General features: G+C 62.7%; 48 protein-coding genes and 1 pseudogene. 27 read left to right on the forward strand and 22 right to left on the reverse strand.

Annotated elements, in window-relative coordinates:
- Window positions 1-210: 210 nt before the first annotated feature.
- From NTY77_06205 to NTY77_06215, 3 genes are read right to left on the reverse strand one after another with little or no spacing between them, the layout of a single operon-like run.
- Complete coding sequence (locus NTY77_06205; protein ID MCX5795067.1) at window positions 211-1146, reverse strand: ChaN family lipoprotein; 936 nt, start codon at window positions 1144-1146, stop codon at window positions 211-213.
- A complete protein-coding gene (locus NTY77_06210; protein ID MCX5795068.1) occupies window positions 1146-3185 on the reverse strand; it encodes a Zn-dependent oligopeptidase in 2040 nt (679 codons plus the stop codon). The genes NTY77_06205 and NTY77_06210 overlap by 1 nt, the downstream gene beginning before the upstream one ends.
- Before the next feature lie 10 nt (window positions 3186-3195).
- Window positions 3196-3360 (reverse strand): hypothetical protein, encoded by a 165-nt coding sequence (locus NTY77_06215; protein ID MCX5795069.1) that lies wholly within the window; start codon window positions 3358-3360, stop codon window positions 3196-3198.
- 60 nt (window positions 3361-3420) lie between these two features.
- On the opposite strand from NTY77_06215, the gene NTY77_06220 reads away from it, so the two are divergent.
- A complete protein-coding gene (locus NTY77_06220; GenBank protein MCX5795070.1) occupies window positions 3421-3927 on the forward strand; it encodes a TlpA disulfide reductase family protein in 507 nt (168 codons plus the stop codon).
- A gap of 1 nt (window position 3928) precedes the next feature.
- On the opposite strand, the gene NTY77_06225 is transcribed toward NTY77_06220, so the two are convergent.
- Window positions 3929-5854 carry an OPT/YSL family transporter gene (locus NTY77_06225; protein MCX5795071.1) on the reverse strand — a complete coding sequence of 642 codons (1926 nt, stop codon included), beginning with the start codon at window positions 5852-5854 and terminating at the stop codon, window positions 3929-3931.
- A gap of 125 nt (window positions 5855-5979) precedes the next feature.
- Here NTY77_06225 and NTY77_06230 point away from each other — a divergent pair, with 125 nt between their 5' ends.
- The 3 genes from NTY77_06230 to NTY77_06240 all read left to right on the forward strand — a co-directional run bounded on the left by NTY77_06230 (window position 5980) and on the right by NTY77_06240 (window position 7538).
- Window positions 5980-7014 (forward strand): hypothetical protein, encoded by a 1035-nt coding sequence (locus NTY77_06230; protein ID MCX5795072.1) that lies wholly within the window; start codon window positions 5980-5982, stop codon window positions 7012-7014.
- Window positions 7011-7274, forward strand: coding sequence for a hypothetical protein (locus NTY77_06235; GenBank protein MCX5795073.1), 264 nt, complete (start codon window positions 7011-7013; stop codon window positions 7272-7274). The genes NTY77_06230 and NTY77_06235 overlap by 4 nt, the downstream gene beginning before the upstream one ends.
- A gap of 90 nt (window positions 7275-7364) precedes the next feature.
- Window positions 7365-7538 (forward strand): 4Fe-4S binding protein, encoded by a 174-nt coding sequence (locus NTY77_06240; GenBank protein ID MCX5795074.1) that lies wholly within the window; start codon window positions 7365-7367, stop codon window positions 7536-7538.
- A gap of 4 nt (window positions 7539-7542) precedes the next feature.
- On the opposite strand, the gene NTY77_06245 is transcribed toward NTY77_06240, so the two are convergent.
- The 6 genes from NTY77_06245 to NTY77_06270 all read right to left on the reverse strand — a co-directional run bounded on the left by NTY77_06245 (window position 7543) and on the right by NTY77_06270 (window position 15098).
- Window positions 7543-8262 carry a glycosyltransferase gene (locus NTY77_06245; protein ID MCX5795075.1) on the reverse strand — a complete coding sequence of 240 codons (720 nt, stop codon included), beginning with the start codon at window positions 8260-8262 and terminating at the stop codon, window positions 7543-7545.
- 122 nt (window positions 8263-8384) lie between these two features.
- The gene (locus NTY77_06250) at window positions 8385-9062 is read right to left on the reverse strand and encodes an SOS response-associated peptidase (GenBank protein ID MCX5795076.1); all 678 of its coding nucleotides are present in this window, start codon (window positions 9060-9062) and stop codon (window positions 8385-8387) included.
- A gap of 125 nt (window positions 9063-9187) precedes the next feature.
- Window positions 9188-10003, reverse strand: coding sequence for a GIY-YIG nuclease family protein (locus tag NTY77_06255; GenBank protein MCX5795077.1), 816 nt, complete (start codon window positions 10001-10003; stop codon window positions 9188-9190).
- A 27-nt stretch (window positions 10004-10030) separates the two neighbouring features.
- A complete protein-coding gene (locus NTY77_06260) occupies window positions 10031-12415 on the reverse strand; it encodes a DEAD/DEAH box helicase family protein (GenBank protein MCX5795078.1) in 2385 nt (794 codons plus the stop codon).
- Window positions 12416-12417: 2 nt separating this feature from the next.
- Window positions 12418-13647, reverse strand: coding sequence for a restriction endonuclease subunit S (locus NTY77_06265; protein MCX5795079.1), 1230 nt, complete (start codon window positions 13645-13647; stop codon window positions 12418-12420).
- A complete protein-coding gene (locus tag NTY77_06270; GenBank protein ID MCX5795080.1) occupies window positions 13644-15098 on the reverse strand; it encodes an N-6 DNA methylase in 1455 nt (484 codons plus the stop codon). The genes NTY77_06265 and NTY77_06270 overlap by 4 nt, the downstream gene beginning before the upstream one ends.
- 155 nt (window positions 15099-15253) lie before the next feature.
- Here NTY77_06270 and NTY77_06275 point away from each other — a divergent pair, with 155 nt between their 5' ends.
- The 6 genes and pseudogenes from NTY77_06275 (at window position 15254) to NTY77_06300 (ending at window position 21243) form a co-directional block, all read left to right on the forward strand.
- Window positions 15254-15619, forward strand: coding sequence for a hypothetical protein (locus tag NTY77_06275; GenBank protein MCX5795081.1), 366 nt, complete (start codon window positions 15254-15256; stop codon window positions 15617-15619).
- Window positions 15620-15624: 5 nt separating this feature from the next.
- On the forward strand, window positions 15625-16653 hold the full coding sequence (locus NTY77_06280; protein MCX5795082.1) for a DUF4065 domain-containing protein: 1029 nt from the start codon (window positions 15625-15627) through the stop codon (window positions 16651-16653).
- A 41-nt stretch (window positions 16654-16694) separates the two neighbouring features.
- A pseudogene (locus NTY77_06285) lies at window positions 16695-16910 on the forward strand (HNH endonuclease).
- Window positions 16911-16931: 21 nt separating this feature from the next.
- Window positions 16932-17189 carry a hypothetical protein gene (locus tag NTY77_06290; GenBank protein MCX5795083.1) on the forward strand — a complete coding sequence of 86 codons (258 nt, stop codon included), beginning with the start codon at window positions 16932-16934 and terminating at the stop codon, window positions 17187-17189.
- A gap of 60 nt (window positions 17190-17249) precedes the next feature.
- The gene (locus NTY77_06295; GenBank protein MCX5795084.1) at window positions 17250-19763 is read left to right on the forward strand and encodes a hypothetical protein; all 2514 of its coding nucleotides are present in this window, start codon (window positions 17250-17252) and stop codon (window positions 19761-19763) included.
- Entirely contained in the window at window positions 19738-21243 is a 1506-nt protein-coding gene (locus NTY77_06300) for a hypothetical protein (GenBank protein MCX5795085.1), read from the forward strand. The genes NTY77_06295 and NTY77_06300 overlap by 26 nt, the downstream gene beginning before the upstream one ends.
- Window positions 21244-21279: 36 nt before the next feature.
- On the opposite strand, the gene NTY77_06305 is transcribed toward NTY77_06300, so the two are convergent.
- The 4 genes from NTY77_06305 to NTY77_06320 all read right to left on the reverse strand — a co-directional run bounded on the left by NTY77_06305 (window position 21280) and on the right by NTY77_06320 (window position 25343).
- Window positions 21280-21750, reverse strand: a complete 471-nt coding sequence (locus NTY77_06305; protein MCX5795086.1) for a hypothetical protein — start codon at window positions 21748-21750, stop codon at window positions 21280-21282.
- Window positions 21751-22124: 374 nt separating this feature from the next.
- Window positions 22125-22832 carry a hypothetical protein gene (locus NTY77_06310; protein MCX5795087.1) on the reverse strand — a complete coding sequence of 236 codons (708 nt, stop codon included), beginning with the start codon at window positions 22830-22832 and terminating at the stop codon, window positions 22125-22127.
- Window positions 22825-24009, reverse strand: a complete 1185-nt coding sequence (locus NTY77_06315) for a hypothetical protein (protein ID MCX5795088.1) — start codon at window positions 24007-24009, stop codon at window positions 22825-22827. The genes NTY77_06310 and NTY77_06315 overlap by 8 nt, the downstream gene beginning before the upstream one ends.
- 299 nt (window positions 24010-24308) lie before the next feature.
- Window positions 24309-25343, reverse strand: a complete 1035-nt coding sequence (locus NTY77_06320) for a hypothetical protein (protein MCX5795089.1) — start codon at window positions 25341-25343, stop codon at window positions 24309-24311.
- A 227-nt stretch (window positions 25344-25570) separates the two neighbouring features.
- Here NTY77_06320 and NTY77_06325 point away from each other — a divergent pair, with 227 nt between their 5' ends.
- The 4 genes from NTY77_06325 (at window position 25571) to NTY77_06340 (ending at window position 29476) form a co-directional block, all read left to right on the forward strand.
- Complete coding sequence (locus tag NTY77_06325; protein MCX5795090.1) at window positions 25571-25900, forward strand: HNH endonuclease; 330 nt, start codon at window positions 25571-25573, stop codon at window positions 25898-25900.
- A gap of 102 nt (window positions 25901-26002) precedes the next feature.
- Complete coding sequence (locus tag NTY77_06330; GenBank protein ID MCX5795091.1) at window positions 26003-27784, forward strand: DUF262 domain-containing HNH endonuclease family protein; 1782 nt, start codon at window positions 26003-26005, stop codon at window positions 27782-27784.
- 170 nt (window positions 27785-27954) lie between these two features.
- Window positions 27955-29016: a hypothetical protein gene (locus NTY77_06335; GenBank protein ID MCX5795092.1), complete on the forward strand. Its 1062-nt coding sequence runs from the start codon at window positions 27955-27957 to the stop codon at window positions 29014-29016.
- Between the two features lie 235 nt (window positions 29017-29251).
- Window positions 29252-29476 carry a hypothetical protein gene (locus tag NTY77_06340; GenBank protein MCX5795093.1) on the forward strand — a complete coding sequence of 75 codons (225 nt, stop codon included), beginning with the start codon at window positions 29252-29254 and terminating at the stop codon, window positions 29474-29476.
- A gap of 191 nt (window positions 29477-29667) precedes the next feature.
- Here NTY77_06340 and NTY77_06345 read toward each other — a convergent pair whose 3' ends face one another.
- Window positions 29668-30765 carry a hypothetical protein gene (locus NTY77_06345; protein ID MCX5795094.1) on the reverse strand — a complete coding sequence of 366 codons (1098 nt, stop codon included), beginning with the start codon at window positions 30763-30765 and terminating at the stop codon, window positions 29668-29670.
- 312 nt (window positions 30766-31077) lie between these two features.
- Here NTY77_06345 and NTY77_06350 point away from each other — a divergent pair, with 312 nt between their 5' ends.
- The gene (locus tag NTY77_06350; protein MCX5795095.1) at window positions 31078-31689 is read left to right on the forward strand and encodes a hypothetical protein; all 612 of its coding nucleotides are present in this window, start codon (window positions 31078-31080) and stop codon (window positions 31687-31689) included.
- 234 nt (window positions 31690-31923) lie between these two features.
- Complete coding sequence (locus NTY77_06355) at window positions 31924-32154, forward strand: hypothetical protein (GenBank protein ID MCX5795096.1); 231 nt, start codon at window positions 31924-31926, stop codon at window positions 32152-32154.
- Here NTY77_06355 and NTY77_06360 read toward each other — a convergent pair.
- The 4 genes from NTY77_06360 to dacB all read right to left on the reverse strand — a co-directional run bounded on the left by NTY77_06360 (window position 32108) and on the right by dacB (window position 36829).
- Window positions 32108-33826: a YgiQ family radical SAM protein gene (locus NTY77_06360; GenBank protein MCX5795097.1), complete on the reverse strand. Its 1719-nt coding sequence runs from the start codon at window positions 33824-33826 to the stop codon at window positions 32108-32110. The genes NTY77_06355 and NTY77_06360 overlap by 47 nt on opposite strands.
- Window positions 33823-34728 (reverse strand): EamA family transporter, encoded by a 906-nt coding sequence (locus tag NTY77_06365; protein MCX5795098.1) that lies wholly within the window; start codon window positions 34726-34728, stop codon window positions 33823-33825. The genes NTY77_06360 and NTY77_06365 overlap by 4 nt, the downstream gene beginning before the upstream one ends.
- Window positions 34709-35284, reverse strand: coding sequence for a thioredoxin family protein (locus NTY77_06370; GenBank protein MCX5795099.1), 576 nt, complete (start codon window positions 35282-35284; stop codon window positions 34709-34711). The genes NTY77_06365 and NTY77_06370 overlap by 20 nt, the downstream gene beginning before the upstream one ends.
- A gap of 87 nt (window positions 35285-35371) precedes the next feature.
- Window positions 35372-36829 (reverse strand): D-alanyl-D-alanine carboxypeptidase/D-alanyl-D-alanine-endopeptidase, encoded by a 1458-nt coding sequence (gene dacB, locus NTY77_06375; GenBank protein ID MCX5795100.1) that lies wholly within the window; start codon window positions 36827-36829, stop codon window positions 35372-35374.
- A 102-nt stretch (window positions 36830-36931) separates the two neighbouring features.
- On the opposite strand from dacB, the gene NTY77_06380 reads away from it, so the two are divergent.
- Window positions 36932-37687: a hypothetical protein gene (locus tag NTY77_06380; protein ID MCX5795101.1), complete on the forward strand. Its 756-nt coding sequence runs from the start codon at window positions 36932-36934 to the stop codon at window positions 37685-37687.
- 182 nt (window positions 37688-37869) lie between these two features.
- Here NTY77_06380 and hypE read toward each other — a convergent pair whose 3' ends face one another.
- Genes hypE through NTY77_06395 form a run of 3 tightly spaced genes read right to left on the reverse strand, consistent with a single transcriptional unit; the run spans window position 37870 to window position 40243 of the window.
- Window positions 37870-38919, reverse strand: coding sequence for a hydrogenase expression/formation protein HypE (gene hypE / locus NTY77_06385; protein ID MCX5795102.1), 1050 nt, complete (start codon window positions 38917-38919; stop codon window positions 37870-37872).
- Entirely contained in the window at window positions 38916-39998 is a 1083-nt protein-coding gene (hypD, locus tag NTY77_06390; protein MCX5795103.1) for a hydrogenase formation protein HypD, read from the reverse strand. Before hypD ends, hypE begins: the two co-directional genes overlap by 4 nt.
- Entirely contained in the window at window positions 39995-40243 is a 249-nt protein-coding gene (locus NTY77_06395) for a HypC/HybG/HupF family hydrogenase formation chaperone (GenBank protein MCX5795104.1), read from the reverse strand. The genes hypD and NTY77_06395 overlap by 4 nt, the downstream gene beginning before the upstream one ends.
- 64 nt (window positions 40244-40307) lie before the next feature.
- On the opposite strand from NTY77_06395, the gene NTY77_06400 reads away from it, so the two are divergent.
- The 10 genes from NTY77_06400 (at window position 40308) to NTY77_06445 (ending at window position 50555) form a co-directional block, all read left to right on the forward strand.
- Complete coding sequence (locus NTY77_06400; GenBank protein ID MCX5795105.1) at window positions 40308-41150, forward strand: proline dehydrogenase family protein; 843 nt, start codon at window positions 40308-40310, stop codon at window positions 41148-41150.
- 7 nt (window positions 41151-41157) lie between these two features.
- Window positions 41158-42351 (forward strand): glycine C-acetyltransferase, encoded by a 1194-nt coding sequence (locus tag NTY77_06405; protein MCX5795106.1) that lies wholly within the window; start codon window positions 41158-41160, stop codon window positions 42349-42351.
- A gap of 60 nt (window positions 42352-42411) precedes the next feature.
- Entirely contained in the window at window positions 42412-43587 is a 1176-nt protein-coding gene (locus NTY77_06410) for a LysM peptidoglycan-binding domain-containing protein (GenBank protein ID MCX5795107.1), read from the forward strand.
- Window positions 43588-43640: 53 nt separating this feature from the next.
- A complete protein-coding gene (locus NTY77_06415; GenBank protein ID MCX5795108.1) occupies window positions 43641-44594 on the forward strand; it encodes a polyprenyl synthetase family protein in 954 nt (317 codons plus the stop codon).
- Entirely contained in the window at window positions 44594-45040 is a 447-nt protein-coding gene (locus tag NTY77_06420) for a PqqD family protein (GenBank protein ID MCX5795109.1), read from the forward strand. The genes NTY77_06415 and NTY77_06420 overlap by 1 nt, the downstream gene beginning before the upstream one ends.
- 10 nt (window positions 45041-45050) lie before the next feature.
- A complete protein-coding gene (locus tag NTY77_06425; GenBank protein MCX5795110.1) occupies window positions 45051-46010 on the forward strand; it encodes a radical SAM protein in 960 nt (319 codons plus the stop codon).
- Window positions 45995-46957 carry a prenyltransferase gene (locus NTY77_06430; protein ID MCX5795111.1) on the forward strand — a complete coding sequence of 321 codons (963 nt, stop codon included), beginning with the start codon at window positions 45995-45997 and terminating at the stop codon, window positions 46955-46957. Before NTY77_06425 ends, NTY77_06430 begins: the two co-directional genes overlap by 16 nt.
- Complete coding sequence (locus NTY77_06435) at window positions 46954-47931, forward strand: radical SAM protein (GenBank protein ID MCX5795112.1); 978 nt, start codon at window positions 46954-46956, stop codon at window positions 47929-47931. Before NTY77_06430 ends, NTY77_06435 begins: the two co-directional genes overlap by 4 nt.
- A 78-nt stretch (window positions 47932-48009) precedes the next feature.
- Window positions 48010-48960 (forward strand): radical SAM protein, encoded by a 951-nt coding sequence (locus NTY77_06440; GenBank protein MCX5795113.1) that lies wholly within the window; start codon window positions 48010-48012, stop codon window positions 48958-48960.
- 146 nt (window positions 48961-49106) lie between these two features.
- Window positions 49107-50555 (forward strand): signal peptidase II, encoded by a 1449-nt coding sequence (locus NTY77_06445; GenBank protein ID MCX5795114.1) that lies wholly within the window; start codon window positions 49107-49109, stop codon window positions 50553-50555.
- Window positions 50556-50774: the final 219 nt, after the last annotated feature.

Genomic DNA, 50774 nt, shown 5'->3' on the forward strand with positions numbered 1-50774 from the left:
TCCGGACACAGTTGCTCCGGAATCTTAAGATTCCTCGACCAGACCTGCCCCGGACAGCATCGCACAGAGAACCCTGTCGGGCCCAGGATCGTCGCAGGTCGGTTCCGCTCCGAGAGACTTAGAGAACGTCCGGGCAAGCTTCTTTGACTTTCCCCGGACAGCTCTGGCCCGGACACAGTCCTTTCCGCAGGAGGGTTTATCAGCAGCCTGCTAGCGGCTCGCGGCGTGGGGGACGAACCAGACGAAGTCCGCCATGCCCGAGAGGCCCTCGGGCAAGGAGGCCGGGCACTCCGAGCTCCCTTCGGTGTAGAAGGTCGTTTGGAGAGCGCCGGGTGCCCGCCGGCCGATGCCGAAGGGGATGCCGGCCCCGTACATGACATGGCCGTTGCCCGCCACCACCAGCAAGGCTGAACCGGAGTCCGCGTTGAGGTAGGCCGAGGCGTTGGCGGCCATGACCTCGTTCCAGATCATCATGGCCTGCAGATAGTGCTCCCAGGTCACTCCCGGCATAGCCAGGAGGCGGAACTCTTTTGCCGCCGCCCCATGGCCGCCGAAAGCCGCCTTGAGGAACTCCATATAGCGCGGGTCCTGGGAAAGGGCCATGTCCTTGGGCAGCAGCGCCCTTTCCTCCGGCGTGAGCCCTTCGAGGCCGACGCGCGCCGTCTTGGTGACGAGGCCTCGCGGCGCGTTCAAAGCCAGGGCCTTGAGGCGGTGTTCCCGGATGAGATCGAAGAGCGGCTTGTAGAGCGCGAAGGGGAAGCCCCATTCCTTCTGCCAGTCCGCCTTGGCCAGGAACTCGGCCTCCGAGAGCCGGCCCGCGGCGTAATCGTCGAGCACGCCCTGGAGGGACTCGTTGAGCATCTCGAAGCCGACCGCCACCTTGTCCCCATGGGACGCGGCCAGGGCCTTGAGCACCTCGAGCTGGGCCAGATGGTCGTTGGCCTGGTCGTGCGTCTCGCCGACCGAGACCGCGCGGCTGCGCGCGATGGCCTCGGCCACGGCCTGGGGCGGGGCCGGCTGGCCGGTCGCGCCGGCCAGGACGCAGGCCCCCGGCCCGGAGGAGGGGGCGGCCGGCCCGGCAGGTCCGCGCTTACCGGCCGGGGCCAGCAGGAGCGCGGCGGCCAACACGGCGGAGGGGAGGTCCATCAGCTCTTCTTGGCCGGGGGGCTCGCGATGCCGATGTTCTTCAGGAAGGCCTCATCGTTGGGCTCGCGGCCCAGGAATGCGCGCAAGGAGACCGCCTCCTCTCGCGAGCCGCCTTTCTCCAGGACCTCCCGGCGGTACTCCCGGCCGACCTTCTCGCTGAGCAGGCCTTCCTTGACGAAGCGCGAGAAGCCGTCGAGGGCGTAGACCTCGCTCCAGAGGTAGCCGTAATAGCCCGCGTCGTAGCCCATGAGGTGCGTGAAGCTCGCCTCGGGAGTGGTCTGCGCGCTCATGGGGATCAGGGAGACCTCCTTCATGAGCTTGCCGTAGAGGGCCGTGGTGTCCGGGAGCTCGGCAGCGGTATGCAAGGTCATGTCATAGGTGGCGAAGAAGTTCTGGCGCAGGTAGACCAGGCCGGAGTCCGCGTTCTTGGCGGCCAGGAGCTTGGCGATGAGCGCCTTGGGCAGCTTCTTGCTCCGGTCCTGGTAGAAGCCGGAGACGCGGTTGAGGACCTCTTCCTTCCACACCCAGTTCTGGAACATCTGGGAGGGGGACTCGACGAAGTCGCGGGCCACGGAGCTGCCGGAGAAGCGCTGGTACTTGGCTCGCGTGAGGGTCTGGTGCATGATGTGGCCGAACTCGTGGAACAGGGTCTCCACCTCGGAGTGCGGGATGGTCGAAGGCTTCTCCGCGGTGGGCTTGTCGAAGTTGGCCACGATGGCGCTGACGGGCTTCTCATAGGAGCCGTCCGGCAGCTCACGGCCCTGCAGCAAGGTGAAAGCGGCCGCGTGCTTGTACTTGCCCTCGCGCGGGTAGAGGTCCATGTAGAACTGCGCGAGCTTGACCCCGGTGCGGGAATCCGAGATCTCGAACTGCTTGACGTCAGGATGCCAGGCCCGGGCCGGCGCGACCTCGGAGAAGGTCAGGCCCAGGACCTCCTGGTAGATCTGCAGCATCTGCTCGACAACCAGGTCCGTGGGGAAGTAGGCCTTGATCTGCTCCTTGTCCACCTGGTAGCGCTTCTTCATGAGCTGGTTGTGGTAGTAGCGCCAGTCCCAGGCGTGCAGGACGCCGTCCGACTTGGCTCCCTCCACCTGCTTCTTGAGCGCCAGCAGGGCCTGCAGCTCCGGGCGGCCCTTGCGGTAGAGCTTCTCGCGCAGGCCGGAGAGGAAGTTCAGGACTGTGTCTGGATCGCCGGCCATGCGCTCTTCGAGCACGTATTCGGCGTGGTTCTTGTACCCCAGGAACTTGGCCGCGCTGTCGCGCAGCTTCAGGATCTCGGCCAGGCGCTTCTTGTTGGCCTCGCCGCCGCGGCTGTCGAATTTGGTCTCCAGGATGCGGCGCGCCTGCGGGTCCTGGGCGTTCTCCATGAAGGGGAAATAGTCAGGGTAGTCCAAAGAGACCTTGTACTTGCCGCCCTCCTTGGGCAGGCGCTTGAGCATGTCGGCGGGCAGCCCGGCTACCTGAGCCTCGGTGAAGAGCGCGGTGTCCTTGGTCTCGGAGACCTCCTTGGTGAAGTCATTGGAAAGCTCCACGATCTTCTGGCGCATGGCCTTGAGCGTCTCCCGGTCGGCCGGCGGCAGGCCCAGGCCGCTGCGCTTGAAGTCGAGCAAGGTCTTCTCCGCGAGGCGCGTTTCCTCGGGAGGCAGGAGCTCGCCGCGGTCCGCGGCGGCCTGCAAGGGCTTGAAGAGGTCCTCGCGGCTGAAGACGTCAACGAGATACTTGGAGATGTCCGTGTCGCAGGCCAGGCCCGCGTCGCGCACGGCCTTGTCCACGGCCACCTGGCCCAGGAACATGGGCGCCGCGGTCTCGTCCTGGAGGTCGGCCAGGACGTCCGAGAAAGTGACGAAGGTGTTGGCGAAGGCGGGCCGGGCTACGGTCGCCAGCGCCTTGAGGCGGTCTTCGGCGCGCGCCTTGGCCTGCCGGCAGGCCTTGCCGACCTGGTCGGCCGTGAGACCGAAATCCAGCGGGCTGGGGGCCGCGGCGGCGTGGAGGCTTGGGGCGCGGAGGATGAGGGCGGCTATGATGACGCAAGTGCGCATGGGATGTCTCCTAGGTCTTGGTCTTGCCGTAGAACTCGTTCCAGGCCTTCCGGCACGGGCACCAGGTGCCGTGCCAGTTGATGAGGCGGCCGAGGGGCCGGTCCGGATGCTCGCGCGCCCAGCGGCAGGCGGGGCAGTTCTCGCAGTGGTCGGCCAAGAGCCGCTTGAGGTCCATGGCGGGCAGATTCTGCCATTAATGGAGGATACGCGCAACCGGGTTTGATATGATGGATATATGAGGCAGGCTCTCCGGGCTTTTCTGGCCGCTGCGCTGGCAGGGCTCGTGCTGACTTGCGCCTGCGCCAGGCCCGCAGCCGAGAAGCCCCAGCCCGCGCCCGCGGTCAAGCTCAGGCTGCTGCAGGCGCCGCTGGCCGAGTTGGACGGCTGGAGCGGCCTGCGGGGCAAGCTCGTGGTCGTGGAGTTCTGGGCCACCTGGTGCGACTCTTGCGTGGAGGAGCAGCCCCATCTCAACGCGCTGGCCGAGAAGTTTCAGGGCCGCCCCGTGCAGTTCCTGTCCGTGACCGCGGATTCCGAGAGCGAGGTACGGAAATTCCTCAAGACGCACCGTCTGGCGGGCTGGATCGGGCTGGACCTGGACGGCGCCGCTTCAGAGGCTTTCGGCGTGCACGGCCTGCCCCACACCGTGATCCTCAACGCCCAAGGCGAAGTCCTGGGCGAGACCTACCCTGAGCTGCTCACCGCGGAGCGGCTGGAAGCCATGCTCGCGGGCGCCAAGTCCTGAATCAGCCGTGCAGTATCCCGGTGGCGAAGAGCAGGGCTATGGCCACGCCCAGCAGGGACTCTCCCGCGATGAACCCCGAGGCCACGGTGACCACGTACTTGTCCGCGAGCGCCGGCTTCTTCACCTCGAGGACCGTGGTGATGGCCGCTCCGATGAACATGGAGAGGACGTTGTAGAACGGGATCACGAAGGCCAAGCCCAGGCCCATGGCCGAGGGGATGAACTTGTGGTATTTCGGGAAGAGCCGCTCCAAGGTCGGTATCAGGATGCCCAGCAAAGCGCCGATGAGCAGGCCCCAGCGGGCCGTCGGGTGCAGGGCCTCGAAGCCGTTGGCCAGCAGGCGCGCCACCGCGGCCCAGATCTGGGCTGAGGGCGCGGGCCACTTGTCCGAGCCCAGCACCTCAGCGGTGGGCACCAGCACGTAGAAGGCCGGGACCACCACCACCAGCCCCGCGAAGACCCCGATGAGCTGGGAGAGGAACTGCTTGCGCGGGTTGGCGCCCAGGATGTAGCCGGTCTTGAGGCTGGTCAGCAGGTCCGCCGAGGCGCCGGCCGCGCCGGCCGTGACGCTGGCGGTCATGAGGTTGGTGGTGATGTTCGAAGGGGCGAGCACGCCGAACATGAGCTGGGTGATCTTGCCCATGGCTCCGATGGGCGTGGTGTCCGTCTCGCCCGTGGCGCGGCAGGCCACGATGGAGAGGAAGAAGGTCATGGCCACGGCCACGAATCCCATCCACCAGCTCGTGCCGAAGGAGAAGTTGAGCACCGCCATGCAGCCCAGGCCGGAGACCGCGAGCCCGGTGAGGAACCACGACGAGGGGACCTCGATGCCCGCCAGCTGGTCGACGGCCTTGGTCGCCTTGGGGAAGAAGATGTCGGTGATGCCGGAGAGGGCCCGCAGGACGGTGCGCCACTGCAGGGCGAACATGAACAGGCCTGAAGTGGCCATGAGCGAGGCGCCGGTCCAGGTGCTCCAGCGCACGATCTCCCGGTAGCCCAGCTTCGGATCGATGGCGCCGATCGCCGCCATCTTCGGAGCCAGCACCCCGTAGTTGATGATCCCGCCCAGGAGCATGGACCAGCCCACCTTCCAGCCGATGATGGCGCCGGCCGCGATCATGATGGTGGAAGGCTCGAACGAGAGGGTGAGCTTGCTCATCGGGTAGCCGCCGATCGGCCAGGGCAGGTTCCACATGCCCGGGATGATGAAGGGGAAGGGCTTGCCCGAGTCGCGGCACCAGGCCACGATGGCGCCAAGGAACCCCGCGATGCCCAAGGACTTGGCTTTGTCCGTGGCATCGCGGCCCTTGGTGTGCAGGCTCTTCAAGACCTCGGCCGCGGCGATGCCGCTGGGGAACTTGAGCTGCTCGACGTTGATCATCTGCCGCTTCATGGGGATGGACATGAAGCAGCCCAGGCCCGATAGGAAGATGGTCCAGCAGGTCAGCGGGATCCAGCCGATGTGGTGGCCGGTCACGATGAGGTAGGCCGCGATGGCCGAGGTCATGGTCCCGCCCGTGGAGTAGCCGGCGGATGAGGCCGCGGTCTGCATGCAGGTGTTCTCCAGGATGGTGAACTCGGTCATCTTCGGCATGACGGCCTGCAGGATCTGGCAGATGGCGTAGGAGAGGATGCAGGCCGTGATGGCCACGCCCAGGCCCCAGCCGGTCTTGAGGCCCACGTAGAGGTTGGACAGGGACATGAAGGCGCCCAGCAGGGCGCCCATGAGCATGGCCCGCCAGGTGAGTTGCGGCATGTCGCCGCGATAGACGTGCTTGAGCCAGTGCGCTTCGATCTGCTCCGGGGTGCGCTTGCTCTTGGTCTCGGGGCCCTCCTGATCCGGCAGCTCCGTGAACTCCTCGCCCATGGTCTCCACATGGGGGACGTGGTCTTCGTGTCCCGGGTGGGCAGGATTCTGATTGGTCATGGGGTCTCCTAGGAGCGGCGCCGAAGCCCCAAGATTATAAACGATTTTAACTGGAATTGATCTGGGCAAAATAATGCCGGCTAGGTCCCTTGACACACTGAGCCCGTCTCTTTACACTTTTGGATATGCTCCGGTCCGCGTTGCTGGTCCTGAGTGTCTGCTCGGCCGTGCCGCTTTGGGCCGCCGGCCCGGAGACCGAGCGGGCCTTGGTCGAGCAGGGCTTCGGCGTGGCGCCGGCCTTGCCGCCGCTCCACATCCAGTCCGCGCCGCCCCCTCATACCAGGCTGCCGCAGATCCGCTCCGCCCTCGATTTCAGCGGCGTCCAATGGCCGGCCGAGCTGACCGAGGCGGACCGCATCGCCTTCGAAGTGGCGCTCAACATCTCGGGCAGCTTCGAGGGGGATGACGGCTGGGTCAACCTCACCAACGATTTCGACGGCCAAGGCCTGAGCCTCGGCCTGCTCAACCAGTGCCTGGGCCAAGGCTCTCTGCAGCCTCTGCTCATCGCGATGCGCGACCGGCATATGGACCAGATGAGCGTCGTCTTAAGCACCGCGCACCTCGCGAGCCTCTCAGGCATGCTGAGCCAATGGCAGAGCTCGATGACCGTCCAGTCGGCTTCCGAGCCGCGGCTGTCCTGGCTCGACGAGACCGCCGGCCCGTTCCAGGCGCAGGGCTTCGACCCCGACCAGGCCAGCGTGGCCTGGGCCAGGGCGAACCTCTACACCGACGGCGGCAAGAGCTTCGACCCGGTCTGGAAGCAGGAGCTCACGGCCCTGGCGAACAATCCGGAATATGTCACTCTGCAGATCAATGCGGCGTTGGGCTATCATGCCAAGGCCGCGGCCTATGAGTCCCAGGTGGGCGTGCGCCAGCTGCGGGCCTACCTGATGCTCTTCGACGTCGTGGTCCAGAACGGGGGCCTCTATCCTGACGACCTCGCCGACTACGCGGCCTATGTGAAGGCGAACCCGCACGCCACGAGCACGCAGAAGCTCCAGAAGCTGCTGGCGCTGCGCCTGCGCCACGTCCGGGCCAAGTACGTCGCGGACGTGCGTTCCCGCAAGGGCGCCATCATCACCGGCACCGGCGTCGTGCATGGCGTCAAGCGCGACCTGCCGGCCGAGTATGTCTACGATCCGCTCTGGGTCTACCGATGACCGCCGCTTTCCTGCCGAGGCCTTTGCGCTCCCTGCTGAGCAAAGTCCAGGACTGCCTCGGGCTGAGCCCCTGGGCGGTCCGCCCGGGCGGCACGGGCAGCTTGCGCATCCCGCCGGCCGAGGAGACCAGGGCCAGCGTGGCGCGGTTCCGGGAATCCGCGGAACGATATTTCCTGCTGGATTTCGCGCGGGACCGTTTCGTCCAGAGCCGCTTCCTGCTCGCGGCCGCCCGTCTGCGCAAGCGCCGCCGGCGGAAGTGATCGTCCCGGCAGTCCTGAAAAGGCCTGCGCAGGCCTCCGCGGATTGGTATAATAGGTATGGCGTTCAAGAGCGGACTCCGGAGGAATGCAATGGCTTACAAGATCAGCGAGAAGTGCAACGCGTGCGGGACCTGCTTTGAGACCTGCCCGTCCGAGGCCATCGTCAAGGCCGAGCCCCAGTACAAGATCGATGCGGAGAAGTGCATCGACTGCGCGGCCTGCGAATCGGCCTGCCCCGAAGGCGCCATCTCCGCCGGCTCCTAAGAGCCTACCTGCGCCCGTCGTAGAGCGGTTTGCACGCTGCGGTGTCCCTCAGACTGCGTCTGGGGGACTTCGCTATTTTCAGGAGCAGGGCCAGGAATTCCCAGGGGCTGTACAGATAGAACTTCCGGCCTGAGCTGACGTGCGGGGCTCCGGTGAGGATGATGAAGCCCAGGCCCCGGGGCTTGCCCCAGCGCTTGAGGTCTCGGCTTAGGCCCACTTCCTCGCCCGCGGCCAGGTCGGGAGGAAAGCCCCCGACGTCCCGGAAGGCATCGGCGCGGCAGAAGACGAAGGAGCCGGCGGCCCACTTAAGGCTCCGGGACAGCAAGGTCCAGAGCCGGACCGCCAGGACGCCCCACCAGGGCTTGCGGTCGAAGTCGATGACCGAGCCGCCGCCCACCCAGCGCCCGCCCGCCGCGGCCGCGAGCATCGCGCGCAGGGTCGCGGCCGACAGCAGCGAGTCCGCGTCGATGAAGAGCAGCCACTCGCCCGAGGCCGCGGCCGCGCCCGCGTTGCGCGAGCGCGAGATGCGGTTGGCCGGCTCGAAGACGACCGTGGCCCCGGCCTCTTTGGCGATGCGGGCCGTGGCGTCGGTGGAGTTGTTGTCGCAGACCACCACCTCGTAGTCGGCGAGGCCGCAGGCCGCGGCCGCTTCGCGCGCGCTGCGCAGGCAGCCGGCCAGCAGTTTCTCCTCGTTGAAGGCGGGAATGACGATGGAGAGCTTCATGGGCGGGCCGCATGATATCAAATCCGGCCGCATTGTGGCCGTTAAGCGAACTCCGCACCGCAGGTGCGGAGTCCAGCGGCCCCCCTCGGAGGGGGGCCGCTGTTCCGTCGGGGTGGCAGAGGCTAAGGCTTGCCGGCGACCTTCTCGATGCAGGCCGCGGCGTCGTGGGCGGGCGAGTTGACCAGGGGGGAGACTTCGTAGGCGTCGAGCAGCTCGTCATGGCAGGGGATCAGCAGCCGCCGGATGTCCTTGGGGTCGGCCTTGGCGTCGAGCCAGGGGTCCTCGGCGCCGGGGTCGAGGATGACGGGCATGCGGTCGTGGATGGCCTTTAACGCGCCGGCGGCCGGGGTCGTGATGATGGTAAAGGTCCGGAGCTCCTTGCCCTCGGGGCCCTTCCAGTGGTCGTAGAGGCCGGCCATGGCGAAGGGCTTGCGGCTCTTGAGGACGATGCGCATGGGGGTCTTGGTCTTGGCGCCGGGGGGCTTGGCCCATTCGTAGAAGCCGTCGGCGATGACGAGGCAGCGCTTGTGCTTGAAGGGCTCGCGGAAGCTGGGCATGTCGCAGACGGTCTCGCAGCGGGCGTTGATCATTTTGTGGCCGATGGAGGGGTCTTTGGCCCAGGAGGGGATGAGGCCCCAGCGGTAGAGCCGGAGGGCGCGGCCGTTGTCGTCGACGATGACGGGGGCGTCCTGGGTGGGGGCGATGTTGTAGCGGGGCTTGAGGTCAGCGGGGGCGTCGGTGAAGTGGAAGCGCTCCTGGAGGGTCTTGAGGTCGAGGCATTGGGTGTAGCGGCCGCACATGGGTTGAGTTTAGCGTTTTGAGTCGAGGGATTCCAACGATGCACCTTACCTTCAAAGAACTCCGCGCCGCAGGCGCGGAGTTCGGCCGGCCCCTATGAGGGGGTCTCGATTTAAGCTGCTCCGGCTTAATTCCTATTGTAGCCGCGTTCGCGACTGAGGAGCACATCCTTCCAGTATTTCTCTCTTTGAATGATGAAGTCGTCATCGGTCTTCATAGAGAAATATTCCAGTAGTGCAAACCGGAAATTCCTCTTAGCGTACTTCAATCCTCGTCGGGAGATTAATCTTGTCAGCTCGTCAGTATATCCGTGCCCGGTCCCAATATAGCACTCCCACCTGGACAGGACGCCAGATGCCCCATACGCTGAGCCGACGTATCGCTTTCCGTTCCGTCTGTTGGTAATCAGATACACGCCTTTGGCATTCTCCAGGGCTGTCCTCCAATCGGGACGTTGATGCAGGACTTGCTCCAGCCTTGGAAAATCAACATCGATGCGATCATACCCGGGGAAAACTTCGCCGGTATAGGGCGCGGCGAGAATCTCAGTAACGATGAACTTGTTGTAGTACTTCTCAAGGTTGAAAGCTTTTGCTCGACCGGGGCGTTTCAAGGACAATTTCAGACGGCCGATGAATGGTTTGCTCTCCGCCAGCAATTCAATCCTATAGCCATAGTCATTCCTGACTGGCTTTCGGGAAATGACCCGATATGCTCCACCGAAAAGCCACCGCTCCTTCTCTGGATAGAAATCTATGAAGGCGAGGATGAAATCCCGACCAAAATCATTTCTCGTTCCACACCATCTGTTCCAACCTTCCCATTCCTTCCGATCGCGTACAAAGACATCGAGCGGTTGGTGCGTCCCATTCCAGCATGCCAGATGGAGTTTGTACTGTTCGGGATTCCTTATCGGGTAGATTTCCGACAGCTTGATTTCCATCTCAATCTCCTGACCAGAGGTGGCCTTTCATGAGCCTGATTGGCGTTGGTAGAGATATTTTTGGAAGCCGCAGAAAACCCGGCCGATGTCCTCCGGCCGGCCAAGGTCGGCCACAGCGTCCGCTAGGGAGTCGTGGTACTTCAGGCGGAGCAGCGGCGTCAACTTCTCTCGGTCGAGTTCATCAACACCTTCGCTGACATAATGCTGCAGTACAAAATCGAGGAAGGCCTGCTGCTTGGCACTGAAATGGGAGCCGATATCGGTCTTCGCATTCGCTGCGCGGACCTCGCGAGTGACGGGGGGCAGAGCATAGGCCACGTGCGCGAGCACGTCAAAGATGTCGCTATTCTCGGCGTCGATGATCTTCTGCATCTCGGCTAGTTGCTCGTGGCCGAATCCATTCTCGGCCAGTCCTTCCAAAAGCCTCTTGCGCGTGTCAGGGGCGCTCCATATTGCCCGAAGCTCGGCTTCATTCTTGAAGAACTCTGGCAATTTGCCGAATAACATCTCCAAGAACTGCTGTGCGGACATGGGTGTGCCGTCAGGATGCCAGAAGGTCGTGCAAGTCATGTGCTGAATGTTCCGAGCCTTCCCATCGGCCAGCTTCACCTTCGCCTTCTTCTTGCAGACGCACGGGCGTTTGCCGCATTTCGGGCAGACCCCCCGATCACATTTGCAGGGGCGTTCACCGCAGATCGGGCAAGGTCCCGGTTCTGTTTTCTTGCATATGCACGGGCGGCGGCCGCATTTTGGGCATATCTCGGGTTCAAGCGGCTCGCCGTCCCATTCGGGGTCGTTGAAATGAAGGTGAGCCTTCACGAAGTCGTAGATCGTGAAATAGGCCTTGTCCTCGTAAAGCCGCGTGCCGCGCCCGATGATCTGCTTGAACTCGATCATGGAGTTGATTGGACGCATCAGGACGATGTTGCGAATGTTGCGGGCGTCCACCCCGGTCGAGAGCTTTTGCGAGGTGGTCAGGATGGTGGGGATGGTCTTCTCGTTGTCCTGGAAATCGCGCAGATGCTGCTCGCCAAGGTCGCCGTCATTGGCCGTGACCCTCTGGCAATAGTTCGGGTCCTTGCTGGTCTTCATCTGGTTGATCAGGTCGCGTACGGCCAGGGCATGGTCTTGGTTGGCGCAGAAAACCAGGGTCTTCTCGCTCTGATCGATCTGGTCCATGAACACCTTGACCCGATGGGCCTCGCGCTCCTTGATCTCGATGACCTTGTTGAAATCGGTTTCTGTATAGAGCTTGCCGGCCTCGATCTGACCCTCCACCACGGTGTCGTCCGGGGTATAGACATATTCGTCGAGAGTGCTGGATATCTCCCTGACCTTGAACGGCGTCAGGAAGCCATCGTTAATCCCTTCCTTGAGCGAATAGATGTAGACCGGGTCGCCGAAGTAGCGGTAGGTGTCGGCGTTCTCCGTGCGGCGAGGGGTGGCTGTGAGGCCCAGCTGCACGGCGGGGGCGAAGTATTCCATAATGCCGCGCCAGTTGCTCTCATCGTTGGCACCGCCGCGATGGCATTCGTCTATGACGATGAAGTCGAAGAAGTCGGGGGGATATTCGCCGAAGTAGGGCGAGGGCTTGCCGTCCCTGATTGGCCCGGTCATGAAGGTCTGGAAGATGGTGAAGAATAGGCTGCCGTTCTTGGGGACCTTACCCTTCTTGCGGATATCGGCGGGCGAGATGCGGACGAGCGCGTCCTCGGGGAAAGCTGAGAATGCATTGTAAGCTTGGTCTGCGAGGATGTTGCGGTCGGCCAGGAACAAGATGCGCGGACGGCGAGAGGGGTCGCGACTCAAATTCCAACGGGAGTGGAAGAGCTTCCAGGCGATTTGGAAGGCGATGAAAGTCTTGCCGGTGCCGGTGGCGAGGGTCAGCAGTAGGCGGTTGTCCCCGGCGGCGATGGCTTGGAGCGCGCGGTCGATGGCGATATCCTGATAATAGCGGCTTGGGTGAGAGCCGCCTTTGTCCTCGTAGGCGACGGTGGTGAAGCGGTCTCGCCAGGCGTCGACCTGCGCAAAGGTAAGGTCCCAGAGTTGATCCGGGGTGGGGAAGCGGGGAATCTCGCCTTCCTGTCCAGTATCCATGTCGATGCGGTAGAAGCCGCGGCCGTTGGTGGAGTAGGCGAATCTTACGGCAAGTTTGCCGGCGTAGTTCTTGGCCTGGCCCACACCCTCGGTCAATTCTGCATCGTAGGGTTTGGCTTCGATGGCAGCGAGCTTGGTGTTGCGGTATTCAAGGACGTAGTCGGCGGTGAGAGGTTTGCCGCGGCGGCCGTGGCCTTCGATGCGGCCGAGGGTGATGGAATATTCGCGCCGGATGCGACTGCCGTCGACGACGCCCCAGCCGGCGGCTTTGAGGGCGGGGTCGATGTGCTCGGCGCGGGTTTCGGCTTCGTTCATAGCTAAAGGATTCCGCTGAAGGCTTGGTGCAGGAGTGAGTCCTTTAGTTCCTCCAGGGAGGCAAGTTTCTGTCGGTATACGGACTCGAGATGCTTGGTCTCTTGGTGTAAGGAGTCGAGCTGAGCTATGATTGCTCGCTGTTCCGTCCGGTCAACAGGGAATGGGATCAAATTGCTCAAGATGCGTTTCGGCGCTGTGTGTTTTACCATTGTTCCAGTCGCCGACCTCTTGATATTTGTCAGGAAGCAATCGGTCATCATGAAATAGTAGAGGAAACGCTTTTCGAGACGGTCGTTGGAAAAAACCACCCGGCCTATCCGCTGATTATGCAGCACGTTGTCGGTCTCGACGAAGGCTGGTTTGCCGAGAATCTTCATCTTCGACGAGAGGTCGGTCATCACAACAACCAAGTCGCCCACGCGGAATAGGAACTCGGGAAGTGGTCTGCCGCGAAATCGTTTAGTGTTCTTCTCGTTGAATAGGAGCTTGCCATCCTCTGTGAAGTTTCCCGGGGTGACAATCAGCGGATTGCCCTTGGGGACGCCACTGGAGAACTCCGCGCCATCAAAGGCAAAGCCATGCTTCACATCACAGATTGCGCCAACTCGGTCTTCCAACCAGCCCTTACCCCGTTTGGAAAAGATCGAATTGAGATGGCTCCTGAACAGCCCGCGGACATTTTGGAAGTTCTTCTCGGCATTCGCTTTGGCCGTTGCGACGCCGGCAAAAGCTTTGTCGAGCATGCCAACGATGCGCCGTTGTTTGGACAGTGGCGCGATTGGGATTTCAATCTCCCTAATGAGTCGCATAGTAAGTCCGCGTCGTTCGTTCCCGTCATCGCCGGTCATCCGCCGGATTTCTTCATACCGGCCGTGGAGGTTGGCGTATAGATATTCCGGGAGAAGTCCCTTCGGATCTGTTGGAGAAATACTAACCAGCGACTGATTGCAGGTCGCTCGCGTTCGCAACAAGGCGACCGTTCCCCGCGTCCTGCCTTGGCCGTTCAGCGCAATCAATACCGAGTTTACGGGAAGAAGCTTTGCATTGGAGTTGCGCATGCCGGCTTCTGTTATCCTGCCTTCGCAATCGGTGATTTCCTTCTTGTGGATATCACCAGAAACTAGCCATTTGATGCCGCCGCCAAAATATTCTGGCTTGGCCCTGCTCGGCGTTCCGCCCGTGACCAGATGGCAGACGTCGCCAATTTTCGTTGTCCGCCATCCCCTAGTCATAGAAGTGCTTTGATTCTTCCCAACGCGGCGGCGCTCTCAGCATCCAGAGCGGCGATATCCTTTAAGATATCCTTCGGGCTGCGGTGCTTCACTTCCTCGCCGCCGTCGGGGTTTCTCGCGGACAGGTCGAAGGTCTCTTGGTCAATGGACTTGGCATCCACCATCCATGACTTCGGTGAGGCGGCAAAGGTCCTCTGCATTTTTACAAACTCGGCCAGGTCGTCATCGTTGAGCGGGTTCGTTTTGCCGAGGTTTCGGCCCGGGTCGAGCTGATAAAACCAGATCTTTCGCGTGGGCGCTCCCTTCTCAAAGAAAAGAACCACGGTCTTCACTCCGGCGCCCTGGAAAGTCCCACCAGGGCAATCAAGCACCGTGTGAAGGTTGCACGATTCCAGCAGGAGCTTCCGCAGACTCGTGGAGGCATTGTCTGTGTTCGAAAGGAAGGTATTCTTGATGACCACGCCGGCCCGGCCGCCGGCCTTGAGCATCTTGATGAAGTGCTGGAGGAAAAGGAAAGCCGTTTCTCCCGTGCGGATGGGGAAGTTCTGCTGTACCTCCTTGCGCTCCTGACCACCGAATGGCGGGTTGGCCAAGATCACCTGATATCGGTCTTTTTCTTGGATGTCGGCCAGGTTCTCCGAGAGCGTGTTGGTGTGGATGATGTGCGGGGCCTCGATGCCATGCAGAATCATGTTCATGATCGCGATGACATAAGCCAAAGACTTCTTCTCTTTCCCGTAAAAAGTGCGGGTCTGGAGCGTGTCTAGGTCCTTGGTCGTCAGGCCCTTGCCTGCAGATAAATAAACGAAGGACTCGCACAGGAAGCCTGCGGAGCCAGCCGCGCCGTCGTAGATGCGGTCGCCAATCTTCGGCTTGACCACCTTGATTATGGCGCGAATCAGAGGGCGCGGCGTGTAATACTCTCCTCCGTTTCGGCCAGCGTTGCCCATGCGCCTGATCTTGTCTTCGTAGAGATGCGAGAGCTCATGCTTTTCCGTCTGCGAGCGAAAGCGCAGTTCGTCTATGTGGTCAATAATCTCGCGAAGGTTGTAGCCGCTTTGGATCTTGTTCTTGATCTCGCCGAAAATCTCCCCGATCTTGTATTCGATGGTGTTCGGCCCGCTGGCCTTTTGCTTGAAGCCGTGGAGGTAGGGGAAGAGCTTCTGGTTTACGAAGTCGCGGAGGTCGTCGCCGGTTTTGGCCGCGTTGTGGTCCAGCTTGCCGTCCTTGCCCTTGGGCGCGGCCCAGGAGTCCCAGCGGAAGGCCTTGTCGAGGATGAAGGAGTATCTCTTGCCTTCCAATGCAGCCTCGGTCGCCTTGTCTTGTTCGAGGCCGTCGAGGTACTTGAGGAACAGCAGCCAGGAAGTCTGCTCGGTATAGTCGAGCTCCGTGGTGCAGCCGGCCTCTTCGCGGAGAACGTCGTCAATTTGTTTGAAGGTTTGTTCGAACATGGGTTCTTAGGGAATCCTCTCAGCCGGTATCTGCTAAGTATTGGTACGCTATGATACCATGCTGGGAAGCCGGTGGAATACCCATGCAATGCCTGGGTCTTGACTATTATCATATGATAACCTATACTTGATAACACGACAGGAAGGGACAAAGGTTGCCATACGCCAAGCGCGAAGACGTTGAATCCTTTTTGGCCAAGCTGCACCATGCCATCCAGTCAGGATTTTACGTCGTAGACCGCGACAAGAACTTTAACTTCTTGCTGCTTCATGGCTTTTCCGTGCAGGATCGCAGAGAAGCTATCGAGTCGTTGTGCGTCGAGAACTACTTCGGGGGTCCTGAGAAAGACAGAGATTTCCCGGCCCAGCCGGCCTGCATTTGGAAGTTCGCCGTGACCCTAGAAGGCGTCGACATCTACATCAAGTTGAAGATAGTCGAAGAGGGGGCCAAGGTCAGAGTCAAATGCTTGTCCTTTCATGAACCGGAGCAGCCAATTACCCATTACCCGTATAAGAGGTGACTGCCATGGAAACCGGATTCTGCCCACATTGCGAGAAGACCACCACCGTGACGCTGCATAAGCGCGACGAGAACGTTCGCGTTAAGAAGGCCGAGGTGGTCATCAATGCGTCCCTTTATGTCTGCGACGCCTGCAAGAAGGAATTCGCGACGGAGGCGCAAGAAGAGGCCAATGTCGGGAAGGCCTATGACGAGTATCGGAGGAGGGAGAAGCTGCTTGCGCCGGCAGCCATTCGTTCGATTCGCCGACGCTATGGGCTAAGCCAAACCGATTTTAGTTCCTGGCTCGGTTGGGGGGAAATCACGGTGCACCGATATGAGAATGGCGCGCTTCCCGACGCCGCCCATAATGAACTTCTGTGGCTATTGGCGAATCCCCAAAACGCCAAAGCCCTTCTTGAGCGGAATGAGCGGAACCTTAACCCGGCTACTGCCCGTATGTTGAAAACAAAAATCGCGGAATTGCTTAATACGACTGGGATGGATTTGATCCTGGGGGACATAGGGGACTATCTGAGCGTCTCGGAGCCCTCTCAATTCAACGGGAACCGTAAATTCGATATCGAGCGGTTTGAGAACCTCGTGCTCTATGTGTTGAACAAGACGAAGACTTGCTACAAGACAGGGCTCAACAAGTTCCTGTGGTATGTCGATTTTGGCGCGTTTCGGGATCTGGAATTGTCAATCACGGGGAGTCAATATTTGCGATGGCAATATGGCCCGGTCCCCGATGGCTATGAGATTCTTTATGCTGGGATGATCTGCAAGAAGCTCTTCGCGGTTGATGAGACCATCATGCATAACCAGCCGTGTGAGAAATTCCATTCCGCGAAGCCTCCAAAGACGGCAATGTTTACGCGAGAGGAACTCTCCGTCGTCGATGCGTGGATATCGACACTAAAGAATAAGTCGTCTGGAGATCTGATGGAATTGTCTCATAATGAAAAAGCTTTCTCTGAGACGGGACATTGCAAACCGATCTCCTACCATTTCGCAAAGGATTTGAAGCTCGCGTGCTCTCGTAAGGTCGCCTAGGGGGAGATTGAAGTCAAGCAAGCCACTATTGGAACGGCCTCATGATTGACGAAGGAATTCGAAGTGATGTTTTCGATAAGACTCGCGGACGGTGCTATTATTGCGACAAGGCATTGAGTTTTTATAATCGCGACAGACGTGGCCGGGGGGCTTGGGAAGTTGAGCATTTGACCCCTCGGGCAAAGGGCGGAACCGACCACTTGAACAATCTCGTCGCCGCCTGCTGGCCCTGCAACCTTGAGAAGGGCACTCGTGCGTCACGCTCCCATCGCCAAAAAATGGTACCCGTTCTCTCGGCGAGGACGAGCAGGCGCCGCTGGCGAATCGCTGACGGAGCGTTGCTGCTGGGCCTCATCGTCGCTGGAGTGGTCGGCGCAGTCATGATGTCCAAGGTTCCCGAACAAGAGGCTCAGGGGAGACTGTTGGAGGACGAGCGAAAGCGGTTCTTCTGGAAGATGATTCTGATTCCCGCGTTTGCATGCTTGGCCATCGTCGTTCTCGTTGTCGTCGTGAGGGAGATGTCCCGTAACGCGTGAATCCTGCCTCGTTCGCTATAGGAGTTATTGCAATTCCAATCTGTTTTATTTAGAGCGATTATGATCGAAGATGCCACAAATAGGGCAGTCGCCATAGGCATTCGCAACCAGGAAATCGAGAAACTCGTAAGCAACTGGTGTGCGCACGCGAGTGTAGAACGGTCGCCGCTTGGGGGCGTCGGCGTGGTCGAGCAAATGACCGGGTTGCCTATCGGAATGCGATTTGTGCGCTGCCAATTCGCAGTTCATCCAAGCATGTCCTCGATGAACCTGGAGTCGGTAGCCCTTGGGTTTTACGCGGAGAATTGTATCGGATGTGAGCATAGGAGAGCTGTCGGGTTATCCAACATTTCAATCCTCTATGGGAAATTGGAGGATGATCGGAAGCAAGCGGAGCAGGCGCGCGCGGCAGCGATGGCGGCCGCGCAAGAAGCGACTCGACTGCGCAAAGAGCGCCGTGCAAGCAACAGAAATCCGAAAGATGGTATGCGCGAGCGTATTATCACGCTGATTGACGAGATTGATGCGGGGGATATCGTTACTGCAGGGCGAGAACTGGGGTCAATCGCGGAGAACGCGCCTGGCCGATTTGATGCGCCAATCGTTGACATGCTCTTTGAGCTCGTTGATCTGGGAGGCGGTGGGGTGGAGGTCGGACTAACAACGTCGCGCCGAATCTCACCCAGCGACCCACGATTGGTCCCTGCTGCTTTGAAGGCGCTAGAAAAAGGCGGCGCCAGACTCGCAGCTGGTGAAATAGTCGAGACCTCCCTTTTGCCGGAGCATTGTGGATATCTTGAGGGCGCGGTATGGGGTTTGATTGAACTTTGTGCTCCACCACGCGTCGCTTTTTTGGAAAGGTCCGTCACGTTGTATCCGGGCCCATTAATTAAGGCATTCGAAACGTGCCGAGTAGTCGTGATAAGGAGGTTAAAGGAGTTTCTCAAGGAAGATCAGAAGATAGTACGCATTGCGGCCTGCCGCGCAATTGAACGCTTGCTGCAGCATGACTCCTCTATCGTTGATGAGATTGTTCCGGAGTTGCTGGCCTCGATCGGGCTCCCGGATGACCCGTACGACGACGGCTCTGCGGCCAGTCATGCCACCGATGCGTTGGCGGTAGCCATGATTCGAGAACCAGCAAAGGTCGACGCCGCAGTCTATGCGGCGTTAAGCCGCGCCCAAAGAGAACGTGCGAAGGAGATATTCGGCGTCTATGAGGCCGTGATGCGCCGCAATCTCCGCAACAAGAGCGGTATGCCACAGGCTGCGATTGAGCGGACAGCCAAACGCACGCTGGACATTCTCCTTGATCCCGAGAGCGAACTGCTTGGGGAGGCTTTGGACGTCCTGCATCTCATAACGGAATATTCCCCTAAGGCGTTGCAGGGGAAAGAGGAACTGATTGTTGGGGCTGCCGCGTTGATAATCGCGCAATCGCGACAGCCAAAACAGAGCGTGCTTACGGATCCCAACTGGGATCCACTCAGGGGTCTTGAAGCGGGGCACCGTGCACTCTTGCAAAGCCAGGCGGTAGATGGGCTAGCGAAGGCGCTCGAAGCCGTCGCTGTTTTAGATCCGCAAAGAGTCTTTCTAGAACTCCAAAAGATGTGGGAAAGCATCAGGGGAAAGGAGGACACGGCGGAGATCCGGATGGTCCTTGTTGCCGGGTTCGTTGGGGTCGGACGAAATGTGCAATCCCTTGAATGTGTGCTGCACTACCTCTACACCGCAATGCATGACCCAGCCGTCACGGTGCGCGCTGCGGCCGCAGAGGCTTATGGGGAAATTGTCGACTGCTATGGCGAAGATCTGCCTTCTCTGCTACATGAAACCTTCCTCTTGCTTTTGACTGACCAATATAAGGCTGTCCATCAGGGAGCCTTACGCGCGCTTCGGTGGAAGAAAATGCCGAAGAACATCCGGGGACGCGTTTTCGATTCCGTATTTCTGCTCTGCAAAGCGTATGTTGACGCAGGTGATGATGGCTTCCTTGAGGACGCTTTGAATGAATTGGATCGACGAGCTCGGGATGTCGGCGTTGATGAGAGCAAGGTGGCCCCGTTTCTGCTAAAGACTGCCCTAAAGATGAAGCCCACCATCGCAATCGAAGTAATCGGGCGGAGAAAGTCGGGCGCGATATCTCAGCATCCCTTGTACGCTGAGTTGGTCTGCCGTCTTCTAAAAGTAGAAGAAATCATGGATCGACGGGATCGCGAGTTGGTGTCGCTTGTGGCTTCTCTCCCGGAGGAGAAGCTACACGCATTGGCAGACGAGATCGCTGCGACGAGCGTGACTGCTTATAAAACACACAATGGGATCCTGGCGTTGGAGCTGATCGAGGTCCTTTGCGCCGCGGCAGAGTTCGTTGCCGCAAAAGGGGCCTTAAGCGAAATAAGAGCCTTCCTGCCTGAAACCATCGAACATCAAGCGGCGCGAAAGGAACTGGAAATCTGTTTGGATGCTGTAATTTTCGAGGAGAACTGCCAGAAAATGGAATCGGCAGAAGCCGCGCGGATTGCGAAAGTTTGGAAAGAACTGGTCGGAGATGCTGAAGAGGATACTGATGAATAGAGGAGATGCCCGTCCCATCTTGAAGGCAGTGTTTGGTCGCCGGCTAGAGATTCTGGAAGCCATTCATCACGCCCTTGAGAAAGACGATGTTTCGGCCCTCAAGTGCGCGGCGGATGCGTTGCGAAAGGCTGCCGCGACAATCGGGACGGGTCCGGCGGCCGACGGGTACCGCCTCTATTCAACGCTCGCAACTGTAGGTGCACATTTGATCTCTTGGACCAAGGGTGTCAAGGTCGCGGAGCCTGATAGCGGCCGCCATCTGCGGGCTGCCAAGGAGAACGCTCAGAATCTCTTGGCGGATTGGCCATCTGGCCGGTTTTGGAGGCCTCACCGCGAAATCGCGGAGAGTGTCGCTGGAATTGCCGAAACTTCACAGACTAAAGCGTACCTTCAACGGATACAGAGCCTTCCTCTGCCCGTTCCCTTGTTATCGCATTCCAAACCCGACAGCTTACGTCGACGAAGGGAAGCTGCGGATATCGTAGCCGCCCCGGATTCTGAGATATTTTTGGAATTCGTTATGGATGGCAAACCTTTCGCGGACCCTGAGACCGTGTCCCCCGGAGAATTGCACGATATTGCTCTAACCGTTTCGGTGAAGAATTGGCCTAAAGATGCCGAGCATCTGTGGGTTCATCCCGTATCTGTCGAGCCGACCGGGATTTACAACTTGCCAGAATTCAAGATAGCTAAACCAGCAAGCGGGGCCCCCGCGCGATGGAAGCTAGATGGGAGGCTCAATATTAATGTCCGGCAGCAGATATCCGCTCGACCGTTAGCATTTTCCTATCGGGCGGATTTCCTGCCAGATAGCGGAAAACGTAGATCAGTCGTTAGCGGGAACCGAATGTTGTCGATCCGTAGTCATGACCCTGCGCTGAACCCTATCTCAGGCTATCCCGAAGTCGACAAGAAGTTAATCGACCTGCGTGATACTGTCCGGAGCACTGTCAATGTCGAGGACCACGAACTGACAGCCTTCTTAACTGTAATGACGACCTTGGGGCGTACGGCGGCTAAGGCGTTGCAGGACGCAGATTTCCCTGGAGTCTGGGACGAAAGCGCGTTTCAAAAACGTATCCGTGACGTTCTCAGGGTGGAGCCGAGGATTGGCGGCAAGCTTGAGGAGCATCCAAGGGCAGGCGGCGGGATTACGGATTTATCTTTCGAACGGGTTCGGGTTGAACTTAAGGCGGAGGATAGGAAGTTTGTGACCCTTGATGGTGCTCTTCAGTATGTCGGGCAAACAACTCAGTACGTCGCAGGCACAAGCAAAAGACTGGGAGTGCTTTGCATTCTGGACACCTCTCCTAAGGCGGGCGCACCAGGTTCCGTGGCCAACGATATCGGCCTGTTTCAAGTGCAACCTCCTGGGGGCGAAGGTGGTATACCAATCTCAATCGGGATCGTGATTGTGCGGGGAAACCTCCCTCGCCCCAGTGATTTGTCTCATCCCGCTGCCTCGATCCCGCCCGCCTAATCGCTCATTCCTGATGCGGAGTACTCCGACTGAAATTCAGCCGGCCTTCGCCTGCGCCACGGCCTTGACGTGGAAGTACTTCGACACCCCGGCGCCGAAGAAGATCACGATGACCTGCTTGCAGATGGCCGCATAATCCGCCGGCATGTGCCGCGTGTAGCCCGGCCTCAGGTTCAGCCAAAGCAGGATGGCCAAGTACGACAGCCACCAGCCGTAGATCACGAACTCTGCTGAAAGCGCGTAGCGGTCGGCCTTGCCGGACCAGCGCCGTACCTCATGCTCGCCCGCGAAAGCCGCCAACAGCCCCGTGTACATCTCCGGCGTCAAAAAGCGCGTCCCGGCCGAGAACATGAACTCGCGCAGCTCCAAGCCCAAGTAGGCCGCGGTATAAAGGAGCACCATCGGATAGAGCGCCTGGCGCAGCGTGTGCGGGGCTTGGGCCGAGGCCAAGCCGGACTCCAAGGGCGGCAAGCAGACCACACGGCGCAGCATGTTGGCAACGTTCATGGGACGATTATACCGGAAAACCCGGTTCCTGTCGCTGGCTGCCGAGGTGGTCACAATTTGTGACCACCTGTCGGCGAATCGAGGTGGAGACAATCTGGCACCACCTCCAGGCCAAGACCGGTGGAACCTTTTCGCCTCGAACTCGCGGCGCTCGGTGGTACCTGAAGAGGGATGGATGATGGGTGTCCAATTTTGGCCAATTCTGTCTATTTATGTCTAATTCCGTCGAATTCAGAGAGAAGTGATTGAATCGGCGGTACTTCTAAGAACCACGAAATCAGCCCGCTGAAGGCGGCGACACAGCAAAGGTTCTTGAAAAAGCAAGGCCGGCATCGGGATGGCGTGCCGGTTCTCTAAGGCGCCGCGTGAGCAGGCTAGTTCCAGGAAGCGTCGCCCAGCTTCTCGGCCGCATCCGCGCAGAGAGCGCGCACCAAGGCGCTGACCTCGTAGACCGCGCCAGCGCCCCCGGACCGCGCCTTGCGGCGCAAGCTTCTTTGCCAGAACGGCGGCAGTTCGGCGCGGGCCACGCAAAGCCACCGGGCCGCGGACAGCTCGACGCCCACTGAGTACTCCCTTTTGCCGTCCTTGAGGATGCGCAGCTGCGCCTCCAGGACCTTGCCGTGGATGACCGCCGTTTCGTCCTTCAATTCATCGGGACCTTCGACGTAGCGCACGCTCGCATATTCCCCCGTGCGCGCCAGCTCTTGGGCCAGGGCCTGCGCCAGAGCCTCCCCGTCCGCCCGCCCCAGATGGTTCGAGCCCGCCCCCAGCTCGCAGACCACCTCCTCGCCGTGGTCCGACGCCTCGCGGCGCACCGCCGCAGGAACGTCCGTCGCCTTGCCCCTGTCCAGCCCCACCGCGTACGGCGAAGCCACCCGGATGTCATCGAAAGGCAGGACCGCGATCCGCTCCACGGTCCGGCTTGAGGCCTGCTCGCTTGCCGCGGGCGCAAGGTAGAAAGGGACCTCGCGCCACGCCGAGACCACGGCCAGGGCCAAGAAGGCCAAGAACGCCCACACCCACGCCAGGCTCGGGGCTTGCGTCGGCAGCGCAGGACCGCCGGTATTGACCGGCTCAGGCATCGGCCCTCCGGCCCTTCCAGAAATGCCTGCCCTTCCAGCGGTATCTACCGAACTTGATCCTCTCGATCCAGCCCCTGCGCAGCAGCTCATCTAGCTTGCGCTTGACGCGGTCCGGATTCATGCCGGTCGCGCCCACGATGTCCGCGCGCGAGAATTCCCCGGCCTGCTCGCAGGCCGCGGCCACGGCCTCGAGATCGCTGTCCGAGCCGTCGTCCGGAGTCTGGCCGCCTTCGGCCGGCGGCGGAGCGGGGGTCGCGGGATCCTGGCCGGGGTCCTCGGGCTTTGGGCCGGGCTCGGGCCTTGGCCGAGGCAGTCCAGACCCCACAGGATTCCATTTGAAAAAGGCCGGAGCCTTGCCCAAGCCGTAGATGGAGAAGACCCAGAGCAAGGTCCCGGTCAGTTGCTGGGGCATGACGATGATATTGTCCGAGCTGATCATGGTGAGCCCCTTGAGCAAGACCAGCACCCCCAGCCAGGCCAGCACCCAGCCAAAGCCCGCGCGCGGCGAGTCGGCCTGAGGGTCCACCCATTTGCGCCATTGGTTGGTCCCAGCGTAAGCCGCCAGCGCCAGCCTGTAGGCGGAATGGATGTCGATGCCGGATTGGTAGGGCGGGGTGATGCCCTCGCGGAGCACATCGAAGATGCAGATAGCGCCCAGCACGTCCACCGCCAGCCTGAGGTCCGCCATTATTTTGAGCCTTTCCTCCGGCAAGGGAGCGCGGACCAGGTTCTTGCCCAGGCCTAGAGGCCGGTAACCGTTCAACCTCGCCAAGGTCGAGGCCTTGCCGAACACGTAGTAGCCGATGACCCAGTTCAAGGTGTTGTTGAGGTCCGCGGGCTGGATGGGGGGAGGGAACCACAGCCTGCCCACTTCCAGGGCGTTCAAGAAAACGGGCAGGCCCAACCAGGCGAGCACGAAGAAGCGGCCCCCGCGCGAGGGCTTGGCGTCAGGGTCGCTCCATTGATGCCCCTGGCGGGCGGCCGCGTAGATGCCCAGCACGCCCTTGTAGATGCTGAGCACGGGGATGGCGGTGTGGTACTGGTAGGCGCCCAGGGCTTCCCTGAGGGCGTCGTAAAGGCAGAAGAGGCCCAGGACGCTGGCGGCAAAGCCGATGGCGGCTACGGTCTTGGCGAGCTCAGGCTGGACCGGCGCGCAGGGGTCTTGGGCTTGGGTCAAGGGCGCTCCTGCGACCGATTATAGCAAGGTTTGCAAAGTGGGCGGCGCCCACTTGAGGCGCCGAAAAATGGGCACCCCATGGGGTGACTGAGTGGGCGCGAAGTGGGCGCCCACTTCACCCCAAGTGGGCGCCCACTTGGGCTGCCCACTTTTTTTGGGTACAGTCGATTAACTCGTATTTCGCGGGCTTTTTTGTGGGTACAGTCGGGGTACAGTGGGGGGTACAGTCAGGGGTACAGGTACAGTCGAGGGTACAGTCGGAGTACAGTCAGGGGTACAGTCAGGGTACAGTCGCGACGCTACAAGGACGCGTATAAGGCCGCCCCTTTGGCTGTGAGCCGGTACTGCTGGAGGCGGCTGTTGGGCTTGTCCGGGAGGGTGGGCTCGATGAGGCCTGCCGCCAAGGCAGGGCGAAGAAAGCGTTCGTGCATTCTGCCGCGTCCTTTGAGTCCCAGGCCCTGGAGGATATCTGCGGTGCCCAAAGCTCCAGCCTTCCCCAGCAGGCGAACAAGGACCAGCACTTGCGGATCGACTGGCGGCCTCGGAGTCGCTGGCGGAGCGGCCGGTGGAGCGGTCTGCCCCCCGGCTTCATGCCCAACAGGGGCGGGCACGGGCGCCTTTGCGCGGCGCAGGATGGCCGTAAAGCCGCGGTCTTCGAGCTTGAACTCCGGCTCCGGCAGGCCGGCCTTGCGGCAAAGCTCGATCATGTCGCAGGTCCCGGTGCCCTTGGCCGCCCTGTAGGTGGTCAGGTAGAGGGCTTCGGCCAGCAAGGGATTGGCCGGCAGGGAGCTATGGGCCTGGCGCAGTTGGGCCAAAGTCAGGGAAGGGGGCAGTTCGCCCACGTTCCAGACCTCAAGCCGGTCGGAAAAAAGCGTCACCAGCACGCTGGCGCTGACCGCGTAATTGCGATTCGCCACCGCGTTGCCGATGGCCTCGCGAACCGCTTCCAGCGGAAGCTCGTACGGCGCCGGGCCGGCGATCCTGGACAGGACGAAATACATCGCCTGGTCCATCGATTCGAATACCGTTCCCTCGCAGAGCTGCTGAGAGGCGATGGGCTTCTCCGCGACCGTCCCTTCGAACTGCGTGCACCTGATGCCGGATGAGCTGAGGAACCGCTGGGGCTCGTAGCCGAACAAGAGCATTGCCGCATGGGAAGGCCGGCCTTGCGGGGCCAGGCCCAGTCGATCGAGCACGGTTTGTGGGGCCGCGTCCTCAGGAAGGGGGAAACCGCGCGCCTGCCGGGCGGTGCTCACGAAACGCCGGATCTTATCGGACGAAAGATCCGCGAGGGTGGCGCCTTCGCATGGCGCGGCGTCGAAAGTCCCGTTCAAGCTTTTTGTCTCCGGTCAGAGAACCTGACGAACGGTATGATACAAAAATCCGCCCGGCGTTGAATGGGGCAGCGATTCGATGGGCCGCGGCATAGCATGGCCCGGGAATTGCATTGATAAGGGCAGGTGGATGAAGTAAAATCGGCAAAGAAGTACGCTTAAGACCAGGATATATTGTTTCGTGTAATCTTGGTTAGCGTGACATAGAACAGAGGGAGGCGACGGACATGAACAAATGGGGAATTCCTGCGGCTCTCGAACAGGAAGTGATTGCTAGAGATCGGCATTGCGTGTATTGCGGCGTGGAGTTCAAAGAGTCTTCTCGAACTGGCGACCGAAAACAAAACCCGACGTGGGAACACTTCGACAATGACAACTGGGACGACCAGTCGATCATGCCAATCAACGTCGCGCGATGCTGCACAGCCTGCAATGCAAGCAAGGGGGCAAAGCCGCTCCTGGAATGGCTTGCCTCGCCGTACTGCAAGAAGAAAAACATTAGCCAGGCGAGCGTTGCCGAGGTCGTAAAGCGCTTCCTACGAACGGCGGCACGCTAACATCAGCTCGGGCTGGCGGGCGGCAGGCTGCGGAGCGCTTGGTAGCGCCCGCAGCCCAGTTCGGCGCTCGGCGCACGCATCGTAAATAAAGGAGAACCGCTCATGAAGGCAGAAGAGGTTTCGTTCATATTCTTGGGCAACGAAGGCATCGTCGAGGTTCCGTTCTTTCAGCGGGGCTATGTTTGGAATGAGGACAATTGGGGGGATCTCCTAGAGGATTTGCTGAACAGGTCCAAGAACCATTTCCTTGGGTCTCTCATATTGAAACAACATGATCCCGTATCTGGAAGCCCTAAGTGCGTCTCGGTCATCGACGGTCAGCAACGCCTCACTACGCTGAGCATCCTTGTGAAAGCTCTCTATGATCACTTTTCACCAGCCCTGAAGCAGACGGGGGAGTCTTCTCTGAGAAGTGTCCTTTTCTACAAGTTATCGCCCACCGCCAAGGAATTTCACGTCAAGATCCGGCACTCGCACGTCGATGCGGGTCCGTATGAGAAGGTGATCCGGGCTGGCCTCGACGGAAACCCGCAGCTTGTGATTGACCATGGGGCTGAGTCTCAGAGCAGGATACTGCAATGCTACTCTTACTTTCATCACAGGATTCAGGAAGCTCAGGATGCTGAAAGGGAAGCCCTCTTTAATCGCATCCTCGATAGTGAGAACAAGATGCTCGTTGCGATCGATCTCAAGAACCAGGATAACGAACAAGCGATTTTTGACACTATCAACAGCGCTGGTGTCAGGCTTAGCTGTGCCGATACCATCAAGAATGCGCTCTTCCAGAGAGCCGTTGAAACCATGGGCCGGAGTCGTGCCATCGAGCTATACAAGACGACATGGGAGAAGGCTTTCCTTTTGGACCCCGAGGCATTGGAGTACTGGGAGACTGAGAGACAAACTGGCCGGCTCAAGCGAGACAACATCGAGATCCTCCTCCACAGCATCGCGGTAATTAAAGGATTCTACAACCCGGAAACTGACACCTTGTCTGACCTGTCCGATAGATATAAATCGCAGATTAGGCAGGTCGCGGATGAAACACAACTGCGCGCGCTCGTGGACGAGATCGTAAGATATGCGGAAATCTATCGGACCAAGATTCCCGTGACAGACAAGAGCGAGCTCTTTAATTTCGCAGAAGGAACCAGAAGGCTCCTGTTTATCCTCGATGCGCTTGAGATATCAACTTTCCATCCCTTCATCCTCTATTCGTTCAAGAAATATGAACATGACAATTCGACTTTAGCGAAGCTGCTCCTCAACCTAGAGAAGCTCGTCATCCGACGGATGGTGGTACGGGCGGAGACCAAGAGCTACAACAAGCTGTGCAGGGAGCTCATACAATCCCCTGACAGCATCGGCAAGAAAGCGGCCGAGATTACGAACATCCAGTTGTCGTCGGGGCTGCGGGGCATTTCGAACAAGTTCGCCTCGTTGCTGCTGTTCTGGATTGAGCTCAGGCGGAGGCATCTCGACAGCAAGCGGGACATCAAGGACCTAAAGTATGTCTACACGCTTGAGCATGTCATGCCCCAGAAGTGGGAAGAGCATTGGAGCGACATCCCAGACAAGAAGGATGCCAAAGGAACCAAGCTGAGTTCAGAGGATGCCAAGAAGGACCGCGCCGAAAAAGTCTACTGGATCGGCAACATGACGCTGCTCACTTCCGCTCTAAACAGCTCTCTACGGAACTATAGATTCGAGAAAAAGGTCACCGGCGAGGGACGCAAGAAGGGCATGAAGGACTACGCTGAGCTCGACATCACGCGTGATGACATCATTGCGCCGTTCGACGGAGGAGACAAGACTTGGGACGAGCAGAAGATCATTAGTCGGACAGCGAAGCTGGAGGGGGAGTTCAAGACAATTTGGGGTGTATGAAGTGCTCGGCCGCCACGATTCGAAATCGAAGTGCTTGGCGTTGAACAGGAAGTAACATCGACTACGGCGGCCGCGCCCAAGTGCGCGGATTGCCAACGTGGAGCGGGCCTCAGCGGCACGCGCATAGCGCGCGTCGCCGAGCTCAACGTTAGGCAGCAGAGGAGAAAGTGATGGACAAACCAGGAAACAGCGAATGGGAGAGAGTCACAACACTGGATGGCGCCCGGAGCTTCGACTTGCTAGGGAGCGTGTTTCACCCCGGGGGAAAGCTCCTCGCTAGCACCCGGTATAATATCACGACATTGCGCGCCGTTCCATCCGGTGATATCATCGGCGAGATTAAGGTGAAATCAGGCTTCTTTAGTTCATATCAAGTCGTAATATCCTTCAGCCCCTGTGGCAAATTGCTGGCCATGGGGTGTCCAGACAAGAGTGTCAAATTATGGGCAGTTCCCGACGGGAAACTGCTCGCCACGCTTACCGGACACGAGTCTCGGGTGCGGGGATTGGCTTTCACTGATGATGGCAAGCACATCCTGTCATTTGGTGAAGAGGAGATCCTGGCATGGGAGTTACAGAGCGGCCGCCTTTTACAAAGGGTTGCGACGAAAGGCACCATAACGGCGTACTCTCTAGGTGGGAAAAGAAGCCTTTTAGCAGTCGGGTACAAATCGTCTTGGACATCCCCTGTGAATCTTTATTCCGCGCCTTCGCTTGAGCACCTCAATACAATTGAAGAACCCTGCGGCAGGGTAAATGCCGTGGCCGTCCATCCCGACGGGAACCTTCTTGGGTTTGGCGACTCGACATGTGCAAAGATATGGGATCTCAAGTCAAATCGACTCATTGGCGAACATTACCATCGCGGTCAGGCCTGGCAGGTGTGTTGGATCAAGAACGCGACGATGCTCGCAAGTTGTGCTAGTCGCCGCGGATGGGGATGCCCCGCTGTCCACATCATGGACACGCATTCCGGCGAGACAGTCGGCTCCTTCAATTGGCCTGAGGCCTGCGCGGCAACGGGGGTCGGTGAATGCGCAGGCAAACTCATCGTGGCGAAAGAGGACGGAACTCGTTACAGCTTGAGCATCCCTTCGTTTAAACGTTGCGGCACGATATCGCATCCAAGTCGTAGCCCGCAAACAGTTGTATCCTCAAAATGGTGTGTGACCACGGGGGATTCGGCAAAATCTGGGCAATGGGGTCAGACGACAATATTCTGGCGTCCATGAACATCGCGACGAGTCAGGAATCGGCTTGACCTGCCTAACAAATGATGGAACCGACCACGCCTCGCAGTCGACCTTTCGCGGCACGCGGCGGCTCATCCTATCGTTCGGCAAGAGAGATAAAAAGGAGGAGTGAAATTGAGCTTGTCTAAATTCGCCGCGAAACTGAAGTGTAAGTATTGTCGCCCGGAAGCCTGGCGGGGCATGGCCGGAATGCGCAGTCTATCGGAGGTATCTTGTGAAGAAAAGCTCAATGGCTCTTGCAATGGGCGTTTGCGTCATGGCCGTCCTATTGCTCTCGGGTTGCCCGACCAACCAGAAACGCAATACTAAGCAAGCAGAATCCAACACCCTCAATGATGATGCAGTAATCAAATTCAGCTCTAGCGACGGGGAGCATTGGCATATTGAATCAATGAAATCCGAGGAGAAGAACAAGCCAATACCGATTCCGAATAAATAACCTTACCTGGCGAGATTCATCGCTGCCATTCGCTGTCGTCATGCATGTTCGAATCGGTAGCGAAAACCAGTCGATGTTCCTGTAGGAGCACGTATGCGGATTATTTCTTACTAGGGACATCGACTGTCGCATCGCTGTGTCCGTCCGCGGAACACCCGGGCGGCCAGGCCGCACGAAGAGAGAAGAAGCCGTCACTCCTCCTGGGATCCGGCCTCCTTCGACTCTGCCCCCTCCGTCGCCGCCGGCTTCTCCTCCTCCGCTACCACTTCCGCCTTCACAAGCTCGCTCCTGAGGACCGTCCGCTTCCCGTCCAGCAAGAGAATCTGGAAGGAGATTTCGCCAGAGACGCCGGGGGGGACTCCTACGCGGAGTGATATCTCCTTCGTGCTTCCCGCGGCGATGGGCTTCTTGATCGTGATCGGCGAGGTCTTACGCAGCACCTTCCCGCCTTGGCTGACCACGGCCCGGACGCTGTAGGTCTGCTCGGGCCAGTCCTGCTCCGAGTCGTTGCTCAAGGTGACGCTGAGAGACCCGCTCTCCCCGACCGCGAGGCTGGCCGATTTTGCCTTGAGGTTCGAGAATGAGGCCGGCGCTGTATTTACCTCAGATTCCGACTGATTATCGGGCAGAATCCGCTTGCGAGTCGGTTTAGGTAGCTCTTCGTCATTGGCCGACGTGTATTTATCTTTAGGGAGGGTGTTGTGCTCCTTCATGTACGCCAGGGCTTCCAGGAAACGCTGCTCAGAAGTCTTCCACCAGAACGGCGCACCAGTAAGACATACTGGAAGAAGGCTTAGTAACGCACTCGCACCCCGATGTCGCATATCGATGATGGTTGTGTCGCCCAATATATCGTTTCGGGAGTTCGCCCAGAGCGGACGCGGTAGGACTCCATTCGATTCAGAAATGCGCGATATACCTGGGCAGAAGATGAAGCCTGTGAAGGGCGTTATCCAATTAAACTTGGAGTAGTATTTCTTCATCTCTCCGAGGTCTGAGTATTTGATGGTTTTGGCTTTGAAGACCACCGAGTACGTCTCGTAGCTCGTATAGGTGACTGACACTGGTTCGACAGTAGTAAACTCCGTGTCGTCTGCGGTGAGCATTTCCCAGGTCAGCCCCCCTCCGACGCGCACCCCTCCTTCAGGGAAATTACTCTGCTCGTATTCCGTAATGAATTTTTTGGCACTCTCAGGGTCTTTAAACCTGGAACCAGTTATGACCGTCGCACATCCCGAACACAGATTAAGCGCCATCGACAGCATGAGCAAAATATTGACTGTTCTCATGCTCCCCTCCGTGGCTATCGGCTTGTAGGCTCGCTAAGAAGGTTCCCAGGAAAGCTGGTCACGAGGGTGGCTGTCTTCATGGACTGAGACTAGCAAATTCTGCCCCGTCATGAATCCCGGTTCCTTGTGAGGACAGGTTGTAGATAAAATGGACGAACTGGCAACCCCATAGGCACCTGCCCTCGGTCGAACCATTGGCTTGACCAGACGGCGGCTTTCACGGGAATCTTGATAGCCGCCGCTGGTCAGTCTCTGCGTTCGCTGGACACACGATGCGCATGCTGCCAAGCATGAAAATGGGAGGTAATTCTAATGATGCGAGTCATCGCGCTCAACGGGCCAAAACCAAAGCGTATTTTGCCAACTCGTGAGCGCAAGCTCTACGCTTTACTTAAAGAGCATCCGGAGATCCTTGAAAAGGACTCGCACTTTCGGTTGTTATCAATCAACCGGCGATCGGAGAAAGGGCCCGACTTCATTGGGGTCAACAATAAGGGGCACATGATTATTGGAGAGGTAAAACTCAGAGGCCTGCATCAAGGTGCCTGGGATCAGGCGAAGAGCTACGCAAAACGTGTGGGGCGAATGCGCGAAAACGAGCTAGACCAATACATCAAGAGCCGCGTTAAGGCCGGTCGTGGTGAGGCGGGTTCTCTACGCGACCTGACAAGGGGATTGCTTGGCCCTGCGGCACGTTTGGCCTTTTTCAATCCTTCCCACCGCAGAGTCCAGTTACTGCTTGTGGCAGAGGACTTCCCAGATGATGTCCTTCGGGATGCGGATCGTTGCAATCTCGGCCAGAACCTGCGTGGTTTGGTAAAGGATGTAAAATGTGTACAAGTCCAACTTTACCAGGCACCAGCACGCTCCACTCTTGCGATTACGTCGGTACTATCCGGCCGACACCGGCGCGTGAAGAAATAACCAATGCCAGCGAACATCGGCTTCTGAACGGCCGGGAACACAGGGTGACAAAAGTGTCCGGGGACATAGGTTACACTTTTTCCGGATTTCACCCCTCGGCTTGACCTCCCATCGCCTCCGGGCGCATCGCCTTCGGCGACGCGCGATTCCGGCCCAAACAGCAGGGCCGGAATTTCAGGGCGCAGAGCCACGACCGCCCATGTAGCGCCTCACGACATGGTATGATAGCCGACCATGGACCTAGCAGCCATCGTGAGCAGCATGTCGATGGCGAACATCATCGGCAACCTGATCTTCTCCGGTGTGGGGTTCGTGGCCTTCATGTACGGGAAGAAACAGGGCCACTTCAAGCTGATGGTGCTCGGCGGGGTGCTCATGGTCTATCCGTACTTCGTCCCCAACACGATGCTGCTCTACCTTATCGGCGCGGCGCTGAGCGTGGCGACCTTCTACGTAAGGGACTAGCCCAGCCCTCGGTCAGGATGCGGTGCTGGCGCAGCCTCTCGGCGTCCGTGCGCGCCACGCTGATGCGCCGCCCCTCCGGGTCGATCCCCGCGTAGAACATCGCGGTCGCGACCGTCCCCGGCACCGGGATGAAGCATTGCGCCTGCCGCGGCTTCCAGCCCCTGGCCTTGAGCCAGCCCGCCAGCGCGCGCATGTCCCCGTCCGTGCAGCCGGGAAAGGCGCTCATAAGGTAGGGCACCACGTACTGCTCCTTGCCCGCGGCGCGGGACTCCTGGTCGAACAGGGAAAGGAAGCGCTCGAAGACCTTGAACGCCGGCTTGCGCATGAGCGCCAGCACCGCGTCGCAGGCGTGCTCCGGAGCGAGCTTGAGCTGACCGCCCGTGAACTCCGCGGCCAGAGCGCGGCAGTAAGCGGGACTCCTCAGGGCCAAGTCATGGCGCACCCCGCTGGCCACGCGCACGTGCTTGACTCCCGGCAGCCCGCGCAGGGCGCGCAGCAGCTCGACCAGCCCCTCCTGGTCGTCCTGGAAGTTCGGGCAGATCGCCGGCGTCAGGCAGCTCGGCCTGCGGCAGGCCTTGGGATCCGCCGCGCAGCTCGCGCCCCACATGTTCGCGCTCGGGCCGCCCACATCGGTGATCGAGCCGTCCCAGTCCGGCCGCCGGGCCAGCGCGGAGGCCTCGCAGGCCAAGGACTGCCGGCTGCGCGAGGCTATCCTGCGCCCCTGATGCAGGGCCAGGGCGCAGAAACTGCAGCCGCCGGCGCAGCCCCGGTGCGCGGTGAGGCTGAAGCGGATCATCTCCACGGCCGGTATGGCCTCCCGATATGAGGGATGCGCCAGACGCGTGAAGGGCAAAGCGTAGAGCCGGTCGAGCTCCGCCGAGTCCAGCGGCTCGGCCGGAGGGGCGAAGACCACGGCGCGCTCTGCGTGCTCCTGCAGGGCCCAACTGCCCGAACGCATCTGGGCCTCCAGGTCCAAGGTGGCCCGCATGAGCTTCTTGGGGTCGGCCCGGAGCTCCTCATAGGAAGGCAGACGCAGGCAGGCGGCTCCCGCAGGCAGGTCCGTGGGGCCGCCCATGAACGCGGTCCCCGGGATGCCGCGCAGGCCGCCGCCGTCAGCCAGGCGGCGGGCGAGCTCCGAGACCGCGCGCTCGCCCATCCCGTAGACCAGCAGGTCGGCCTTGGAGTCGAGCAGGATGGAGCGCCGCAAGGAGTCGCTCCAGAAGTCGTAGTGCGCGGCCCGGCGCAGGGAAGCCTCGATGCCGCCCAGCACCACGGGCAGGCCCGGGAAGGCGCGCTTGAGCAGGCCCGCGTAGACGATGCCAGCGCGGTTGGGCCGGGAGCCGGAGGTCCCGCCCGGGGTGTAGGCGTCGTCCGAGCGCTTCTTGCGGAAGGCGGTGTAATGGGCGAGCATGGAGTCCAGCGCCCCGGCGCTGGCCCCGGCGAAGAGGCGGGGCCGCCCCAGGCGCAGGATGTCGTCGGTGCGGTCCCAGCGGGGCTGGGCCGCGATCCCAACGCGCCAGCCCTGCGCTGCGAGCCAGCGCCCGAGCAATGCCGCTCCGAAGGCCGGATGGTCGACATAGGCGTCCCCGGTCACCAGGAGCACGTCGAGCTCGTCCCAGCCCAAAGCCGACATCTCGGCGCGCGTCGTGGGCAGGAATCTCGGGGAGCTCATGTCTTCATCGCCCGGCTCGACATCAGCGCGCCGGCCGCGACCAAGGCGCAGCCTGCCAGGACATTCCAGCCCGGCCGCACTCCCAGATAGAGGGCGGAGAAGAGCGTCGAGCTGACGGGCACGAAGTAGCTGCACACGCCGAGCAAAGCGTGGTCGCCCCGGCGCATGCCCAGGTCCCAGAGGGCGTAGGCGGCCATGAGCGAGGCCACGCCCAAGGTCGCGACTTCCAGGACCGCGCGCAGGCTCCAGCGCGGCGTCTCCGGCCGCAGCAGCAGGAGCAGCCCCAGGGCCGCGGCTGTGGCCAGCGCGAAGAGCGGCACCGCGCCTCGCTCGGGGTCGCCCCAGAGCCGGGCCAGGTTGGAGTAAAGGCCCCAGGAGACGGCCGCCACCAGGCCCATGGCCAAGGCGAAGAGGCCGCGGCCGGTGGCCCAGAAGCCGACGTCTACGGCCGCGTGGGGCGCGCCGCCCAGCAGGGCCGCGGCCGTTCCGGCCACGGCCACCAGGCAGCCCCAGGGCAGGAAAGCCCGGGCCTTGCGGCCGAGGATGGGCACGGAGAGGGCCACGGTCAGCACCGGCCAGAGGTAGTTGACGAGCGCCACCACCAAGGTCTGGCTGCGGTCGGCGCAGGCGCCGACCGCCAGGTAGAGACCCACGTTGCAGGAGATGAAGAGCGCGCCGCAGCCGTAGAGGTACTTGGGCGGCAGGCGCAGCATGGCGGTGACGCTGCCGCCGCGCAGGCGCACCCAGGCCAGGGCGAGGAGCCCTCCGATGAGGGAGGCCAGGGCCGGGCCCGTGAGCAGACCGACGGACTCGCTCATGCCGCGCATGAGCGCCACCGAAGTGGACCAGATGAGCAGGGCCGCCAGGCCCGCGGCCGTGGCCCTATCGGCCGGCTGGCTCATTGCCGGGCTTCCACTTGATGCTGCAGCCCGCGCTGGGCCTCTGCCTGGCGTCCACCGGCTTGCCGGCCAGCACCGCGTCCAGCGCCGCGCGCAAGTCCTGGCCCGTGACCGCCTTGCCGCTGCCGGGGCGGCTGTCGTCGAGCTGGCCGCGGTAGACCAGCCTGCGGTCCTGGTCGAAGAGGAAGAAGTCCGGGGTGCAGACCGCGGAGTACGCCTTGGCCACGGCCTGGCTCTCGTCGAAGAGCAAGGGGAAGGCGAAGCCCTCCTTCTTGGCGAAGGCGGCCAGCTCTTTGGGAGCGTCCTGCGGGTACGCCTTCGGGTCGTTGGCGCTGATGGCCACGATGCCCACGCCCTTGGCCGCGTAATCCTTGCCCAGGCGGGCGAGTTCGCCTTTGACGTGCTGGACGTAGGGGCAGTGCTGGCAGATGAACATGACCAGCAGGGCTTTTTGAGCTTGGAACGTCTTGAGGCCGATGGTCTTGCCGGAGACGGTGTCGGTCATCTCGAAGGACGGGGCCTTGGTCCCCAGGGGCAGCATCTTGGATTCGGTCAGCATGGTATGGCCTCCCGCAGCCAGGACGATAATAAGCGCGCCGGCGGCGATGGGTGCTATTCTCATGATCATATTATAGCCCGCTTGAGCTCAGGGAAGCTTGTGCGCCGCGGCCAAGCAGAGCCGGTCCAGGGCCTCGTCCACCCCGCGGCGGTCCAGGTCCGCTCCGTTGACCAGCACCGCGAAGGCGTAGAGCTTCCCCGAGGCGGAGCGCAGGTAGCCGGCCAGGTTGCGCGCGTGGCCCACGGTGCCGCGCTTGAGGCGCATGCCCGAGGCCAGAGGGTCTCCCTTCATCCGGTCCTTGGCCGCGCGGTCCACGCCGGGCACCGCCAAGGACTCGAAGTAGACCGGGAAGAGCGGCGTGGAGCGCATGTGGATCAAGACTCTCACCAACCCGGACGCCGTGAAGCGGTCCTGTTCGGAGAGGCCGCTGCCGTCTACGAGGTGGAACTGGGCGTCCGTGAGCCCCGCGCGCAGCAGGAATGCGCGCACCGCCTCCAGGCCGGCCGCGAAGCTGCCGTGTCCCGAAGCTTCCTTCCCCAAGGTCTTGAGGAGTTGTTCCGCGTAGAAGTTCTGGCTGTTCTTGTTGATGATCTTGACCAGTTCCGCCAATGGCTCCGACCGCCAGACCAGGAGGGGGGCGAGCTCATCCTCCTGCAATCCGGCCTTCTCCCAGAGCACGATCTTCGAGACCTCGATGCCCTTCCTGCGCCAGACCCGCTTCAAGGTCTCGGCCGCGAACCGGGCCGGGTCGTGCACGGAGGCGTAGTCGCGGCGGACCTGGCCGTCGGCGGGGATGAGGCCGGTGAACTCGACCTGGTTGGAATCGGGCTTGCGATGGTAGCTCGTGCCCATGGTGTAAGGGCCGTCCGCGGGCCCGGTCTTCGCCTTGTTCTTGACCTTGACGTAGCCGTAGTCCGGGGCCAGGAGTATCTGGGGCCTGCGGCCCGGCTTGGCCGCCGGGCGGAACTCCAGGTCCACGCAGTTGTCGTTGAAGGAGATGGGCGAGGTCTCGGCCTCGTACCAGTAGGCCAGCTCGTCCTCGGGCCAGGCCGGGACCGTGGCCGGGCCTTCGAAGTAGCGCGTATCGAGGACCAGGCGCTTGACCTGGGATACTCCCAGAGCGGCCAACGAGGAGGCCCAAACCTCGAAGACCTCCTCGCGGCTGGCGCGGCCGCGGCCCGAGATGGACGGATCTCCCGTGCCGCGCCAGACCAGGACGGAGAGCTTCTTCTGGCCTTGGTCCTTCTTGTCGATGAGAAAGGAGGTGGCGAAGCTGAACTCAGGCTTGAGGAAATCCAGGGCCGCGGCGGAGCTGGCCAGCTTGGCCGTGGAGGCCGGCAGCAGGGGGAGGTCGGGACTGCGCGAGTAGTGAGTGACGCCATCTGCGACCGAGACGAAGAGGGCTCCCACCGTAGCGCTGCTCAATGACTTCGCGGCGAAGATCTCCTCGGCGGCGGCCGGGAAGCCTTGGGCGGCGAGCTCCCTGCTCGTGGATAGACAGAGCAGCAGAAGCGCGAGCTTCGCATCGTGGCAAGCATGGCCCATGGGCACGCTATGATATCAAAACCCGGCGGGCCCTGGACCTAGGCGTTGGACTCCCATCGGACCCATGCGCCGGGCGCCTTCCCCGCCTAAAATATCAGCGACATGTCGAAGCTCTTGACCATCTTGATCCTGACGCTCGGGACTTCCGTCGGCCTGGGCCAGGAGCAGCCCTCCGGAGCCTTCTCTCAGCTCTTCGCGGCCGCGGCCGCGTCCGGGGTCGATTCGCGGTCGGCGGCGGTCCCGGTGCCGGCCGCCGCGCAGGCCGCCTCCCGGCCGGACTGCGCGGCCGAGCTCAAGAAGCCCCTCGCTGATATCCCCGCGGCGGTGATGAGCGAGTGCCTCGATCTGGCTTGGCGCTCCCAGTCCGCCATCGGCGAGGCCGCGCCCTCCGGCGCTGCCTCGGACTCGGACCGAAGGATCGTCGGGTATTATGTTGATACGTGGGCCTACCTGGTCAACAGGGCCTTGCGGGAGGGTGATTCCCGATACCTTGACGCGAACCGGGCGCCGTTGGCCCGGCTCGATCTGGCGTTGGGCGGTTTTCCGGTCTTTCGGGGGGTCGTCTTCCGCGGTTCGGCCTACCCACCTTCCGCTACCCTCGCGCCGGGAACCGCCTTCATCGATCCCGCCTTCGTGTCGACGACCATGGACCCCGCCATCGCGGAGCATTACGCGGGGGCGGACGGCTATATCACGGTGATCTTCAGCCAGTCCGGCCGGCTGTTGTCCTACGACCGGAGCACCCAGGAGCTTTCAGCTGAAAAAGAGGTGCTCATCCCCCGCGGCCGTTCTTTCAGGCTGCTCAAGACCGGCCGATCCGACCGCGGTCTGACGGTCGTCTTTCTCGTCGAGATGTAGCTCCCTGGGCTAGCAGGCTGCTGATAAAGTCCGTTCTGCGAGCGCCCGGCGGCCGTCTGCCGGGCGCAACCGACCCGCGCAGCGGGGCGGCAGAACCCATCCGATAGGTTGCACGAAGGATGGCGCCTTCGGCGCGACTGGCGAGCCTTCGGCTCGCCAGTTCGGGGACGGACTGTTGCCCGCTACCGAAAGGACTGTGTCCGGACACAGTCCTTTCCGCTCATGTCGAGCACCCGTTCCACGCCGATGCGGGTCTTGAGGCGCACTTCCCCGGCGGGCTTCTCCGCGACTTGGCCGATGACCGCCGGGGAACAGCCCGCTGAGCGCAGGGCCGTCAAAGTGCGCTCGCGATGGTCGGGCGGCACGAAGGCCACGAGCCGGCCCTCGCAGGCCATGTAGAGCGGGTCGAGCCCGAACATCTCGCAGGCGCCTTCCACCTCGCGGCGGACCGGGACCTTCTCCTCGTCGATGGAGATGCCGCAGCCGGATTTTTGGGCGATCTCGTTGAGGGCCGTGGCCAAGCCGCCGCGCGTGAGGTCGCGCAGGCAGGCAACGTCCGCTTCCGCCTCCAGCAAAGCGCGCACCGCTGGCCAGAGATGCGCCGCGTCGCTGGTCAGGGCGGTCTCGAACTTGAGCCCCTCGCGCACGGAGAGGATGGCGGCTCCGTGCGCGCCCACGTCGCCGCTGATGATTACGACCTGTCCGGGCCGCACGCGTTCCGGAGAAACGGGGTTGGGAGCCAGGATGCGGCCGACCCCGGCGGTGTTGAGGTAGAGGCCGTCGCCCTTGCCGCGCTCCACTACTTTGGTGTCGCCGGTCACGATGCGCACCCCGACCTCGGAGGCGGCGCGGGACATGGACTGGGCTACCTGAGCGAGCGCGTCGAGGCTGAGCCCCTCCTCTATGATGAAGCCGCAGCTCAGATACATCGGCTGGGCTCCGCACATGGCGAGGTCGTTGCAGGTGCCGTGGACCGAGAGCGAGCCGATGTCCCCGCCCGGGAAGAATATGGGGCGCACCACGAAGGAATCCGTGGTGAAGGCGAGGCGGTCCTGGCAGGGCTCCAGGCGCGCCCCGTCGTGCGCCTCGTGCAGGGCGGGATCCGTGAAGGCGGAGAGGAATATCTTGGCGATGAGTTGGTGCATGAGGCGGCCGCCGCTGCCGTGCGCCAGAGTCACCGTGCCGCCGGGAGCATGCGGGACCGGACAGGATAGGGTGAATTCTTCCTTCATCGATGATATCTATGGTAAGCGGCGCAGGCGCCTTCGGAGGAGACCATGGGCGCCCCGAGGGGGTTGTCGGGGGTGCAGAGGGTCCCGAAGGCCGGGCATTGGTGGGGCTTGCGCAGCCCCCGCAGGACCTCGCCGGCGAGGCATTCCTTGGGCTCGGCTGCGACTACGCCCTCCACTTGGAAGCGCTGCTCCGCGTCCATGGAGGCATAGGCAGCCCGCAAGCGCAGTCCGCTCTCCGCGATCGGGCCGATGCCGCGCCATTGCCTGTCGCAGGGCTCGAAGACCTCGCGCACCAAAGCGATGGCGGCCTGGTTGCCCGAGGCCCGCGCCGAGCGGGCGTACTGGTTCTGGACCGCGCAGGTCCCGCGCTCGAGCTGGCGCACCAGCATGGCCAGTCCCTGGAATATGTCGAGGGGCTCGAAGCCGGTCACCACGATGGGGGCCTTGTACTTGGCCGCCAGGGGACCGTACTCCGCAAACCCAGCCACGGTGCAGACATGCCCGGCGGCGAGGAAACCCTGCACCTTGTTGGAGGGGGAGGAGAGGATGGCCTCCATCGCCGGGGGCACGAGCACGTGAGCCACGAGCATGGAGAAGTTGGCCAAGCCGAGGGTCTGGGCCTGCTTGGCCGCCATGGCGGTCATGGGCGCGGTGGTCTCGAAGCCCACCGCGAAGAACACCACCTGCCGGTCGGGGAGCTGCCGGGCGAGCGCGACCGCGTCGAGGGGGGAATAGACGATGCGGATGTCCGCTCCCTGGGCGCGGGCCTCGAGCAGGCTGCCCCGGGAGCCGGGCACGCGGAGCATGTCTCCAAAGGAGCAGAACACCACCTCGGGCCGGCGGCTGACCGCGATCGCTCGGTCGATGAGCTCCAAGGGGGTCACGCAGACGGGACAGCCCGGGCCGTGGACCAAGGAGAGCTGCGCCGGGATGAGCTGGTCGATGCCGAAGCGCACGATGGCATGGGTCTGGCCGCCGCAGACCTCCATGACGGTCCAAGGATGCCGGGTCAAGGCCTGGAGGAGCTTGGCGTAGCGCTCGGCGGCTCTGCGGTCGCGGTACTCGTCGAGGTACTTCACCGGGCTTCCTTGGCCGCGGCCGCGTCGAGCTCTTCGAGGTACCTGAAGGTCTCCGCCGCCTCGGCCTCGTCTATGACGCTGATGGCGAAGCCGGCGTGGATGATGACGTAATCGCCGATCTTGGCCTCCGGGACGTAGGCGAGGCAGGCGTCTTTGACGATGCCGTTGAAGTCGATCCGGCCCGTGGACAGGCCGCCTGCTTCAGCGGCGATGCTGACGACCTTGCCCGGGATGCCAAGGCACATATGCATAATTTACAAAATTTGACCGGACTACACGGACTATTAGAAAAAATGATAGATTCAAGCCATGAGATTGCTCACTTTCATGGCGCGCCGTTTCGTGGCCGGAGACACCCTGGAGGAGGCGGTGCTCCAGGTCAGGAGGCTCAACTCCGAGGGCATCAAGGCGACCCTCGATAATCTGGGCGAGGAGTGCCAGACCCGCGAGCAGGCGACCGGGGCCCGCGACGAGTACGTCAAGATGCTGGGCCGCATCGCGGCGGAGAAGCTCGACTGCAACGTCTCGCTCAAGCTCACCCAGTTCGGCATGGGGCTGGACCTGGGCTTCTGCAAGGACAACCTCTTCCGGGTGCTTGACGAGGCCAGGACCTACGACAATTTCGTGCGCATCGACATGGAGGGCACGGGCTACACGGACAAGACCTTGGACCTGCTCCGGCAGGCCAAGGCCTACTACCCGAAGGTCGGCATCGTGATCCAGGCCATGCTGCGCCGCAGCGTAGATGACGTCGCGGAGCTGGTCCAGTCGGGCATCTGCGTGCGCCTATGCAAGGGGGCCTACAAGGAGCCGCCCGAGCTGGCTTTCCCCGACAAGAAGGACGTCAACTCCAACTATGACAAGCTGGCCGGGATGCTCCTCAAAGGCCCGAACCCCGCCTTCGCCACGCATGACGACGACCGCATCGCCGCAGCCGTCTCCGCCGCCGAGAAGGCCGGGTTGCCCAAGCCGAAGTATGAGATCCAGATGCTCTACGGCCTGCGCGCCAGGCGCTGGAAGGAGCTGGCGGCGGCGGGGCATGTGGTGCGCATCTACACGCCTTACGGGACGCACTGGTTCCCTTACTTCTACCGCCGCATCCGGGAGCGCAAGGAGAACCTGCTGTTCGTGCTGCGCAACTTCTTCGAGTGAGGCCGACATGGTCACCGCGAAACTGATGGGATTCCTGGACGAGGAGATCGCCAAGCTCAAGAGCGAGGGCCGCTTCGTCAAGCTGCGCATCCTGGAAGGCCCTCAGGAGCCGGTCTCGGTCATCGACGGCAAGAAGGTGGTGAACCTCACCTCCAACAACTACCTCGACCTGGCCAACCATCCGGCGCTGAAGGCCGCGGCCAAGTCCGCCATCGACAAGTACGGGGTGGGCACCGCCGCGGTCCGGCCGATCATCGGGACCATGGACATCCACATGCAGCTGGAGCGCAAGCTCGCGGAGTTCAAGGGCACCGAGGCGGCCTTGGTCTTCCAATCGGGCTTCACGGTCAACGTCGCCTGCTGCCAGAGCCTGATGTCCGACGAGAAGGACCTGCTGATCTCGGATGAGCTCAACCACGCCTCGATCATCGATGGGGGCAGGCTCTCCAAGGCCGTGCGCAAGATCTATCCGCACAAGGACATGAAGGCCTTGAAGGCCATCCTGGAGTCTGGCGAGGCGCGCGGCGCGCGGCGCAAGATGATCGTGACGGACGGGGTCTTCAGCATGGACGGCGACCTCGCGCCTCTGCCGCAGATCGTGGAGCTGGCCGAGAAGCACGGAGCCTTCGTGATGGTGGACGACGCGCACGCCTCGGGCGTGATGGGCCGCAACGGCCGCGGCACGCCGGACCATTTCGGCCTGACCCAGAGGGTGCAGATCCAGATCGGGACCTTGTCCAAGGCCGTGGCCGCCATCGGCGGCTACGTGGCGGGCTCGAAGTCCCTGCGCGACTATCTGGCCTCGGTGGGGCGGCCTTTCATGTTCTCCAGCTCGCATCCGCCGTCGGTGACGGCGACCTGCATCGCGGCCTTGGACCTGCTGCTGCTGGAGCCTCAGCGCATCGAGAAGCTCTGGAACAACGCCCGCCACTTCAAGGAGGGCTTGAAGAAGCTGGGCTTTGACACGGGGGCCAGCGAGACGCCGATCACGCCGGTCATCGTCGGCGACACGGCCAAGGCGCAGAAGTTCAGCGCCCGGCTCTTCGAGGAGGGGGTCTTCGCCCTCTCCATCTGCTACCCGATCGTGGCCAGGGGCAAGGACCGCCTGCGCACCATCGTGTCCTCGGGGCACACGGAGCGCGACCTGGACTTCGCCTTGGAGAAGTTCGGGAAGGTCGGCAGGGAGCTCGGCCTCATTTAGCCGACGCGAATAATGCTAGAATATCCGACCTTAAAAGACCGAGGTCCTCAAAAAAGCGCCATGCTCAACGCCAGCCTCTCCCTCCTCTTGCTGCTGGGGCTTCCTCCCGGGCAGTGCCAAGCCCCGGCCCGCGAGGCGACGACGTCCCAGAACGATCTGGCCGCCATGCGTATCATCCTGGAAGAGATCGCGGTCGACCCCAATAACCAAAGGGCCCAGTCCCTGCTCAAGGATCTGTGGCAGTCGAACCTCCGCAAGCGCGAGGCGGCCCTGGAGCCGGGGCTGAAGGCCGGCGGCGCGCCGAAGGCTTCCCCGGAGTCCCAGAAGCGGCTGTCCCAGGCCATCGAGGTGCTGGATTCCGTCAAAAAGGAAGGACGGCCCTCGGGCGGGGCATCCCCCGCCGATTCGGGCATGTTCACGGCCCTGGTGCGGGGCGCGGCCGACTCTTACGAGCAAGGCCGTCAGAAGGATGCCATGCTCCTGCTGAGCACCGCGCTTGACCTGTATCCCGCGAAGACCTCCACCCAGGTCCTCAGCGAAGTGGCGACGTCTACCCAGCCCGCGACTCCCGATGCCGCGGAGTCGGCCCGGCAGCTCTTCCGGGCCGGGATCCGCTTCTACCGCGCCGGCGACCTCGCGCAGGCGGCCCAATCCTTCAGGGAGGGCTTGGCCTACGATCCGAGCAACGAATGGATCAAGGAATCCCTCGAAAGGACCATGGACGAGCTGAAGAAGTCTTTCGACAAGTCCATGAAGGATCTGAAACTCAATGCCGCGGTCGCGCCGTCCCGGCCGGCGTCCCAGCCGGCGTCCCAGCCGGCGCCTCAGCCGGCGCCTCAGTCTCCGGAGCCTTCGGCGGCTCGCCACGTGGTCCAGAAGGGGGACACCTTTTGGAACCTCGCGCAAAGATACTATGGGGATCCGCAGAGATGGGAAGTCATCCGGGATGCCAATGGCCAGAACCTGGAGCTGGGCGCCACGGTGCTGATCCCTCCGGTTGCCGCCTCGTCCGGGGCTGTCAAGCGCCAACAGCCTGCCGTCGCGACCGACCGCCCCCGCAGTCACGTCGTGCGCAAGGGGGACAGCCTGACGAGGCTGGCCAAGAAATATTACGGGAATGCCTCGTACTTCCAGTTCATCCTGCGGGCCAATCCGGGGCTCAAGGACGGGGACGATCTGAAATTCGGCAGCACGCTGGTCATCCCCCCGCTTCCCAAGACCTCACCGCGGCAATAAGGGACCGCGCAGCATCCGGAAGACCGGTCCGGCGGATTTGGTATAATCTCTCCGTGCCCGCCCTGCTGGCGCTCGAGGCATCCCTTGAGCGCGTTCGTTCCGGACTGGAAAGCCGCAGCCGCCGCATCTCCGGCCGCGTCGGAGAGGGATTGGCCGAGCAGATGGCCCGGCCCGGCAAGATGCTGCGCGCGCGCTTCTGCCTGCTCTTGGGCGCCGCCCTCGGCGTGGAGACGGCCAAATCCGAAGCCGCGGCCCGGGGCATGGAGTTCGTGCACAACGCCTCGCTGCTGCACGACGACTGCGTGGACCTCGCCCGCTTGCGCCGGGGCCGCCCCACGCCCAACGAGGTCTTCGGCGTCAACGTGGCTTTGCTGCTGGGCGACCTGGCCTTCGCCCAGGGGCTTGAGGAGGTCGTGGACCTCACCCCCCAGTCGGCCAAGCGCATGATCAGCACCGCCCGCGAGATGGCGGTCGGCGAGCTCCAGGAGGAGTTCCTCAAGGGCAGCGTCGGCGTCACGGTGGAAGCCTATCTTGGCGTCATCTCCCGCAAGACCGGCGCCCTTTTCGAGTGGTGCGGCGCCACTTTGGCCGAGCTCTCGCCCCTGCCCCACGCGGACGCGGACCCGCCGCGCTTGGGCAGCGCCGCGGGCATGCTCCTGCAGGTCATAGACGACATCCAGGATTACACTCTGACCAAGGCCGCCTCGGGCAAGGAGCCGGGCCGGGACCTCTGCGAGCGGCGCCTGACCTTGCCCGCTATCCTCGCGCTCAACGACCCGGCCGCGCGGCCGGAGTTCCTTCGGCTCTGGGAGGCGGGGGGGGAGGGGCGAGCCTCGGTGGAGCGCATGGCCAGCTTCCTGGAGTCCTCCGGACACATGGAGGCGGCGCGGGGACGGGCCCGGGAGCTGGTGCGTTCGATCCGGACCTGGGCCGCGGCCCTGCCGGTCAAGGAATTCAGCGTCAGCTTCTGCTCCTTCATAGATGCCATGGAACGCCGGGAATTCTGATGGGCTACGAGGCTCTCATCCGCCGCGCCTGGCGCACCGGGGATTTCAGCATCCAGTCGCTCCTCGAGGACGATCCGGAGACCGGCGTCTCCCGCGAGGAACTGCGCCGCAAGGTCAAGACGGAGATGGAAGACATCATCGCGCGGGAGGCGGGCGACGCCGCGTGCTGCCTGAGCGCCCACAAGGAGGGTTCCATGAGGCTGGCCCCGTTCGTGAAATTCCGCGAGGAGAAGTTCGGCGCGGTGCTCTTCGAGACCCGCTCCGAGAAGGTCTACACCTTGAGTCCGACCGGCGCCGCGGTGGTGCGCGAGATCGTCTCCGGCGCCGACGCCGGGTCTTTGGTCGGCCGCCTGCAGAAGAAGTACTCGGACAAGACCGGCAAGCTGGCGCGGGAGGCGGCGGCCTTCCTCGCCGACCTCAAGAAGAAGGGGCTGGTCACGGAATAAGATGGCCGTCGTGCTCCCCGAAAGCCTGGGCGCCAGCGCCGCGGACCTCAAGAGCCCGCTCTACGCCGCCTGGCAGCTGACCAACGAGTGCGACCTGCGCTGCCTGCACTGCATCGAAGACTCGGGGCCCGGCCAGGCCTTCCCGGACGAGCTCTCGCGCGGCGAGGCCTTCCGGATCGTCGATGAGCTCATCGCGGCCGAGGTGCCCTACGTGGCCTTCTCCGGCGGCGAGCCCCTCCTGCACCCGCAGCTTTTCGATCTGCTGAACCGCTTCCGGGGCCAGGGGGTGGGCCTCAAGCTCGAGACCAACGGCCAGCACCTCGATGCCGCGACCTGCGGCCGCCTGGCCGACGCCCAGGTCAAGGCCGTGCAGGTCTCTTTGGATGGGACCAGCGAGCAGGCCCTGTGCCAGCTGCGGCCCAAAGCCAGCCTGCGCAAGATCCTGGACGGCATCCGCGATCTGCGCGAAGCCGGAGTCGAGGTCGAGGTCAATTTCGCGCCCACCCGGCACAACGTCGACCAGGTCGCCGCGGCCATGGACCTGGCGCACTCCCTCGGCGCCTACGCCTTCTATACCGGCCGGCTCATGTACACGGGCCGGGCGGTGCGCTCCTGGGAGAGGATCGCGCCCTCCGAAGAGCAGTACGCCGGGTTCTTCTCGGCGGTCAAAGCCAAGGCCCGGGAGCTGGAAGGCCGCATGCGCGTCTGCTACCATGAGTTGGGCATCGTGGAGGAGCTGCGCACCCGCGCCGCGCATCCCGCCGCGCTCGTCATCATCCTGCCCGACGGCCGGGTCAAGCTCATCAACGCCCTGCCCTTCACCTGCGGGGACCTGCGCCGGCAGAGCCTGGCCGAGGTGTGGGAGCATTATCAGAAGGCTTGGAAGGACCCGCAGGTGACGGGCTTCATCGATGAGTTGGCCAAAGACGAAAAGGCCATCTCGCGATTGCATGAGTGGGTGGCGCTTTGAGCAGCGGTTCGCTCACCCCTAACGGCACGACTGCCCCCCTCGTAGGGGGGCAGTCGGACTCGGGACCTTCGGTCCCGAGTGCCATTTTCTCGACCATCCGCTACAGGTTCTTCTTATACGCCGGTCTCTTGCCCTACCTCTTGGGCGCTGCTTGGGCCTATGGGATGGAGGGGACTTTCAACGCCAAGGTCTTCTGGCTGGGGTTCTTGGGCATCTTCCTCTCCGTGGTGGGCGTGGAGTCCTTCAACGAATACTTCGACGCGCGCCTGGGCACGGACCGGGTCTTCAACCCTTCCGACGAGGAGGACATCCCGGAGTGGATGCTGCGGCTGGGCATCGCCGCTTTCACGGTAGCGGCCGGCATCGGGCTCTACCTCGCCGTCGGCGGGGGCTGGCCCATCCTGCTCTACACTGCGCTCGGCGGCTTGGCCGCGGTCTTCTACGTGGGCCCGCCCATCCGCTGGGTGTACCGCGGCCTGGGCGAGACGGCCATCGGCCTCTCCTACGGCCCCTGGATGACCTTGGGCAGTCTCCAGCTGCACACGCACCGCTTCTCATGGGGGGCGCTGGCCGCCTCGCTGGTGCCCGGATTGCTCATCACGGCCCTGGCCGTGGTCAACGAGATCCCGGACTTCCACCAGGACCGGCTGGTGGGCAAGCGCAACCTCGTGGTGCGCGCGGGCCGGCGGAACGGGGTGCGGCTCTACCTGGCTTTCGCGGGAGCCGGCCTGCTCATCGCGGTGGGCGGCGCCGCTTTCGGACTCTTCCCGCGCGCGGCGGCGCTGGCCGCGCTGGCCGGGGCGCCGCTGCTGTGGGCCAGCGGCAGGGCCGCGGCCGCGACCTGGGACACCCCCAGGCTCTTCGTGCCGGCCGTGCGCCGCATCGTGCAGTGCTACATGGTCGCCACCGCGGTCTTCATCATCGCGGTCGCCTGGGGGGGGGGATGAGGATAGACTCCTTCGGCGCCCCGCTCATGGTCTCCTGGCAGTTCACCCGGGAGTGCGACCTGGCCTGCCTGCACTGCTGCACGGACTCCCGGCCCGGGGGCCGGCTGCCCGACGAGCTTTCCGCCGAGGAAGCCCTGCGGGTGGCGGAGCAGATCGCGTCGGCTGAAGTGCCCTATGTCCTCTTCGGCGGAGGCGAGCCGGCCGGCGCGCCTCATTTCTTGGCGACCGCCGAGGCTCTGGGCCGGGCGGGCGTGTATCTCAAGGTCGAGACCAACGGCCAGCGGCTCCAGGCCGAGTCCATTGCGCGTCTGTCCCGGCTGCCTGTGCGCTCCATCCAGGTCTCCTTGGACGGGAGTACCCAGCAGAGCTACGGCCGGCTGCGCCCGGGCGCTTCCTTGCCAGCGGCCGTGGAGACTTGCCGCAGGGTCCGCGGCGCGGGCCTGCCGTTGGAGGTGACCTTCGTCCCGACCCGGTTCAATATCCTGGAGGCGGAGGCGGTCATGGACTGCGCCCTGGAGCTGGGAGCTTTCCGGTTCAACACCGGGGCGCTGATGCGGCTGGGCCGGGCCGCGCGGCTTTGGGACGCGCTGGAACCTTCTTCCCAAGACTATGGACAATTTCTTAGACTCTTAGGGCGCAAGGAGCGGGAGTTGGCGGGCCGCATGGAAGTCTGCTACCGCCCGTTCGAACTGCGCCAGGGTGTGGAGGAGTGGCTCCGCGAGCCGCCGGGCACCTTGTCGGTGCAGGCGGACGGGAAGGTCAGGGTCTCGGCGGTCCTGCCCTGGCTGTGCGGGGATTTGCGCCGCGACTCCTTGGCCGAGGCGTGGGACGCGTACCGGACGGCCTGCGCATCGACGGACGTGGTCGATGCGCTCAAGGCCTTGATCTATGGCGATCTGCCCAGACCGGAAGCAGGACTGGGCGTAGGAGACAGGAATGGACGAGCGCAACACTGTGACCGACGTGCAGGCTGACGAGAAGCTCGCGTGGGAGACTCCCTCGATCGAGGAAGTCACCGACCGAGTGATGGCGCAGCCCTACATTCGGTTCACGTGACGGACCCGAGGGGGGCGTCGGCAGGAGACTACCGCGCCCCCCTCTTTCTTGCCTGGCAGCTGAGCAACGTCTGCCGCTGCCGCTGCCTGCCCTGCTGCGAGGACTCCGGCCCGGACCGGGCCTGGCCGCGCGAACTGGCCCGGGAAGAAGCCCTGCAGCTGGCGCGGGACATCGTCGCGGCCGGCATCCCCCATGTGGCTTTCGGCGGGGGTGAGCCCGTGGCCGTGCCGCATTTCTGGGAGGTCTGCGCGGTCCTGCATGCGGGCGGGGTGGGCCTCAAGATCGAGACGGATGGATTGCTCCTCGACGAGGCCGCCTGCGTGCGGCTCAAGGAATGGGATGTCGCCTGCGTGCAGATCAGCTTGGACGGCGCCAGCGCCGCGGTCCATGACCGAGTGCGGCCGGGCGGCTCTTTCGACGGTGCGGCGGCCAGCGTGCGCCGGCTGGCGCAGGCGGGCCTGGGGCCGGAAGCGGTCTTCACGCCCACGCGCCTCAACCTGGCCGACGCCCCCGCGGTCTTCGACCTCGCCTCGCGCATCGGAGCGCGGACCTTCGTGACCGGGCCCCTGATGCGCCTGGGGCGGGCGGCCGCGCATTGGAAGACTCTGGCGCCTTCGGAGAACGATTGGCAGGGGACCGTGGCCTGCCTTGAGGAGCGGGCCCGGGTGAGCGATCTGCGCCTGGCCATCTATCCTTGGGACGTGCGCGAGGAGATCCGCGTGCGGCGGGACAGCCCGCAGGCCATGATGCTGGTGGTCCCGGACGGGAAGGCCAAGCTCCTCAACGCCCTGCCTTTCGCGCCGGGAGACCTCCGGCGGCAGAGCCTGAGCGAGGCCTGGCAGGCGGTCTGCCGGGCCTGGAGCTCTCCCAAAGTCAACGATTTCATAGACCAGGTCCTCGCTGATCCGAAGCTGCTGCGCCACGCCAACGAGTGCTGGGACGTCTAGCGGGGGTCAGACCCTCACAAACTTCACAAACTGAGTCGCAACGCTTGAGCTGGGCCGACGGGCCTAATCCGGCTTAGGCCGATTATCTCCTCCCACAGTACCACAGGACCTTCGCAGTAAGACCCGTCGGGCCCTACACTGAGGGCATGGACAAGAAGACCGGTCTTGCCGGAAAGCTGACCTCCTCCATCCTCTGCGCGGCCCTCCTCCTTGTAAGCCCCGGCCCCGCCGCCTACGCAGCCGCAGGACAGATCGCCAGCATCAAGGTCACGGCTCCGGTCGGCGCGTCCATGGGCATGGTCGGCGGCTCCATCAACGCCGCTGCCGCCAACAATCTCAATATCCAGCTCAGCCTGAGCCAGGTCGCGCTCACCGCCCATCTGTCGCCGGGGCAAGCCGCTCCGGTGGTCACGGTCCAGGATCTCGCCGCGCCCCAGGCCCTGGCCCTGGAAAGCCCTATCGCCGTGGCCGAGACCATCGCTTCTCCCGCCGCAGGCCAGCTCCTCGCCGCGCCGGCCGCTGAGCGCGACACCGCCGCCCCGGTCGACGGGCAGACGGCCCTCGTGGAGCAGGCCCAAGCCATCGAGGCCGCTCCCGGCCGCCTGCAGGCTCCGGCCTCGCGCGTCCAGATCGGCATCCTCAAGACCTTGCGCTCGATCTTCTCCTCCGCCAAGGAGGAATCCTCCGTCCCGGTGGCAGGACCAGAAGGCTCGGCAGCAGCCTCAGCCGTCCTCCAGCCCGCCGCTCCCGCGGACCAAGGAGCGATGACCCAGGCGCCGGCGGCCCCCGCCGTCGCGGCGAAAGCCCCGGCCGCCTCCAAGCTCAAGACCATCCTGCGCTGGGCCCTGCCCATACTCGCTGTGACGGCTCTCATCTACAGCATCGACTTCGGGACCAAGGCCCTGGCCGTCAAGTATCTGGTCACCGCTTTCCACGAGTGCGCCTGGCGCGCGCCGCTGCTGGCCGGCATCATCCCCTACATCGGGGTCACGGCCTTCATCGCGCGCAAGTCCCTGCCCAACGACCACAAGGTCTGGCGCTGGTCGGCCAAGCAGCTGGGCAACGGCCGCCTGGGCTTCTACCAGGTCGAGCTCTCCGGCTTCGACACCATGGCCAAGGACCACCCGTCCTTGCGCTGGGCCCTGAAGCTCTACGACCTCTCCATCGCCTTGATGCTGGGCGGCATGCTCGGCAACGGCGTCGACGCCTTCCGCCTGGGCGGAGCGCTCGACTGGATCCCCCTGGGCCGCTCGCTCATGAACTTCGCGGACGTGGCCCTGCTCCTGGGCCTGGCCTTCTTCCAGCTGGCCACCAGCTTCTTCATGAAGGCCGCCAAGGCCCATCACGACGGCACGCCCCTGCATTTCAGCACCGTGAGCTTCCTGGGCCTGCCGCTGCTCGGCTTCTTCATCGCCTGGGCCTTCGGCTCCGCAGCCACGGAGCTGCCGCTCATGCTGGCCATGAAGAGCGTCGCCTTCATCTACATCATGGGCTTCTCCATGCTCCTGGGCATCTCGCGCTTCCTGGCGGCCCTGGGCGTGGACCGCTTCGTCAAGAAGTTCGTGGCGGAGCAGGGCGAGAAGAAGAAGGCCTGAGCCGCCCTTAGCGCCAATGCCGGTCACTTAAGGCCCGCTTCCGTCGGCCGTTGCCGTTAAGACCCTCGGAACCCCTACGGGGTTCCGAGGCCGGCGGTGTGCCCAGCATGAGCATGACTGGGAGGTGCAAGTCCTCTGGAGAACCTGGTCGCAGGGACTCCAAGCGAAACGCAAGGCGATGGTCCGCGAGGGTCACGCTGAAAGAAGCGGATAGCGAAG

This window comes from Elusimicrobiota bacterium, assembly GCA_026388095.1.
Classification (GTDB): Bacteria; Elusimicrobiota; Elusimicrobia; order UBA1565; family UBA9628; genus UBA9628.

Coding starts and splice junctions, on each gene's coding strand:
- NTY77_06205 (MCX5795067.1), bottom strand. CDS start 1,146: ATGGACCTCCCCTCCGCCGTGTTGGCCGCCGCGCTCCTGCTGGCCCCG.
- NTY77_06210 (MCX5795068.1), bottom strand. CDS start 3,185: ATGCGCACTTGCGTCATCATAGCCGCCCTCATCCTCCGCGCCCCAAGC.
- NTY77_06215 (MCX5795069.1), bottom strand. CDS start 3,360: ATGGACCTCAAGCGGCTCTTGGCCGACCACTGCGAGAACTGCCCCGCC.
- NTY77_06220 (MCX5795070.1), top strand. CDS start 3,421: ATGAGGCAGGCTCTCCGGGCTTTTCTGGCCGCTGCGCTGGCAGGGCTC.
- NTY77_06225 (MCX5795071.1), bottom strand. CDS start 5,854: ATGACCAATCAGAATCCTGCCCACCCGGGACACGAAGACCACGTCCCC.
- NTY77_06230 (MCX5795072.1), top strand. CDS start 5,980: ATGCTCCGGTCCGCGTTGCTGGTCCTGAGTGTCTGCTCGGCCGTGCCG.
- NTY77_06235 (MCX5795073.1), top strand. CDS start 7,011: ATGACCGCCGCTTTCCTGCCGAGGCCTTTGCGCTCCCTGCTGAGCAAA.
- NTY77_06240 (MCX5795074.1), top strand. CDS start 7,365: ATGGCTTACAAGATCAGCGAGAAGTGCAACGCGTGCGGGACCTGCTTT.
- NTY77_06245 (MCX5795075.1), bottom strand. CDS start 8,262: ATGAAGCTCTCCATCGTCATTCCCGCCTTCAACGAGGAGAAACTGCTG.
- NTY77_06250 (MCX5795076.1), bottom strand. CDS start 9,062: ATGTGCGGCCGCTACACCCAATGCCTCGACCTCAAGACCCTCCAGGAG.
- NTY77_06255 (MCX5795077.1), bottom strand. CDS start 10,003: ATGGAAATCAAGCTGTCGGAAATCTACCCGATAAGGAATCCCGAACAG.
- NTY77_06260 (MCX5795078.1), bottom strand. CDS start 12,415: ATGAACGAAGCCGAAACCCGCGCCGAGCACATCGACCCCGCCCTCAAA.
- NTY77_06265 (MCX5795079.1), bottom strand. CDS start 13,647: ATGACTAGGGGATGGCGGACAACGAAAATTGGCGACGTCTGCCATCTG.
- NTY77_06270 (MCX5795080.1), bottom strand. CDS start 15,098: ATGTTCGAACAAACCTTCAAACAAATTGACGACGTTCTCCGCGAAGAG.
- NTY77_06280 (MCX5795082.1), top strand. CDS start 15,625: ATGGAAACCGGATTCTGCCCACATTGCGAGAAGACCACCACCGTGACG.
- NTY77_06290 (MCX5795083.1), top strand. CDS start 16,932: ATGGTACCCGTTCTCTCGGCGAGGACGAGCAGGCGCCGCTGGCGAATC.
- NTY77_06295 (MCX5795084.1), top strand. CDS start 17,250: ATGATCGAAGATGCCACAAATAGGGCAGTCGCCATAGGCATTCGCAAC.
- NTY77_06300 (MCX5795085.1), top strand. CDS start 19,738: ATGCTGAAGAGGATACTGATGAATAGAGGAGATGCCCGTCCCATCTTG.
- NTY77_06305 (MCX5795086.1), bottom strand. CDS start 21,750: ATGAACGTTGCCAACATGCTGCGCCGTGTGGTCTGCTTGCCGCCCTTG.
- NTY77_06310 (MCX5795087.1), bottom strand. CDS start 22,832: ATGCCTGAGCCGGTCAATACCGGCGGTCCTGCGCTGCCGACGCAAGCC.
- NTY77_06325 (MCX5795090.1), top strand. CDS start 25,571: ATGAACAAATGGGGAATTCCTGCGGCTCTCGAACAGGAAGTGATTGCT.
- NTY77_06330 (MCX5795091.1), top strand. CDS start 26,003: ATGAAGGCAGAAGAGGTTTCGTTCATATTCTTGGGCAACGAAGGCATC.
- NTY77_06335 (MCX5795092.1), top strand. CDS start 27,955: ATGGACAAACCAGGAAACAGCGAATGGGAGAGAGTCACAACACTGGAT.
- NTY77_06345 (MCX5795094.1), bottom strand. CDS start 30,765: ATGAGAACAGTCAATATTTTGCTCATGCTGTCGATGGCGCTTAATCTG.
- NTY77_06350 (MCX5795095.1), top strand. CDS start 31,078: ATGATGCGAGTCATCGCGCTCAACGGGCCAAAACCAAAGCGTATTTTG.
- NTY77_06355 (MCX5795096.1), top strand. CDS start 31,924: ATGGACCTAGCAGCCATCGTGAGCAGCATGTCGATGGCGAACATCATC.
- NTY77_06360 (MCX5795097.1), bottom strand. CDS start 33,826: ATGAGCTCCCCGAGATTCCTGCCCACGACGCGCGCCGAGATGTCGGCT.
- NTY77_06365 (MCX5795098.1), bottom strand. CDS start 34,728: ATGAGCCAGCCGGCCGATAGGGCCACGGCCGCGGGCCTGGCGGCCCTG.
- NTY77_06370 (MCX5795099.1), bottom strand. CDS start 35,284: ATGCTGACCGAATCCAAGATGCTGCCCCTGGGGACCAAGGCCCCGTCC.
- dacB (MCX5795100.1), bottom strand. CDS start 36,829: ATGGGCCATGCTTGCCACGATGCGAAGCTCGCGCTTCTGCTGCTCTGT.
- NTY77_06380 (MCX5795101.1), top strand. CDS start 36,932: ATGTCGAAGCTCTTGACCATCTTGATCCTGACGCTCGGGACTTCCGTC.
- hypE (MCX5795102.1), bottom strand. CDS start 38,919: ATGAAGGAAGAATTCACCCTATCCTGTCCGGTCCCGCATGCTCCCGGC.
- NTY77_06395 (MCX5795104.1), bottom strand. CDS start 40,243: ATGTGCCTTGGCATCCCGGGCAAGGTCGTCAGCATCGCCGCTGAAGCA.
- NTY77_06400 (MCX5795105.1), top strand. CDS start 40,308: ATGAGATTGCTCACTTTCATGGCGCGCCGTTTCGTGGCCGGAGACACC.
- NTY77_06405 (MCX5795106.1), top strand. CDS start 41,158: ATGGTCACCGCGAAACTGATGGGATTCCTGGACGAGGAGATCGCCAAG.
- NTY77_06410 (MCX5795107.1), top strand. CDS start 42,412: ATGCTCAACGCCAGCCTCTCCCTCCTCTTGCTGCTGGGGCTTCCTCCC.
- NTY77_06420 (MCX5795109.1), top strand. CDS start 44,594: ATGGGCTACGAGGCTCTCATCCGCCGCGCCTGGCGCACCGGGGATTTC.
- NTY77_06435 (MCX5795112.1), top strand. CDS start 46,954: ATGAGGATAGACTCCTTCGGCGCCCCGCTCATGGTCTCCTGGCAGTTC.
- NTY77_06445 (MCX5795114.1), top strand. CDS start 49,107: ATGGACAAGAAGACCGGTCTTGCCGGAAAGCTGACCTCCTCCATCCTC.